This window comes from Candidatus Methylomirabilis sp. (assembly GCA_036000645.1).
Classification (GTDB): domain Bacteria; phylum Methylomirabilota; class Methylomirabilia; order Methylomirabilales; family JACPAU01; genus JACPAU01.
This window is the reverse complement of the sequence record DASYVA010000021.1, coordinates 1-46,754: the sequence shown is the minus strand read 5'-3', so window position 1 is coordinate 46,754 and position 46,754 is coordinate 1. Positions and strand designations below refer to the sequence as shown.

Here is a 46,754-nt window from a genome sequence, read left to right as displayed (position 1 = left end):
CGCCTCTACCAGGCAGAGCACCTCCTGCGGGAGTACGGCTTCGGGATGCGCGACCTCCCCTTCGATGGGGCGGGGAACCTCCCCCTGGCGCTCGACCCCAAGGCGGCCTGGGCGGTGGCGCACCCCGATGCGTTCCCGGTGGACCTGCTCGCGGCGCCGCGGGAGGTGCTCCTGCGCGTGCCCGGCATAGGGCCCCGGGTGGCGACCCGCCTCATGGCTACCCGCCGGCAGGTCCGTCTGCGGGACGCGCGGGACCTCGCCCGCCTCGGGGTGCGGCTCGCTGCCTCGGCACCCTACGTCACGCTCGGCGGCCGGCCTCTCGCCCCGCCCCCCGCCCGCGCGCGCCAACTGGGCCTGTTCCCGCCGGTGCCGCCTCCTCCCGGCCCGCCGCGCCGGACCGATACGCCCCCCTGCGCCTTCCGCTAGGATGATCCACACACTCTCCTCCGTTGACGCGCTCCGGCTTTTCCGCTACAGGTAGCCGCGAGCAGTTCGGGAGGGCGCGCCGTGGGACAGGGGATCGCCGTCGCCATCATCCATGGGGTCGGCAAGCAGGACGCGAGCTTCGCCGACGGCATGGCCCAGGAGCTGCGGGATCGCTTTGCGCAGCAGGTGGGAAAGCGGGTGGAGGACCCCGCCTCAGCGCTGGTCATCCGCCCGATCTACTGGGCCCCGGTGCTCCAGAAGGCCGAGGCGATCTTGTGGAAGCGGATGAGGCAGGGCGGGGAGCTGGATTTCACCACGCTCCGCCGCTTCCTGGTGGACTTCGCGGCGGATGCGATCGCCTATCAGCCGACGCCAACGGATCGGAAGATCTACGACGGGATCCATCAGGTCGTTGCGCAGGCCCTGAAGGCGCTCGCGGCCGAGGCCGGGGAGAAAGCCCCGCTGTGTGTCATCGCCCACAGCCTCGGGTCGGTGATTGCGAGCAACTACCTGTACGATCTCCAGGTTGAGCCGACGCGGAAGATCCTCCCGGACAGCGTGCGGAAGGTGATGGGGAAGACCCCGTTGGAGCAGGGCGAAACCTTGGCCCTCTTCTACACGCTGGGGAGTCCCATCGCCATCTGGAGCCTCCGGTACCCCGACTTCGGCATCCCCATCACGGTCCCGTCCCCCGCGCTGGCGAAACACCATCGCGGCTTGAAGGGCGAATGGGTGAACTACTACGACGAGGATGACGTCATCGGCTACCCCCTAAAGACCTTGAATGCCGCCTACCGGAAAGTGGTCAAGGCCGACAGGGCGGTCAACGCCGGCGGGCTGCTCGGGAGCTGGAATCCCGCCTCGCATCTCGGGTACTGGACCGATAATGACGTGACGAAGCCGATCGCCGCCGCGCTCGCGCGGACGTGGCGGGCGGTGAACCCCTGACGCGTTCGACTCCGTTGGCGGGTCCCCGGCGCGCGTGGGAATAGAGGGGGGGCATGCGCATGATGGCGCTGGCAGGATGGAGAGCGGCCGTGCAGTGGGGACCCGGCGAGCCCCCATGGGGCTGGCACATGTGGTGGGGCGCCTGGGGGGTCGGCATGCTGCTGTTCATGGTCCTCTTCTGGGCGCTCGTGATCCTGGGGATCGTCCTCCTGGTCCGCTGGGCCTTCGGGGCGTCCGGGGGTCGCGCGAGCGCGAGCGGGCGCGCGCTGGAGATCCTGAAGGAGCGCTACGCGAGAGGTGAGCTTACCCGCGAGCAGTTCGAGGCCATGCGCCGCGACCTCGAAGCCTGAGCGGCCCGCGCGGGGGGAAGCGTCCGCATCGAAGCGGGGGGCGGCAGAATGGGCTTGACAACCCGGGCGGGCTACAGTATAAGGGAACCCCTCCAGTAGGGGAGCTTTCGTTGCGTGCAATCAGCCTCACCGTTGGGCGAGTCGTAGTAGGCGTAACCGAGGGCGTCTGCCCCTGGGCAGGAGGCCCGCGCGTCTAGGTCGTCGCGCTTCTTGACGCAACGCGCAGCCACGGGGGAGACGCAGGGATCCCGTGGCTTTTTGTTTTGAGCAGAGGCCGCGGGTCCTGCCGTGGCCTTCCTGGTTTTCGGCGGCATGGACCGGGCCTCACCGGCCTGGTCGTGGATGACGCAACCGGTGTGTGAACGATCCCTGAACCGGTGGGAGTTCATCCCACCCCGGCGTCGGCCGAGGAGGAACCTGTGGGAGCCGTGACGTTCGTCAACCCCAGTCTGGCCCAGGAGTACACCAAGGATATCCTCACCCCGGAGGCGCTCCGGGAGCTCGCCGAGGTTCTCGCGGTGAAGAGCGCGGACGGGCGGACCTTCGAGGAGGTTCGCCGCGCCCTGCTCCAAGCCCGGGCCGAGGCCCAGGCGCGGATCGACGGCGGAAAGCCGATCGACTTCCTGCCGGAGAACGAGGTCATCACCTTCTTCGACGGGACGACCACCACCCCCAAGCAGATCCGCACGTCGGCCTGGAAGGCGGGGGGACAGCCGCGGCAGTTCACGGGACGCCATGTCCAGCTTACCGGTCCCTGCGCGGACCCCGGGATGGCCATCTCCGCGATGAACACGGGCCAGCAGTGGATGGCGGACAGCGAGGACGCCGCGGCCCAGACCACCGACAGCCCCCTCCGGACGCAGCGCAGCCTCAAGCTCCTCTGTACCTGGACGCCCGAGGGCAAGCGCGCCATTGACGGGGCAGGAGGCAAGCAGCTCAAGCCCGAGAAGGACGTGGCCATCATGATCTACCGCCCCCGGGGGCTGCACCTGGACGACCGGCACCTCCTGGTGGACGGGAAGACTGTCGGGGGGGGCTTCGTGGATTCCTGGCTCTTCCTCAAGCACAACGCGAAGTCCCTCCTCGCGCGGGACCTGCCGGTCGCCTTCTACCTGCCCAAGATCGAGACCACCCAGGAGTGCGACCTCTGGCACACCTTCCTCTATGAGGTGGAGAAGAAGCTGGGGATCCCGCCCGGGACGGTGAAGATCTTCCAGCTGATCGAGCTCATCCAGGCCACCTTCCAGTGCGAGGAGATGATGTACGCCTTCAGCCGCCCCATCCGCGACCGGCAGACGGGCCGGGTCGTGGAGGCCTCCCGATACATCGGGCCGAACGTGGGCCGCTGGGATTACCTGGCCAGCGTCTACCGGGTGTACCAGGCGGACATGAAGGCCATCCCTCCGGACACTAACCTAGTGACGATGGAGGCGGCCGAGGCCCTCTCCTCGTACGACCAGTACATCTCGGACCTGGGGCGGAAGCGCGGCGCGGTCCCCTGGGGGGGGATGTCGGCCAACATCCTGCTCCGGGCGACTGCGCGGCCGGGCGACTTCGAAAAGATCGCGGGGAAGGACGGGGCGGAGGGCCTGCTGAAGGCCGTGCAGGCCGCCGGCTACCTCGATGCCAAGGGCAACGTCACCGACAAGTTCAAGCCGGACGCCCCCGCCCTGGAGGGGCTGCCCGCGCAGTTCCAGGGCCATCGCGACGCCGTCATCGGGCTCCTGCAGGGATTCGTGGCGCGGGCCTACAACAACAAGGCGGCCCTCGAGAAGGCGAGCGATGACAAGGCCCGGGAATCGGGGCTGCGGCTGGCCAAGGACGGGGAGCGCCGCCTCTACTATGGGGCGTGGGTTGCCACGCCGGACATGGTCGCCGTGATCCAGCCGATCTTCCAGAAGGCCGTCCAGCAGGGCCACGATGCCATCGGGACGCCGCCGACCCGCACCGACTGGTACAGCAAGGAGCTAGCGACCAGGCTCCGGGCCCACCCGAAGGGGCCGGTGACCGAATCCGGGCTCCGCGAGGACATCACCATCACTCTCCAGTACATGGCCGCCTACCTTGGGGGCAGCGCCGCCGCGGCGGTCCAGAGCCCGCAGCTCAAGCTGCAGCTCATGGAGGACCTGGCCACGGCGGAGATCCGCCGGGCCGCGCTCTGGAAGCGGCTGCACGCCGGGGTGGTCCTCCAGGGGGAGGGGGCGCTCAGCGGCCAGCGCCTGACCGAGGGGCTGTTCCTGCGGCTGCTGGACGAGGAAGCCGGCAAGCTCAAGGGCAAAACGGTCGGCACGGCCAAGGAGGTCCTGAAGGCGATCACGACCGCGGAGAAGCTCGTCCCCTGGGTCTCCGACGCCCTGAACGTCGTGCTCGACCAGGAGAACCCGGAAGTGATCGGCGCCGCGCTCAAGACGTTCGTGGACACCTACATCAGCACCGGCCGGCGGATCACGGAGCCGCACGGGCACAGGGCCGCTGCATAGGCCTGGGGGCGGCTTCGGTTCAGTGAGGTGCTCAGTGGATCGTGCCCGACGCGGGGTGGGGCCGGAAGCCCACCCCGCGTAGCTTTTTTGGGGGTGGGAGGGGGGCTCGGACTACTCGGCGACCAGGACGAGATCGAAGGTGACCTCGGTCTGGCCCGGCGTGAGGTAAAGCTGGGTCGTCAGGGGGCGGTGACCCGCCGCGGAGACCTTGAAGTGGATGTGGGGGGGCCGTCCGAAGTAGCGTCTGGGGAGGTTGGTCTCAAAGCGGTACTCCCCGGCGCCGTCGGTGTTCATCGCAGCGCGGTGCGCGTCGTCATAGGCTCCCTCGGGGTTGGCCTGCCAGCGCTCGATGCGGGCGCGGGGGATCGGGGCGCAGCTTCCGGCCGAGCGCACGGTCCCCCGGACCGCCAGACCGCGGCCGGTCTGGGCCCGCTCCGGGGCCCCCGGCTTGTAGAAGGGCCCCTCGGAGTCGGGCCGGGTCGGCGCGCAGGACCCCTGAGCGAGGGCGCCCATCCCCGCGGGTCCCCACATCCCCACCGCAAGCACCAGGGCCATCGCCAGCCTCGAGCGTCCCATACCGCTCCTCCTGTGCCCAGAGTCTAATCGACGACGGCTGTTGAGGCAAATCGCCTGAGACGAAATCGGGAGCTCCCCCTCTTCCGCTGCGGACGCGCCCGGCCCGGCCGGGCCCCTCATTGACCGGCGGGATGGGTTCCAGTATGTATGAATGAACCGGCAGCGGAGGGCGTGCATGCCTGAACCGTCTCTACCCCCGAAGGGCTCTCCCATGGCCGGCGTCCGCACCATCCATGCCACGCTGCGGGAAGAGGTGGAGAAGCTGCGGGCGGCACATCCCCAGCGAGCCGTCTCGCTGACGCCAGAGGCCCCGTCCGATGACCGGGCGCAGACCTTCCGGCTCGCCCTCGGGGATCGGTGGCTCCAGATCGAGCTGGAATGGTTCGAGCGAGCCAAGTATGACCCGGCGATGGGCGGGCCGCCCTACCGGGGCATTGGCGCGGTCGGCACCTCGTGGGGGCAGCGGTGGAAGGTGATCCTCTGGGACAGCCTGAAGAAGGAGTTCCAGTGGGGGTACTACGAAGGCAGCGAGGTCAAGCCCATCACGGCCGACTTCCTCAGATCCCTGGTCGCAGCCTTGCCCGGGCCGTAGCCGCTCCGGTTCCCCTCGCCTGCCCGTCGTCCCCCCTCCACCCCACCAGGCGTAGGGGAATTCCTGTTCATGCCCCGTCATATGTTCCCCCAAAAAGGACCTCCAGAGGCAGGGCCATTTTGCGTGACGCCCGCCATGGAAAATGATATGGTGACAGCGTTTGTGCCCCATTCCGAGGCCTCCAAGGGGGAGGGTCCGGCACAATGATGAGCCCCCACCGCCTGATCCAGATACTTCAGGAGCGGATCTCTGCCGAGGCACGGATCCCCTTCGCCCTAAAGGGCTTGGATGGGCGGAGCTACCGGTTCGGGGAGGGGGAGCCGGTCCTCCAGATCGCCATCCAGGATCCCCGGGGGTGGGCGGCCTTGAGCCGCCTGGACGAGCTGGCGTTCTGCGAGGCCTACGTGGCGGGGTTCCTCGACATCACCGGCGACATGCTCCAGCTCATTGGGCTGCGGGAGGCCCTCACCGACCCGCACCCGCTCCATAGGGTCTGGCGCCGGGTGAGTCCCCTGATTTTTGGTCAGCTCCGGACCGATTCCCGGGCGATCGCGCAGCACTACGATGTGGAGGGGGACTTCCACCTCCTCTTCATGGACCCGAGCCGCATCTACTCCCATGCGCTGTTCGCGCACGACGACGAGCCGCTCGAGACGGCGCAGCGGCGCAAGCTCGACTTCGCCCTCGACGCGTGCCGCCTCACGCCCGGCCAGCGGGTGCTGGACGTGGGGGGCGGGTGGGGGGGGTTCACCGAGCACGCGGGACGGCGGGGGATCCAGGTCACGTCCCTCACGATCTCCAACGAATCCCTCCGGTTCCTGACGGACCTGATCGAGCGGTTACACCTGCCGTGCCGCGCCATCTGCGAGAACGTTCTCGCGTACCGGTCGGCGGAGCCCTACGACGCCATCGTGGTGCTGGGCGTCATGGAACACCTGCCCGATTACCGGGCCGCCCTGGGGCAATTCCACCGGTTGCTGAAGCCCGGGGGGCGGGTGTACCTGGACGCCTCGGCCGTCCGCAGGAAGTACGAAACCAGCACCTTCATCTCGCGGTATATCTACCCGGGCAACCATTCGTTCCTCTGCCTGCACGACTTCCTGGCGGCCCTGGCCGAGACCCCCTTCGCCCTGCAGGCCGTCCACAACGATCGCCACAGCTATTACCTCACGTGCAAGGCCTGGGCGGAAAATCTCGAGCGGGTCTGCGGAGAGGTGATCCGGCGTTGGGGCGAGCGGCTCTACCGCACGTTCCGGCTCTACCTGTGGGGGTCCGCCCACGCCTTCCTGAGCGATCGTTTGCAGGCCTATCGCCTGATCGTGGAGCGGCCGCTGGCCGCGCGAGAGGAGGGAAGCCTGTGACAGCACGAGAGGCTGCGAATGCCGCGTCAATCCTCCATCCCCCCGGGGCAGCGGTGCCGTCCGCGACGCGTGGCCCCCTGTCCGTGCCGACGCTCGTCGTCTTTGTGGCCATTCATCTGGGGGCCCTGTGGGCCCCCGTCACCTTCTCCTGGCCCGCCCTCGGCGTGGCGGCGCTTCTGCACTACGTGCTCGGGGGATGGGGGATCTGCCTGGGGTACCATCGCTTGCTCACTCACCGGAGCTTCCGGACGCCCAGGTGGCTCGAATACCTCCTCGCGGTGTTCGGCGTGCTGAGCTTGCAGGGGGGGCCCATCACCTGGGTGGCGGATCACCGCATCCACCACGGGCACTCCGACGAGCAGAGGGACCCCCACAGCCCCAAGGAGAGCTTCCTCTGGGGGCACATGCTCTGGATGCTGTTTCCGCAGCGGATGCGCCTTGAGGAACGCGCGCGCTTCACGCCCGAGTTGTGGGGGAATCCGTTCTACCGGTTCCTGGAACGCTGGCAGCTCGCGTTGCAGCTCCCCCTGGCGGCCCTCCTCTGGGGGGTGGGGGGATGGCCCTTCGTGGTCTACGGGATCTTCGTCCGACTGGTGGCGGTCTACCATTGCACCTGGTTGATCAACTCGGCCTGCCACCGGTGGGGCTACCGGAGCTTCGCCACGCTCGACGATTCGCGGAACCTGTGGTGGGTTGCCCTGCTGACCTGGGGGGAGGGGTGGCACAACAACCACCACGCCATCCCGACATCCGCGCGGCACGGCCTGCGCTGGTGGGAGGTGGACCCCACCTTCCTGGTCATCCGGTTGCTGGAGGCGTTCGGCCTCGCGCGGGACGTCGAGCGCCCGGCCGCCGATCTCGCGTAGCCGGCCCGGATGGCCCTTCCGGGCGGGGAGGGGTGGACGCGCCCTCGGTTCGGTCCCCGGGGTCTCTCGGAGGGGCACCGTGACCCTCATCACGGCCCACAAGATTCTCATTGCCGTCGCCATCGTCTTTTTCTTCGGGTACGCAGTGTGGGAAGCGCGCAATGCCCAGCCAGGCGGGCTCTGGGCCCTCGTCCGGAGCGGCGTCGCGATGGTGGTGGCCGTGGCGTTTGTGCTCTACTTCCGCACGCTGGGCAGATCGTGATGTGGCGGCAGACGGGGGCTCGGTCCCTGTAATGGAATTCCCGGTGGTCGCCCCGTAGCCCGCCGTCTCGACCCTCCGCAGACCCATCCCCCGGTCCGTGCTGAACGCCTCCAGCTTGACGCCGGGGGTGTCCCGGCTTAGGGTGGGACGGGGGCGGGCAAGGGGCGATGGATCGTCAGGGGAAGCGATGAGCGGCACCGTCCGGCCCGCGCGGCTTCGCGCCTGGAGAGCGGAGGCGGTCCGGCGGATGACCCGGTCGCGGGCGGCCACCCTCCGCTTCCTCGCCCGCCTGCCGGAGAGCGAGCTCTTCCGCCCGCGCACCCAGGGGCGCTGGTCGGTGAAGGACGTCCTCGCCCACTTCGCCGCCTGGGAGGAGGAGGCGATCCGCCGGTTCGCCTTGATCGCGCGGGGCCGGGGAGAGCGGATTTTCTTCTACGATCGGGATCCCAAGGCGGTGGACCGGTTCAACGCGCGCGCGGTGGCCGTCGCGAGGTCCCTGGGCCTCGGGGGAGTGCTCCGTCGGTTGCACCGGGTGCGCCGCCGCCTCGTCGAGCGCCTGCGGCGGCTCCCCGCCGCGTCCCTCCGCGACCGGGCGCACCGGTATCCGGTGACCGCGTGGCTCCCCGAGTACGCCTGGACGCACGAGGGACAGCACCTCCGGCGGCTGCGGCGCTGGTGGAAGGGACGGCGGGCCGAGCCCGGAGGGGGAGCGGGCGAGCGGCGGCGGGCTCGGCAGAGGGCGACACGGGGTCGAAGCGGGGCAGCCGGGGGATCGGGGGGACCATGACGCTGAGCGAGCGGATCATCCAGCATGCGGCGGACGCCATCGTGGTCGCCGATCCCGACGGCACGATCACCCTCTGGAACCCGGCGGCGGAGCGACTCTTCGGGTACGCCGCCGCGGAGGCCGTCGGCAAGTCCCTGGACCTGATCGTGCCGGACCGGCACCGGACCCGGCACTGGGCCGGCTACAAGGAGGTGATGCGGACCGGCACGACGCAGTACGGGACGCAGGTCCTCCGGGTCCCGGCCACCCGGAAAGACGGGAGCCAGCTATCCATCGCGTTCACGGTGGGCCTGCTCAAGGCCGCCGACGGCCGCGTCGAGGCGATCTTCGCCGTCCTCCGGGACGACAGCGAGCGCTGGAATACAGAGAAGGCCCTGCGCCAGAAGGTGGCCGAGATGGAGAAGGCGGCCGGGGCAGGGCCCGGCGCCAGAGCGTGAGCGGGGCGGGGGGAATGCGCGGGGAGGAGGCCCGCCGGGGTCCGGTCCCGCCCTGCCTCGCCTTCCGATGCTCGGGACCGAGCCCCAAGGGAGACACCGAGCCATGCGTATCGAGGGGGAGGAGAGCAGGGTACCGGTGGCGCGCCTGCGGGACGTGCGGGTGACGGCCGGCGCCCTGACCGCCGCCTTGCAACTCGGGGACCAGGAGTGGCGGCTCGTGCTGGAGGCCGGAGAGATCAGCACCCTCCACGCCGCCATCCATGAGTGGTTCAAGGCCCAGCAGCCCGGACGGGAGGGACCAGGGAGGAGCGAGGGATGAGCCCGCAGCGAAGGCACCGGAGCCGTTTGATCCTCGAGGGGCCTGACCGCGCACCGGCACGGACCTATTTCAAGGCGATCGGCTTCAAGGACGAGGACCTGGCGAAGCCGCTAATCGGGGTCGCGCACTGCTGGATCGGTATCACGCCCTGCAACGCCAACCACCGGCGCCTCGCGGAGCGGGTCAAGGAAGGGGTTCGGGCCGCCGGTGGAACGCCGATCGAGTACAACACCATCGCCGTCACCGATGGCATCGCGATGGGGACCGAAGGGATGAAGGCCTCGCTCGTGAGCCGCGAGGTGATCGCCGACTCCGTGGAGGTGGTTGCCCGCGGCCACCTGTTCGACGCCGTGGTGGCGATCTCCGGGTGCGACAAGACCATCCCCGGGACGGTCATGGGCCTGATCCGGCTCGACGTTCCGGGCCTGATGCTCTACAGCGGCTCCATCCTCTACGGCGAGTATCGGGGGCGCCGTCTCACCGTCCAGGACGTCTTCGAGGCGGTCGGGGCCTTCAACGCGCGCCGAATCTCGGCGGAGGAGTTGCGGGCCATCGAGAACCACGCCTGTCCCGGGGAGGGAGCCTGCGGCGGCCAGTTCACGGCCAACACGATGGCGACGGCCTTCGAGATGCTCGGCATCTCCCCCATGGGCCTCAACGGGATCCCGGCCCCCGACCCGAAGAAGGACGAGGCCGCCTTCGACTGCGGGCGGCTGGTGATGGAGCTGCTCCGGAAGGGGGTCACGGCGCGCCGGCTCATCACGCGGAAGGCCCTGCTGAACGCGATCGCCGGGGTGCTGGCGACGGGCGGGTCCACCAATGCGGTCCTGCACCTGCTGGCCCTCGCCCGCGAGGCCGAGGTCAAGCTGTCCATTGATGACTTCGACCGCGTCTCCCGGAAGACCCCCCTGCTGGCGGACCTCAAGCCGTGGGGTCGCTTCACCGCGCCCGAGATGTACCAGGCGGGCGGGATGCCCGTGGTGGCCAAGCGCCTCCTGGACGCGGGACTGCTCGCGCCCGACGAGATGACCGTCACGGGGCGGACCATCGGGGCGGAGGCGCGGGCGGCGCGGGAGACCCCCGGGCAGCAGGTGATCCGGCCCCTCGGCGAGCCCTTGAAGGCGACCGGCGGGCTCGCGGTCCTGCGGGGGACCGTGGCGCCGGAGGGATGCGTCGCCAAGGTCGCGGGGCACGAGCGGATGACCCATCGCGGTCCGGCCCGCGTCTTCGATCGGGAGGAGGACGCGTTCGCGGCGATCAAGGCGGGGAAGATCAAGGCCGGCGACGTGATCGTGATCCGCTACGAGGGGCCGAAGGGCGGCCCCGGGATGCGCGAGATGCTGGCCGTGACGGGGGCGCTGCACGGGGCCGGCCTGGGGGAATCCGTCGCCCTGATCACGGACGGGCGCTTCTCGGGGGCGACCCACGGCTTCATGGTGGGCCACGTCGCGCCGGAGGCGGCGAACGGGGGGCCCATCGCCGCGCTGAAGACCGGCGACACCATCGTCCTGGATATCGCCCGGCGGCGGCTGGACGTGGAACTCCCCGCCGCCGAGATCAAGAAGCGGCTGGCCAAATGGAAGCCCCCCGCCCCCCGCTACAGGAGTGGTGTGATGGCCAAGTACGCCCGCCTGGTCTCCTCCGCCTCGGAGGGGGCCGTCACCGGATGACGCGGGAGCGGGGCCGGCAGGAGGACGGGCCGCGCGCCGCGGACCCGGGCTGGTACAAGGACGCGGTCCTCTACGAGCTGCACGTCCGGGCCTTCGCCGACAGCGACGGCGACGGCATCGGGGACTTCCGCGGACTCGCCGAGCGGCTGGACTACCTCCAGGACCTCGGGGTCACCGCGCTCTGGCTCCTCCCCTTCTATCCCTCCCCCCTGAAGGACGACGGCTACGACATCGCCGATTACACGAGCGTCCACCCGGCCTACGGGACGCTCGCGGACTTCAAGGCCTTCCTGCGGGAGGCCCACCGGCGGGGGCTCCGGGTCGTCACCGAGCTGGTGCTGAACCACACGTCGGACCAGCACCCCTGGTTCCAGCGGGCGCGGCGGGCGCCGCCGGGAAGCAGCTGGCGCGATTTCTACGTGTGGAGCGACACCCCGGAGAAGTACCGGGAGGCCCGGGTCATCTTCAAGGACTTCGAGACCTCCAACTGGAGATGGGACCCCGTCGCCGGCGCGTACTACTGGCACCGGTTCTACCCCCACCAGCCGGACCTGAACTACGCGAACCCCGAGGTCCAGCGGGCGATTCTCCAGGTAGTGGACTTCTGGCTGGGGATGGGAGTGGACGGCCTCCGGATGGACGCCGTCCCCTACCTGCACGAGCAGGAGGGCACGACCTGCGAGAACCTGCCGGAGACGCACGCCTTCCTGAAGGCGCTGCGGCGCCATGTGGACGAGAAGTTCGGGGATCGGATGCTGCTGGGGGAGGCCAACCAGTGGCCCGAGGACGCCGTCGCCTACTTCGGCACCGGGGACGAGTGCCACATGGCGTTCCATTTCCCCTTGATGCCGCGGATGTTCATGGCCGTCCGGATGGAGGACCGGTACCCCATCATCGACATCCTGGAGCAGACCCCCCCGATTCCGGAGACCTGCCAGTGGGCCCTGTTCCTCCGGAACCACGACGAGCTGACTCTGGAGATGGTCACCGACGAGGAACGGGACTACATGTACCGGGTATACGCGCACGACCGCCAGGCCCGGATCAACCTGGGGATCCGCCGCCGCCTCCTCCCGCTGCTGGCCAAGGACCGGAAGAAGTTCGAGCTGATGAACGCCCTCCTCTTCTCCCTGCCGGGAACCCCGGTGATCTACTACGGGGACGAGATCGGGATGGGGGACAACATTTTCCTGGGGGACCGGAACGGCGTCCGCACCCCGATGCAGTGGAGCGCGGACCGGAACGCCGGCTTCTCCCGGGCCAACCCCCAGCGCCTCTACCTGCCGGTCAGTATCGATCCCGATTACCACTACGAAGTGGTGAACGTGGAGACCTGCCAGAACAACCCCCACTCCCCCCTCTGGTGGATGCGGCGGCTCATCGCCCTGCGCCGGCGCTTCCGGGCCTTGGGGCGCGGGACCCTGGAGCTCCTGAACCCGGAGAACCGGAAGGTCCTGGCCTTCATCCGGCGCTGCGAGGAGGAGCGCGTCCTCGTCCTGGCCAACCTCTCCCGCTTCACGCAGTACGTCGAGCTGGACCTCTCCGGGGTCGAGGGGATGGTGCCGGTAGAGATCTTCGGGCGCACGGAGTTCCCGGTGATCGGGAAGCACCCCTACTTCTTGACCCTGGGCCCCCACGGCTTCTACTGGTTCATGATGAAGCCCCAGGCCGTCGCCTCCGTGGAGGTGGCGGCCGCCGCCGAGGCCCAGGTTCCCACGCTGCCGGTGGCCGGGGGGTGGGAGAGCGTCTTCCGGAGAGAGGGGAAGGCCGCCCTGGAGAGCATCCTTCCGGCCTACATGCAGAGCCGCCGCTGGTTCGGGGGGAACGCACAGGGCCTCAAGGCGGCCGCGCTGGTGGACGCCGTCCCCCTCCCGCACGCCGCGGTGGGGGCGCACATCACCCTGGTGCAGGTCGAATACCTGGAGGGAGACCCGGAGACCTACCTGCTCCTCCTGGCCGTGGCCTCGGGGGAGCAGGCGGATCGGGTGCGCGCGGAGGCCCCCCACGTGGTCCTGGCCCGCCTGACCGGGCGGAACGGGGACGGGATCCTCTACGATGCCCTGCGGGAGGGGAGCGTCTGCGAGGCCCTCCTGGAGGCCATCGGCCGCCACCGGCGCTTCCGGGGGGCCGGGGGGGAGATCGTGGCCTGGCCCGCCCGGGCCTTCCGGGCCCTCCGGGGCCCGGCGGAGAGTGCCCTGGCCCCCTCGCTCCTGAAGGCGGACCAGAGCAACAGCTCGGTCGTCTACGGGGACCGGTTGATCCTGAAGCTCTTCCGCCGCTTGGACGAGGGGGTCAATCCGGACCTGGAGATCGGGGCGTTCCTCACGGAGCGGGCCGCCTTCGCTCACATCGCACCCGTCGCGGGGGCCCTGGAGTACCGGCAGGGGCAGGGGGAGCCGATGACCCTGGCCATCCTCCAGGGGTTCGTGCCGAATCAGGGGGATGCCTGGAACTACACGCTCGACGCGCTGGACCAGTACTTCGAGCACGTCGCGGCCCACCGGACGCCGGCGCCGGAGGCCGCGGGCGGCCAGCAGCTCCCGCGGACTCTCTTCGAGGAGCCCCTCCCCCCCCTGGCGCACGAGCTGCTCGGCAGCTACGCGGAGGTCGCCCGGCTGCTCGGCCAGCGGACCGGGGAGCTCCACGTCGCGCTCGCGTCGGCCCCCGACGACCCGAGCTTCGCCCCGGAGGCCGTCTCCCCCTACTACCAGCGCGCCCTCTACCAGTCCATGCGGAATCTGACGGGTCAGGTCTTCCGGCTGCTGCGCCGGCACGCGAAGGACGGCCCGGAGGCCCTGCGGGAGGATGCCCGGAAGGTCTTGGACCTGGAGGGGGAAGCCCTCAGGCGCTTCCGGGCCGTCCTCGAGCGGAAGCTCACCGCCATGCGGATCCGGATCCACGGCGACTACCACCTCGGGCAGGTGCTCTACACCGGGAAGGACTTCGTGATCATTGACTTCGAGGGGGAGACGGCCCGCTCCCTGAGCGAGCGCCGGATCAAGCGGTCCCCCCTGCGCGATGTCGCGGGGATGCTCCGCTCCTTCCACGCGGCCGCCTACAGCGCCCTGTTCGCCCAGGTGCGGGAGGCGGGGCGCCCCGAGGACCTCGCGGTGCTGGAGCCGTGGGCACGCCTCTGGACCCGCTGGGTCTCCTCGGCCTTCCTGAGGGCCTACCGCGACGCCGCCGCGGCCGGGTCTTTCCTCCCCCGGGCGGAGGAGGAGCTGGCGGCCCTGCTGGATGCCTACGTCCTGGAGAAGGCGATCGCCCAATTGGGGACCGCCCTCGCCGCTCGGCCCGACCGGGTGCTGCTGCCCCTCAAGGGCATCCTGCAGTATCTGGAGGCCGGAGGGTGACGGCCTCGCGCGGCACGCGGGGGCCTGCGCTCCGCCACCTCGCCCGCCTGTACGGCCTGCAGACCGCCTACCACGACGTCGTCGCGGACCGCCGCCGGGAAGCCTCCCCGGAGGCCCTGCTGGCGGTTCTCCGGGCGCTGGGCGCCCCGGTTGGCGACCTCCGGGACGTCCCCGGCGCGCTGCGGGAGGGATATGAGGCCCGCTGGCAGCGGCTCTGTGAACCGGTGCTCGTTGCATGGGACGGTGGCCCGGTCCGGGTCAGACTCCGGTTGCCGGCGGGCCTGGCGGACGGGACCGCGGCGTGCGAGCTGCAGCAGGAGACCGGCGAGGTGCGGCGGTGGACGTGTGACCTCTCGAGCCTCCCCTCTGCGGATGGCGTGGAGGTGGAGGGGAGGCGGTACGTGAGCCGCCGCCTCCTCCTCCCCCCGGGGGGGCTGCCCTGGGGATACCATCGGCTGCGCCTGGAGATTGCTGACCGGCGCGTCGAGAGCCTGCTCATCGCCGCCCCGCTCCGGGCCTTCGGAGCGCTCGACGGGGAGGCGGGCAGGAGCTGGGGGGTCTTCCTCCCCCTGTACGCCCTGCACTCCGCCCGGAGCTGGGGCGCGGGGGATCTCGCCGACCTGGAGGCGCTGGCGACCTGGGTGGCGGAGCTGGGAGGCGAACTGGTCGGCACGCTCCCGCTCCTTCCGGCGTTCCTCGACGAGCCCTACGATCCGAGCCCCTATGCGCCCGCCAGCCGGCTCTTCTGGAACGAACTCTACCTCGATGTGACCCGGACCCCGGACCTCGAGCGGTCTCCTGCGGCGCAGGCCCTCCTGGCCTCGCCCGCGGTCCAGGCGGAGCTCACGGCCCTGCGCGGGATGCCCCTCGTGGATCCCCGGCGCGCGATGGCGCTCAAGCGCCGGATCCTGGAAGCGCTGGCGCGGACCTTCTTCTCAGGCGACGGCGACTGGCAGCGCGCCTTCCGCCGGTTCGCCGAGGGGCACCAGGCGCTCGAGGACTATGCCCGCTTTCGGGCCGCCGGCGAGCGCCGGGGGGCCCCCTGGCCCGACTGGCCGCTGCCGCAGCGGGACGGCCTCCTCACGCCGGGCGATTACGATGAGGAGGCGAGGCGCTATCACCTGTACGTGCAGTGGCTCGCCCACGACCAGCTCCGCCATCTCGCGGAGGCGGGGCAGGCGCGGGGGGTGGGTGTGCAGCTCGACCTGCCCCTCGGGGTGCACCCGGCCAGCTACGACGTGTGGCGGGAGCGGGCGCTGTTCGTCCCGGAGATGTCCGGCGGCGCGCCCCCGGATGGCTTCTTCATCAAGGGGCAGAACTGGGGATGCCCGCCGCTGCACCCCGAGCGGATCCGGACCCAGGGCTACCGCTATCCCATCGCCTGCCTGCGCCATCACCTCGCGCTCGCGCGGGTCCTCCGGATTGATCATCTGATGGGCCTCCACCGGCTCTTCTGGATTCCCCCGGGGATGCCGGTCGAGGAGGGCGTGTACGTCCGGTACCGCGCGGAGGAGCTCTACGCGATCCTGACCCTGGAGTCGTGCCGCCACCGGACGCTCCTGGTCGGGGAGGATCTGGGCACCGTTCCCCCTTCGGTCCGACCGGCCATGGCGCGACACCATATCCAGCGGACGTACGTCCTCCCCTTCGAGATGGCCCCCGATCCGCAGGCGGCCCTGTGTGCCCCGTCGGACACCTTCCTCGCGAGCCTCAACACCCACGACATGCGCCCCTTCGCCGGCTTCTGGCAGGGCCTGGACATCCGCGATCGGGTGGAGCTCGGCCTGCTGGCGGAAGCGCAGGCGCGGGAGGAGCGCCGCGGGCGCGAGGCCCTGAAGGAGGCCCTGGTCGCCTACCTCCAGCGCACGGGTCGCCTGCCGAAGGGGCGGGTGGAGCCCGCTGACGTCCTGCGGGCCTGCCTCGCGTTCCTGGCCGCCAGCGCGGCCCGGATCGTCCTGGTGAACCTGGAGGATCTGTGGCTGGAGGCGGAACCGCAGAACACCCCCGGGACACGCGACGAGCGCCCCAACTGGCGACGCAGGGCGCGCTACCCTCTGGAGGCCATCCGGCAGATGCCCCAGGTCCTCGAAGCCCTGTGCGCGGTGGACCGGGGGCGGAAGGAGGTCCTGACCCCCCGATGAGGCCACCGCCGAAAGGGAGACGGTCCGCCAGGGCCGAGCCACGGGCGCACCCGGTTCGCACCGACATCAGCCTCGTGACGGAGGAGGACCTCTACCTTTTCAACGAGGGGACCCACTCCCGCCTCTCCGAGAGGCTCGGTGCCCATCCCGTGACGGCGGGCGGGGAGGACGGGGTCTTCTTTGCGGTCTGGGCGCCGGACGCCGAGGGGGTGTTCGTGATGGGGGACTTCAACGGCTGGGACAAGGCCAGCCACCCCCTGCGGCCCCGGGGCCAGTCGGGGATCTGGGAGGGCTTCGTGGCGGGCGTGGCGCGGGGGACGGCCTACAAGTACCACGTCGTCTCCCGGTACGGCGGGTACCGGGTGGACAAAGCGGACCCCTTCGCCCTGTACGCCGAGCCCTCCCCCCGGTCCGCCTCCATCGTCTGGGATCTGGAGTACCGGTGGGGCGATGGCGAATGGATGGCGACCCGCCGGAGCCGCAACGCCCTCTCCGGCCCCCTCGCGATCTACGAGGTGCATCTCGGGTCCTGGCGGCGGGTCCCCGAGGAGGAAGGGCGCCCGCCCACCTACCGGGAGGTGGCGCCGCACCTCGCCGATTACGTGCAACGGATGGGCTTTACCCACGTGGAGTTCCTCCCGCTGATGGAGCATCCGTTCTACGGCTCGTGGGGCTACCAGACGACGGGCTACTTCGCCCCGACGAGCCGCTACGGGACGCCGCAGGACTTCATGTATCTGATCGATGTCTTGCACCAGCACGGCATCGGCGTGATCCTCGACTGGGTTCCTTCCCATTTCCCGACCGACGCGCACGGCCTGGGGTACTTCGACGGCACGCACCTCTACGAGCACGGGGATCCCCGGCAGGGCCTGCACCCCGACTGGGACACGTACATCTTCAACTACGGGCGCAACGAGGTCCGGAGCTTTCTGATGAGCAGCGCCCTCTTCTGGCTCGGGACCTACCATGCGGACGGGCTGCGGGTGGACGCGGTCGCCTCCATGCTCTACCTGGACTACTCCCGGAAAGAAGGGGAGTGGATCCCGAACCGGTACGGGGGGCGGGAGAATCTCGAGGCGATCACCTTCCTGCAGCGCCTCAACGAGGAGGCCTACCGGACCCATCCGGACATCCTGACGATGGCCGAGGAGTCCACGGCCTGGCCCATGGTGTCCCGGCCCACCTACGTGGGGGGCCTGGGCTTCGGCCTGAAGTGGGACATGGGATGGATGCACGACACCCTCGAGTACATGGTCAAGGACCCCGTCTACCGGCAGTACCACCACAACCTGCTCACGTTCCGCATGCTGTACGCCTTCACGGAGAACTTCGTGCTCCCCCTCTCCCACGACGAAGTCGTCCACGGGAAGGGCTCCCTCGTGGGGAAGATGTCCGGGGATGACTGGCAGAAGTTCGCCAACCTTCGGCTGCTGCTCGGCTCCCAGTACGCGCAGCCGGGGAAGAAGCTCCTCTTCATGGGAGGGGAGTTCGGCCAGTGGCGGGAGTGGCACCACGACGAGAGCCTGGACTGGCACCTCACCCAGTACGCCCCCCACGCCGGCCTCCAGCGGTGGGTGCGCGACCTGAACGCGCTCTACCGGAGCGAGCCGGCGCTCTTCGAGCTGGACTGCGACCCCGCCGGCTTCGAGTGGGTGGATCCCCACGACTCGCAGCAGAGCGTGCTGAGCTTCCTCCGGAAAGGGCGCTCGAGCGACACCCTCCTGCTCGTGGTGGCCAACTTCACCCCCGTCCCTCGTCCCGAGTACCGGCTGGGGGTGCCCCGGGGCGGGTTCTGGGAGGAAGTGCTGAACAGCGATGCCGGGGACTACGGGGGAAGCGGCTGGGGCAACCTGGGGGGCGTCCAGAGCGCGCCGGTCTCCTCGCACGGCCGGCCGCACTCCCTCTGCCTCACCCTGCCGCCGCTGGCGGTGGTGTTCCTCAGAAGCCGGGGGGCCGCGCGCTGAGCCCGGCTCGGGGGCCGCGCCGCCGCCCGTCTCCCTGGGGGACGGCCGCTGGCGGGTGCCCGATCGGAGGGCGGGCGAGCGGTCGGCGGGTCATCCCCGGCCGTCCCGAGCGCTGCCGAACAGGTCGGTGACCTGGTCCACGCCCCGCTCCCGGCGGACGCGGCCCACGAAGGCCCGGATGTGCTCGGCCTCGGCCGCCGGGAGGTCCAGAAACCGGATCCCCATCCCCTGGGGGTAGGTTCCCTGCTTCTCCTGGTGGCTCCAGACCACCCTCCCCTGCACCTGGAACTCCTCGGCCACCCCCGGCAGCCGGAACCGGAGGGTCAGGGTCTCGTTGAGGGGGAGGGGCTCCGCGGTGCGGACGAAGATCCCGGTCTGGCTCACGTTCACCGAGCGACCAGTGACTGCCGTCTCGTAGTCCACCCGCACCTCCACGGGGGCGCGGGGGCTCTGACGGGCGTCCCGGGTGACCACCACCGTCTCCACGAAGGACCGGTCGAGGGTCTTCGCGAAGGCGATCCCGTGGGGGAAGAGCTTTCCGCCGAGCTCGGTGGTATTCTCGGGCCCCACATAGACCACCCGCCCATTGCGCGCGGCGGGGCCGGTCCGCGTGTCGAGCTCGACCGTGATCGGCGTCCCCTTGGGGAGGGCCTGAGGGAGAAGGACCAGGAGGCCTCCCTCACTCACGGTCCGGGTCTTCCCCTCCAGCTCGAGGGGCTGCCCGTCCGGTCCCTGGAGACGGCACCGGGCGGGGAGGAACACCTCGAACCGCGCGTACTTGCGCTTGGCGGCCCCGGCCGGTTGGGGAGGGGGCTCCGGGGCTTTTCGGGAGCTAGCCATGGATCACCCGTTCGGCCAGGTTCCCGATGAGCTGTTCCCAGCGCAGGGCATCCTGGGCGGTCTCGAGGCGCTGGAGGATCACGCCGGCCCACATCCGCTGCGGCCGGGTCTCCGTCCAGGCCAACCGGCCCTCCCCCTCCACCACCCCGAAGGGGGTCTCCACCCGGAGGGCGACGCTGGCCCCGGGTGCGGGGACCTCGGGGAGGGCCAGCATCAGCCCCGCGTGGGAGACGTTGACGGTTTCCGCGGCAACGCCCGGCCGCCTCGCCCCCTCGGCGGGAGGCCGCGTCCAGGCCCGGAGGCGGGCGGGGAAACGGGGGTGCCGCCGGTTGCAGGGGGGGAAGGCGCCGGTCCGAGCGCGAAGGCCGGCGACCAGCTCGGCGCGGCGCCGGTTGGGCTCCGGGTGCTCCTCCATGCAGAAGTGGGTGGCGAGGTCGCGCAGGGGGAGCGGGGGCACCGCGGCGAGGTCGTGGAGGGCCTCCCGAAGGTCGAGCGCGGCCGCGATGGCGAGGATCTGGACTTGCTGGTCGGCGAGGGCGTAGACGCCGGGGCCAGCCGGGAGCTGGGAGAAATCCTCGGGCGGGAAGGGGAGCCAGGGGCCCAGCATCGCGTCCTCTCCTCGGTTACCGTCCGCGCCAACGCGTTTCCGGGGCGGACCCCATCGGGAACGGGGCCCTCCGGGACCCAGCGTAAGCAGCGTACCAGACCCTCCGCACGTCGTCATCGCCGAAAGTGCAAATCGGGCAAGGAGTTCCGGGGAGCGCGACGGGGTCGGTGCCCGGGACTCGTGCCGCTCTGCGGCAGGACGGGTGACAGATTGGGGCAGGAGGGAGCGGGGAACAGCGTCGGGCTCCCGGAGGGGGGAGCGAGCGGCAACCCGTTCGAGTGAACTACAGGATCGTCTGGCGGCGGGCCCGGTGGTCCACGATATCCCGGATCCACTTCCAGAGGCGCTTCTCGTCCGCGAGGTTGGGCCGGTTCTCGACCTGCTCGCGCCAGCCGCCCATCACCTCTGCCTCGACCGGCCAGATCCGGACCCGCTGCCGGGGAACCTTCCGCTCCCACTCCGCGGCGATCTTCGGGGTCGGATAGAGGATCCGGATCGTCACGTTCCGGGCCAGGTACTCCAGGCCGGAGACGTCGATCTTCTCGTAGGGCGGGAGCACCGCCTTTCCCCGGGGACCGGCGGTCTCGAAGATGCCGTCGGTGACGATGACGATGGTGATCGGGGCCAGGATGAGGTTCTGCTTTCGCACCACCTCCCCGATCCGCTGGAAGAAGGCGTTGTAGTCCGTCAGGAAGTTTCCCCGGATGCTGAAGAGCTCCGCCAGCTTGGCCTCGATCTCCCGGGGGCTCTTCCGCTGGAACTCCTGGATGGGGTAGAAGGCCTTGGGCTCGTTCGGCGCGTCCCCCCCGATGGAGCCCACGTACAGGGCCCGCGGCTTCTGGAGTCCCCCCGTTTCGTTCAGGTGGCCGTAGAGGTAGTACGAGAGGAAGCGCAGGGAATCCCTGAAGTGGGGCGTCTGGGTGAAGGAGCCGCTCACGTCCACACCCACGAAAAGGGAGAGGCGGGCCTCCTCCGGCTGGCCGAAGGTGCAGCCCGATGCCAGGAGCAGCCCAGCGAGGAGCAGAACAGCAAGCCGGCGCGCCATGGGTTCCTCCTCCTTCCCTATCAGCTGTCTGCGCCGCGGGAGGCGGGGCTGTGCTGCGCTCCCGAGAGCTTCACCACCTCTGCCGTTTCCATGAGGGCGTGGAGGGTCTTGAGGGGCAGATTGAAGAGGTGCCGTCCGGTGAAGAAGAGCATGACGAAGTTGATGGTGGCGGCGACGACCTGGAGGGGGGGGAGGACGTAGGCCTCCAGCAGCTCCTTCCCGGTGCTGTGGAACCAGCCGATCTCGCCCTTGACGTGGGTGATCATCTCCTTGGTCCAGGTGAAGACGGCCCCCGCAGCGGGCCGGGCGCCCGCGGGCGCCTCTTTCATCCCCTGCCGGGAGATGATGGCGAGGAGGGTCGGCGTCCCGAACCGGCCGAAGAGGAACCAGGTCATCCCGCGGATCCCGACCCAGGCCAGGGTGGAGATCAAGAGCACGCCCGTCACCCCGATCCGGAACTGGCCCCCGCTCTGCTGGGCCAGCCAGGGGGTGATGGCGTCCACCAGCTCCCGGTAGAGGAAGACGACCTCGAAGAACATGACGAAAAATTCCACCAGCGCCATCTGGACGATGTCCTTCCAGTTGTGCTGCTGGATGGCCTCGACCATGACGTGGAGGCAAGCGAAGCTCCCGACGATGAGGAGGAAGAGCATCACGAAGAGGACGGGTTGCAGGAACGGATGCGAACCGCTCCCCACCAGGTCACTGGCGATCTCGGAGACGGTCGGGTAGAGCGTATAACTGAAGATGCCCGCCTCCAGCAGGGACCAGAGGAAGGTCAGGATCACGGCGATCCAGGGGATGCCGGGCGTGAGCGAGCTCTGCGTGGCCCGCCGGAGGAGGGAGAAGGGGAGCATGACGAGCTCGAAGAGCGCGAGGTAGAGGCCCGCGGCGAGGATGCGCAGGAGCCCCCAGATCCACCCCACGGAGAGGAAGAGCGCGCGGAGGATTCCCGCCCAGAAGAAGACGATGGCCCGGCCGCTGTCCCACCAGGCCGTGAGCAGCGCCGCGATGAACTGGCCCCGCCCGCCCCGGAAGGGGAGGGTATAGACGGCGCACATGGTGCACCACATGCCGACGATGAGCATAAGGGCCGGCAGCAAGAGCAGCGCGATCTTGCCGGTCGTCACCAGGGGGTTGGAGAAATCCCAGAAGAAGCGGACGATCACCGCCTGCACGGTCGGGATCCAGGAGACGGGGAGGGTGAGGATCTGGAAGACCAGTCTCCACTCTGGGGAGAGAGCGGATTCGACGTTGGGGACCATGCGATCTCCTCCGTGGACCGGCGTCTCCGGATCCTCTCTTGGGGGTTAGCGGGTGATCGTGGGCACACACCCGTCCGGCGCATTGTAAATCGGTGGGGGATTTTGCAACTTGGGTGCCAAAAGTTTGCTCCAGACAAAGGATAGGGGGCTTCAGGGGCCGAACGAAGGGTGCCGGGAGGGGCAGGAGCCCTCCCGCCGGCCGTTCTGGCCGGCTGCCTCCGACAAGGAGGAGGTGGGGGCCCCATCCGGGGGCCAGGCCGGGTGGGGGTGTGGCGAAGTCCCTCAGGCACGGAGCCCGGCGCCATACCCGGGGGACCACCCGTCCGGCAAGGTATGCCCCCCCTCCCGCCCGGGCCGGGCCCGCGCGGGAGAAGCCATGTCCCTCCTTGGCTGGGGAAGCCGGACCTGCATTCCGGTCTCCCGGATGGTATACTCGGGCGCCTTCCTGCTCCGGAGGACCCGATGGCCTCCCGCGCGTACTCCGTCTCCTGGAACCTCACCCGGCGCTGCAACCTGACCTGCGCCCACTGTTACATGAGCGCCTCCGCCGGCGCGGACACCGCGCAGGAGCTCACGACCGCGGAGTGCCGCCGGGTGATGGGGGAGATCGCGGCCGTCAACCCGCATGTCTTCCTCATCCTGACGGGGGGGGAGCCGCTCCTGCGCCCGGACCTCTTCCCCCTGGCCGCCGAGGCGGCCGCCCGGGGGTTCACGGTGGTCCTGGGGACCAATGGGGTGCTCCTGCGAGAGCGGCAGGCCCGCCTGATGCGGGCGAGCGGCATCCAGGGGGCCAGCATCAGCCTCGACTCCACCGAGGAGAAGCGGCACGACGCGTTCCGCCACCTCGCGGGGTCCTGGCGGGGGGCGATCCGGGCCACCGAGGCGCTCCGGGCGGAGGGCCTCGACTTCTCCATCCACACGAGCGTCACCTCCTGGAACGTGGAAGAGATCCCGGCCATGGTCGACCTGGCCCAGTCCCTGGGCGCCCGGGTCCTGAACTTCTTCTTCCTGGTGCGCACGGGGCGCGGCCAGGACCTGACGGACATCACCCCCGCCCAGTACGAGCAGATCCTGACCTATCTGGCCCGGGTCCAGGGGGCCGGCACGGCCGCGGGCGGCAGGGACGCCCCGGCCCCGTCCGCCCTCGACCGCCCGGAGGATCCGTGGACCGTCCCCGCGGGCCGCTCGGGCGCGCTCCTCATCCGCGCGAAGTGCGCGCCCCATTTCCGGCGGATCCTGTACGCCCTCGACCCCGGCTCCCCGCTGCTCGCGAATTACGCCCACGGGAGCTGCCCCGCGGGGAAGGCCTACTGCCGGATCACCCCGGAGGGGGACGTCACCCCCTGCCCGTACCTGCCGGTCTCCGCCGGAAACCTCCGGGAGCAGGCCTTCGACGCCATCTGGCGCACCGCCGGCATCCTCGGCGACCTCCGGGAGGGGCGCCTCGGGGGGCGCTGCGGCGCCTGCGAGTTCTCGCAGATCTGTGGGGGGTGCCGCTGCCGGGCCTATGCGACGTTCGGGGACTACCTCGCCGAGGACCCGGCCTGCGCCTACCAGCCGGGGGCGTACGGCGGGCGGGTGATCACGCTCCCCGCGGAGCAGACGTTCGGCCTGGAACTTCGCCTCGCGCGGGAATGGACTGCGGCGGCGCGGGAGCGCCTGCAGCGCCTGCCGGCCTTCGCCCGGGGAATGGTGGCGCGGGGCGTGGAGCGCTACGCGGAGGAGCACGGGATTGCCGTCGTCACTCCCGAGGTGATGCAGGCCGTCCGGGCGGCCGCCGAAGCCCGCTTCGGGCGCGCCTTTCGCTTCGCCGAGTTCCCCCGCACCTCGCCCACGTCGCCGGATCCCCCGCCCCGCCCCGAGGCAGCGGGGGGGCCCGGGGCGCTTGACAGGGGGACAGCGGAGCCGGTATAGGGACGTCGAGGGCAGGCCATGCAGTGCACCCGCTCCTCCGTCTCGGTCGCTGCCCTCCTCCTGTGTGTTTCCTGCCAGGCTGCCATCCGGAAGGAACCCGGGGAGACGATCGCGCTGCGGGGCGAGGATCTCTCGGGCGTCTCGGAGAGCGCCCTGGAGGAGAAGATCGCGCGGGACCTCGTGGCGGTCCGCCATGTGATCCAGGGGCTGGCAGCCCTGGAGCAGCACGTCACCCGGGAGGCCGCCCTTCTGGGGGATCGTGCCACCCGGTCCTACACGCAGGACGAGAACGACCGGATCCGGGCCCTGCTCCAGAGCTACCTCAACTACCGGTCCGTCCTCCTCCGGCTCCTCGGGTACCACAGCTCCTTCGAGACCGTCGGCCGGGAAGATCTCCGGCTGAAGAGCTTCCTCCTGGCCTACGTCTCCGGGCTGATCCTTTACCGGGAAGGGATCCTGCTGGTGACGACCTTTCGGGCCCGCCCCCTGGCCCGCGCCAAGCTGAACGAGCCGGAGCCGGTCTGGGGGATCCCGCCCGATATCTTCGAGACGGTCTACAGCAACATCACCTCCCTCACCAACGTGCAGCTCGTGGGGGAGGCCTGGGACTTCTACACGGCGCAGGCGCCCCGGATGGCGCACCACGGGCTGGTGGAAGGCTCGGAGTTCGGCTGGCTCCACGACACCATCCAGCAGCAGCAGCAGTTCATCGAGGCGAACGCCGTCAACATCTGGGCGGGGAAGTGGGATATCCTGTGGCGGAGGCTCGGTCTTCTCCGTCGCCTGCCGACGTATAATGCCGCGGCCATCGTGGGGACCTTCGCCAGCCAGACGAAGGTCTGGATCTCCCGGCCGCTCATCAGCCGCGAGCAGGTGCAGGAGCTGAAGGGGATACTGCAACCTGGGGACATCATCCTGGAGCGGCGGAACTGGTACCTGAGCAACGGGTTCCTGCCGGGGTACTGGCCCCACATGGCGCTCTACGTGGGCACCGCCGCGGACCTCGAGCGGCGGGGGCTCGCCACCCACCCCCTGGTCCAGCCGCACCTGGAGCGATACCGGCAACCCGACCGGAACGGGTTCGAGCATCGGGCGATCGAGGCGGTGGTGTGGGGGGTGATTTCTTCTTCTCTCGAGGAGACGGCGGCCGCGGATCAGATCGCCGTTCTCCGGCCGCGGGTCTCGGAGGCGCGGAAGGACGCCGCGATCGCGCGGGCGTTCTCGCACTACGGCAAGCCGTACGATTTCGACTTTGACTTTTTCTCCACCGACCGGCTGGCCTGCACGGAGCTGGTCTTCCGCGCCTACGACGAGTTCATCGCTGGCGAGCGGATCGGGTTCCCCCTGGTTCGCATCCTGGGGCGGGACACGCTCCCGCCCGACGAGATCGTGCGGATGGTGGGGCGGGAGTACGCCCTGGACCGACTGGGGGAGGCGGCCGGCCTGCCGCAGATGCGCCAGCTCGACTTTGTGCTCTTCCTGGACGGGAACTTCTGGACGGGGCGGGCCCCCCTGGCGAATCTGGAGAGGTTCTTCCAGTCCGCCGAGCGCCCGGCTCGGGGACCGGCGGCGGAGGAGAGGGTCCGCGAGGGACCCGGCTCGTGAAGCGCGCGGGGGGCGGGGAGGCAGGAGGGACCGGCGTGGTCGGGAGGGGAGACCCATGCGGAAGGTGACGCAGCTCGCGCTGAGGATGCAGAGCAAGCCCGGGGTCCTGGCAACGCTCTGCGCGACCCTCGCCAACGCGGGGATCAACGTGGACGGGGTCTGCGCCCCGGAGACCGCGGGCAAGGGGAAGGTCCGCCTCGTGGTCGGGGAGGCATCCCGGGCGCAGGCGGTCCTGAAGCAGGCGAAGCTCCGGGCCGGGATCGAGGAGGCGCTGGCCCTGACGCTGGAGAACCGGCCGGGCTCCCTGGCGCAGGTGGCCGGGAAGCTGGCGCGGGCCAAGGTGAATATCAAGTGCGCCTACGCGACGACCACCGGGTCCGGGGGGCAGGCGACGGTCGTTCTCACCGTCTCCAACGTGGCCAAGGCGATGGCGGCCCTCGGCGGCTGATGGGCTCGGCCCGGCACGTGAGCCGTCGTCTAAGCAGTAGCCGCAATTCGACGGCCCTGCGCTAGGGGGTGGCAGGGCCGCTCTTGCCCGTCGGGGATCCCTCCAGCGGCATCTCGTAGACTGCGTAGCGCTTGTGAACCCGCCCGAGGCCGGCGTCGAAGCTTGCGGCCGGACTTCCCTCTCGGATCAGGCAGTGGTGGGCCGAGCGGTACCCCTTCGCGAGCGCCCGGCGGTAGACCTCGGCCACCAGGGCCTTCCCGATCCCCATCCGCCGGTAGGGGGGGAGGACCCCCACCGTAATGCCAGCGGCGCGGCGAGCCGGGGGCCGGCGTGCTAAGTCCCGCGCCTGCTGTCCCTCGGCCCGGGCCCTTCACGCCGGAGCGGCGGTGAAAGAGACCCTCCGAAGCCCGTCGGGCCTATACCGGGCAGTAGGGGGACCGCGACAAAGGGATAGCGGGAACCGGGACGCGGTGGAGGATTCCAGGTTGACAGGCATCGAGAGGGGAAGTACGGTGGGCGGACGCGCGCCGGCGGAGGGATGCCGCGGCGCCGGAGGAGGAGCCGGTGGGAAGAACACAGGCAGCGGCCTACGCGGCGGCGCTGGGCCTTGCCCTGGCGGCCTGCGCGCCCGGCCAGTGGGACCAGTTCACCCGGGAGTTGGGAGCCGGTTTCGGGAGGGCGCCGCTCGCCGAGGAGCAGATCGTCGCCGGCCTCAAGGAGGCGCTCCGGGTGGGGACCGGGCACGCCGTGGAGCTCACCTCGCAGGCGGGTGGCTATTTCGGGAACCCCCGAATCAGGATCCCGATGCCCCCCCGCCTCAAGCGGCTGGCCGACACCCTTAAGGCGATGGGCCTCGCTCGCCAGGTGGACGAGTTCGTCCTGAGCATGAACCGGGCGGCGGAGCAAGCCGCGCCGGCCGCGACGGCCATCTTCCTGGACGCCGTCACGGCGATGACCTTCGAGGGCGCGCGGCAGATCCTGGAGGGCCAGGAGGACGAGGCCACCCGCTACTTCAAGGCCCAGACCTCGGCGCGGCTCACCGCGCTCTTCCGCCCCATCGTCCACGGCAGCATGGAGCAGGTCGGCGTGACGCGGCTCTACCAGGATCTCACGACCCGCTACACGGCCCTGCCCCTGGCCAGCCGCCCGGACCTGGACCTGGATCAGTACGTGACCATGAAGAGCCTGGACGGGCTCTTCCTGCTCGTGGCAGACGAGGAGCGGAGGATCCGGACCGACCCGGCGGCCCGGGTGACCGCCATCCTGCAGGAGGTCTTCGCCCGGTGAGGCGCATCGGGAGCCCCGCCTTTGCCGTGGCCCTCCTGGGCGCGGCAACGGGCCCGGCGGCCGCGCAGGACCTCGAGCCCTTCGTGCAGGTCGGCCCCTCGGTCCTGGTGTACCGGGGGAAGGACGGAGACCGGGCCAATGCGGGCATCATCCGGACTCCGGTCGGTTATGTCCTGGTGGACACCGGCCACACGCCGGCGGACAGCGAGCGGATCCGGCGGGCGCTCCTCCGGAGCCGGCTGGACGTCCGGTACCTGATCGTCACGCAGCCCCATCCGGACCACCACGTGGGGGCCTTCGTCTTCAGCCCCCCCGCCCTCCTCGTCGCCCACGAGGCGACGCGGGCGGCCATGGCGCGGATGGACCCCCGCGCCCTCGCGACGCTGTTCGCGACCCGCTATCCCGAGGCCGCGGAGAGCCTACGGGGCTACCGGATGGTCCTGCCGGACCTCACCTTCACCGACGTCCTGACGCTCCATCTGGGCGGGGTCGAGGTGCGCCTCACGCACCTGCCCGATGCCCACACGCAGGGGGACGCGGCCGTTTGGCTTCCGCAGGAGGGCGTGCTCTTCGGCGGCGGGGCGGTGAACATCCGGCGGCACCTGAACCTGGCGGACGGAAGCAGCGCGGGGATCCTCCGGGCCCTGGACCGCCTCGCCGCCCTGCAGCCCGCCGTGGTCGTCCCCGCCCACGGCGCCATCGGGGGGCCGGCCGACCTCGCCGTCTTGCGGCAGTACGTCCTGGACCTTCGGGCGGAAGTCCAGCGGCGACGGGCGGCCGGCCAGGACCTGGAGGGCGTCCTCGCGCAGGCCCGCCTCCCCCAGTACGACGAGTGGCCCGGGAAGGAGTGGCTGCGCGGGACCTTCACGCGCGTCTACCGGGAGCTGGCGGGGGAGTAGCGGAAGCAACGCGGTCCGGCGATTCAGGCACGCCTCTTGCTGCAGGTCGACGCGACGAGGAGGGGAGCATGGCGGGGACGAGGCGGGTCGTGACCGTTGCGGGCATCCAGATGCCGGGCGGGCCGGAGGTCGAGCGGAACGTGGAGCGCGGGCTCGCGCTGGCAGCCATCGCCGCGGAACGGGGGGCGAAGCTCCTCTGCTTCGCGGAGTGCTTCGCCTGGCCCTGGTTCCCGGTCGCCGCTGAGGCGTCGCAGACCCGCCTCGCGGAGCCGATTCCGGGGCCGGCGGTGGAGGCGCTGCAGGATTTCGCCAAGCGGCGGGAGGTGGTGCTGGTGGCGCCCGTCTTCGAGAAGGCCTTGGACGGCCTGTACTACAACGCCGCCGCGGTCATCGACGCCGACGGGGCGCTGGTCGGCCGCTACCGGAAGACGCACATCCCAGAGCTCCCCCACTACGAGGAGAAGTTCTACTTCACGCCGGGAGATCTGGGGTTCCCGGTCTTCTCCACCCGCTACGCCCGGGTCGGCATCCAGATCTGCTGGGACAACTTCTTCCCGGAGGGGAGCCGGATCCTGGCCCTGAAGGGGGCGGAGATCATCTGCGCCCCCACCGCCGCCTCCCTGCCGGCCGGGGCGGCCAAGTGGGAGCGGGCCATCGCCGCCAACGCGCAGGCGAACGGCTGCTACATCCTCCGGGTGAACCGGATCGGCCAGGAGCCGCGCATCGGGTTCTACGGGCGCTCCTTCGCCGTCGACCCCGGCGGGGAGTTCGTGGCGGAGCCGAGCGGGCCCAACGAAGGGGTGATCCTGGCCGACCTGGACCTGGACCGGATTCCGGAGGTCCGGGAGACCTGGACCTTCTTCCGGGACCGGCGGCCCGGCCTCTACGGGGAGCTGGCCTGACGCCATGTGGACGATCACGCGGGCGCGCGCCCGCACCGCCGCGAAGCCGAAGCGCCTCACCTTCCTGGAGATCCTGACCAAGGCGGGCCGGGAGTTCGCGGAGGATGCGTGCCTGAGCCGGGCGGCGGTCCTGGCCTACATGACCATCCTGAACCTGGTGCCGGTCCTGGCGCTGGCGATGGCGGCCTTCGCCTGGGTGACGCCCCGGGAGGACATCGAGGCCCGGGTGCGGGAGATCCTCTCCGCCCATCTCCTCCCCGGCTCCATGGAGGCGGTCACCGAGTACCTGCTCCAGTTCACGCACCGCCTCTCGACCGTGAGCATCCTCGGGGGCCTCGCCTTCCTGGCGACGGCGGTCTATCTCTTTCACGTCATCGAGCGGACCTTCAACGAGATCTGGCAGGTCCGGGCGCGCCGGTCCTTCCCGGAGAAGTTCATCACCTACTGGGGGCTCATCACCCTGACCCCCGTCATCGTCTCCCTGTCGATCTACCTGACGAACCGGGCCCCGACCATCCCCTGGCTCGAGCGCCTCGTGACCGTCCAGGCGGTCAAGTGGGCCCTCCCTGCCTTCTTTCCCCTGTTCCTGAACTGGATCGCCTTCTACCTGCTGTACGACCTGCTGCCCCACACCCGCGTCCGGGTGACGGCGGCGCTTCGGGGCGCGGTGGTGGCGGGCACCGTCTGGGAGGCGGCGAAGATCGGCTTCGACGTCTACATCCGGTACTTCGCCTCCTACGGGACCCTCTACGGGCCGCTGGCCATCGTTCCGGTCTTCCTCGTCTGGCTCTATCTCACCTGGGCGGTGGTGCTGTTCGGCGCCGAGGTGGCCTTCGTTCATCAGTTCCCGCACCGCCACAAGATCCGGGGCGGAATGATGGGCTCCTTCCTCATCCGGGAGTACTTCGGCCTCCGCTTCGTCATCGAGGCGGCGGTGCGGCAGGTGCAGGGGCGCAAGCCGGCGAGCCCGGAGGAGCTGCGCTACGCGGTGGACGCGCCCGAGGGGCTCACCCGCGAGATCCTGGGGCGCCTGTGCGAGGTGGGCATCCTCTTCCACCAGGAGGACCGGAGGGAGCAGGTCGTCCTGCAGCGGGCGCCGGGCAACGTCACCGTGGGCGAGATCGTGCGGGCGCTCGGGGGGAACGCCAGCAGCCTGATGGTCGGCCCCGACGACGTCCTGAAGGGCTACCTGACCCACCTCATCGAGCAGGGCACCCAGGTCCGCACCGAGGTCCTGGAGCGGGTGACGATCGCCGAGGTCCTGGCCGACGCGCTGCGGCTCGAGGTGCCGGCCAAGGCCCCGGAAGCACCGGCGGCGGAGCCGGGCCTCGCCGCGGCCGCCCGCCCGGAGGCGCCGCCCAGACCGGCGCTGGAGGTAGTGGAGGGGGAAGCCGACAGGGAAGACACGGAGGGCCGGCGGCGCCCGAGGCGCCGGGCGGATCGGTAGCGGAGGAGGGCTACGCCGGCGGTCCCGGATCCAGCCCTCTTTGCGTCAGGATCTCCCGCAGGCCGAGTAGGTCAATGGTAAGACGCCCGGCCGCGAGGTCCGCCTTGAGCGTCTCCTCCCAGGCCTCCCGGGCGCGGGCCTTCTCCAGGATGGCGGGGGCCTCTGCCGCCGGCACGACCACGACCCCGTCTTCATCGCCGAGCACCAGATCCCCCGGGTGGACGGTCACCTCGCCTACCACCAGGGGCTTCCGCAGGCTGCCCGCCCCCACCTTCGTCGTTCCCCGGATGGAGAGGCCGCGGCAGAAGACGGGGAAGGCCAGTCTCCGGAGCGGTCCCGCGTCCCGGACGCATCCGTCCAGGACCAGCCCGGCCACGCCCCGCGCCCGCGCCGCCACGGCCAGCACCTCCCCCCAGTAGCCGCGCTCCCACTCGCCGCCCACCGTGGCCACCAGGATGTCGCCCGGGGCCGCGGCCGCCACCGCGGCGTGCAGCATCAAGTTGTCCCCCGGGAGGCAGGAGCCGGTCAGGGCCGACCCGCACAGGCGCATCCCGGGGGCCAGCGGCCGGATCGCCGCAGGCAGGGCGCCGCGCTTGTCGGCTGCCTCGTGGACCGTGGCGGTGCCCAGGGCGGCGAAGCCCTCCAGGAGCTCCCGGCTCAAGGACGGGGCGCGATCGGGCATCCCTACGCTTCCCCCGGGAGCGGGAGCCCGACCTCCCGTCCCAGCACGGTCAGCTCCTCCCAGAGGGCCGGCCCGATGGGGACCCCCTCCCGCCGGTGGCGGGCCTCCGTTTCGAACTCGATCTCCCCGGGCAGGTAGATCCGTTCGGTCCCTGGGGCGGCGGGACCGCTCCGGACCTCCTGGATCATGGCATCCATGCGGGCCTTGAAGGCCTCCGGATCCCCGAAGGCCGTGAGGCGAAGCGCCGCGAACAGGTGGCCGACATCCTGCGGTCGCCGCGGGTTGTCGTACAGCTCCCCCACGGCCGGCCCCACGGCGGCCCCGGCCAGCACCCCGCTCAGGACCTCGATCAGCAGCATGAGGCCGGAGCCCTTATAGCCCCCGAGAGGAACGGGGGTCCCCGCCAGCGCCGCCGCGGCGTCCGTGGTAGGGCTCCCCGCCACATCAAGCGCCCAGCCCGCCGGGATCGGCTGCTGCTCTTTGGCGGCCTTGATGATCTTCCCGCGGGCGACGACGGTGGTCGCCATGTCCAGGACCACGGGGCGTTCCCGGCCCGCCGGGACGGCGATGGCCAGCGGGTTGGTCCCGAAGAACCGCCGCGTGCCGCCCCACGGGGCGACGAGCGCCGGCCCGTTCGTCACCGTGAGGCCGATGCAGTTTTCCTCGAGGGCCATCAGGGGGTAGGCGGCCGCCATCCCGTAGTGGTTCCCCCGGCGGACCGCCACGGTTCCCGTTCCCGTCGCCCGGGCCTTCTCGAGCGCGAGGCGCATCGCGGCCGTCGCCACGACCGGCCCCATGCCGTTGTCCCCATCGAGCAAGGCTGCCCCGGGCGTCTCCCGCAGGACCCGGACCTTCGGGGCGGGATTGATCAGCCCCCGCTTCAGGCGCTCCACGTAGACCCCGACCCGCAGGACCCCGTGGGAGTCCACCCCCCGCAGGTCCGCCAGGACCAGCGCGCGCGCCACCGTTTCTGCGTCTGCGGTGGGGAGACCGTGGGACCGGAAGAGCCGCGCAGTGAACGTCTCGAGGGCGGAGGCAGGGACGCGGCGGGGTGCGGCAGACACGGGGTTCCTCTCGGTCAGCGGTGGCGTCTCGGGGGGTGCGACTCAGGGGGGAGAGCGGCGCCTACTCCTGCCACCGGAATTCCAGGGCCAGCCGCTCCGCCCCCGCCGGCCAGGCCGCCGGCAGGACCAGCAGCGTCAGGCTCCCCTTGGCCGCCGCCCGGGGGAAGTAGAGGAACCCCTCGGCGCGGCCACCGGCCGTGAGCGTCCCGAAGGGGAAGGCGGCGTCCAGCACGGCCTGCCGGCCCCCGCCCCCGCCGGCGCCGAAGACCAGGCCGATGCCGAAGATCCCCACCGTGGGGTTCGGGCCGGCCGCGCCCACGCTGATATGGGGGCTGACGCCGGATCCCCGATCCGGACCGGCCGCGGCGAGGGCCGCCTCGGTCGGCGCCAGGGCGGCGACTTGCAACCCGTCCCCGGTGACGAGCAGAAAATCGCCCGGCGTGAGCGGGAGGGTCCCGGGCCCCGTGTGCTCCAGGCGGATCCGGAGGGGGAGCAGGTGCTCCCGGGCGGCGGCCGGCGCCGTCGCGGCCAGCTCTACGGTGACCGTGAGACCGCGCGATGTGGCCGTGACGCGCTGCCCGTCAGCCTCGACCGCCGCGCCAGGGCTCGGCACCGCCACGAGCTGCGGGCCGGCGCAGCCGGCGAGGACGAGGAGCCCCAGGAGGAGGCCGACCGCTCGCCGGCCCCTAGCTAATCGGGATATCGAGCGAGCCACCCTTTCCTCCCTGGGGGGCGCCCTTCAGGGCGTACTCGAGGGCCGCGTGCAGCTTGTCCTGGGCGCCCCGCAGCCGCTTCACCATCACGCGGGTGAGGCTGGCGAGCAGCTTGTAACCGAGCTTCGGGTTGCCATCGCACAGGACCTGGAAATCCTTCTTGTCCAGGGTCAACACCTCGGCCTTCTTCACCACCACCGCGGAGGCCGAGCGGGGGCCACCGTCCACGATCGCCATCTCCCCGAAGCAGTCGCCCGGACCCAGGATGGCCAGCGTCTTTTCGTCCCCCTCTCCCAGCATCTTGCTGATCTTCACGTTGCCCGACCGGATGACGAAGAGGGACTGGCCGGCCATGCTCTCGGTGAAGATGGTGCTCCCCTCCGGGAACGTCTTCTCCTTCGCCGCCCCCGCCACCTTCTGCAGCTCCTCGCCGCTCAGGTCGGCGAAGATCGGGCACTGCTTGAGGCCTTCGGCCTTTCCCGCCATCCCGCCCTCCCCCGGCCGGCGCCGGTCACGCGTGACTGTAGCACGCGTCGAAACAATTGCAAAGTGGCTGGCGGCGAGGCGCGCGCTCGGCCGGCCTCCAGTTGCCTCTTGACGGATTCCGGAGCGGCGAGTAAGTTCGGCGCGACGTATGGCGATCGGCGGAAGCAGGCGGCGGCTCCGCGCGGGGCCCCGGGAGCCGGGGGTCCTCCCGGTGCCGCCGTGGTCTTTGGGGGGCGTGCCCGTGGCCGAACTCCTCCCGTTCCGGGCGTACCGCTACAACCCGGCCGTGGCCGGGGAGCTGGCCGCCCTCGTCTCCCCCCCGTACGACGTGATCCCCGAGGAGCACCGGGAGGCCCTCCACCGGCAGCATCCCTACAACGCCATCCGCCTCATCCTGGGGGAGGATCTGGCCGGGGACGACGCCCGGGAGAACCGGTACGCCCGCTCGGCCCGCTACTTCGCCGAGTGGGTGGGGGCGGGGGTGCTGATCCGGGAGCCCGTCCCCGCGTTCTACCTCTTGCAGCAGACCTTCCCGGATGCGGCCGGGATGGAGCGGACCCGGACCGGTCTTACCGCCGCCGTGCGTCTCACGCCCTACGGCACCGGCGTCGTCTTCCCGCATGAGCAGACCTTCGCCCGGCCGAAGGAGGATCGCCTGCGCCTGATGCGGGCGATGCCGGCGCACCTGGAGCAGATCCTCGTCCTCTACGACGGCCCGGCCGACCCGGTCCGGCGCCTCTGGGACTGGGTGGCCCGGGGCCGGCCGGTCGCCGACTTCCGGGACGATCTCGGGATCCGCTGCCGGGTCTGGGGCATCCGGGAGGGCGACGCGGTGGCGGCCATCGCGGAGGCGTTCCGGGATCGGCGCCTCTTCATCGCTGACGGTCACCACCGGTACGAGACCGCCCTCCTCTTCCAGGAGGAGATGCGGTCGGCGGATCCCGCCCCCCCCGAGGTTCGGGCCCGCCGGGCCTATAACTACATCACCATGACCCTGGTCCACGCGGAGGATCCCGGCCTCCTGATCCTTCCGACCCACCGCCTGCTCGCCCCGTTCCCCGGGCTCCCCGCGCCGGCCATTCGGCGCGTCCTCGAGGCCGCGGGCCGCCTCACCCCCTGGCCCCTCGGCGACGCGGGGGATGGCCTCCCCGCCCTCCTGGAGGCGCTCCAGGCGGTCCGCGAAGGGTGCGTGGTGGGCTGCGCCTGGGGGGCGGGGGAGGGGGGGCTGCTCCGGATCCCGGACGCGCCCGGAGCCTCCCCGGAGGATGCTCTGGATGTGGTGCGCGTGCACGGACGGATCCTGGCCCCCCTCGTCGCGCGCGCCGGGGGGACCGCCGAGGAGCGGGTGAGCTACACGCGGGATGCGGCGGCCGCCCTCGCCGCCGTCCGCCAGGGCAAGCAGGGCCTGGCGGTCTTCCTGCGGCCCCCCACGGTGGAGCAGGTGATGGCGGTGGCCGCAGCAGGGGGTCGGATGCCCCAGAAGACGACCTACTTCTTCCCCAAAATCCTGACCGGGCTCCTCTTCCAGCGCGCCGAGCCGCTCGCCATGGCGGAGGAGGCCTAGCCGGTGCCCAGGGGGCCCTGCGCCACCCACCCTCAGGTGCCGTCCGTCGCCCGCTGCTTCCGGTGTCTCACCCCGGTCTGCCGGGCCTGCCGGGTCCGGGCGCACCACCGGAGCTTCTGCGCCCGCGGCTGCAGCGCCATCTACCTCCTGCAGCGGGCGGCGGCCGAGGACTGGCGCTACATCCGGCGCGCCGCCGCCGGCCCTTCCCGAACCCCGTGGGGGCGCATCCGCGCCGTCCTGGATGGCGCCCGGTTCCGCCTCCGGCGCACCCGGCTCGACGAGCACCTCAGGAGGCTCAAGGGGCGCGTCATCTCCGGCCGGGCCGTCCTCCCGCGCCTGCGCTGGTTCCTCGCGCCCGCCGCCCTCGTCGCGCTCGCCCTCCTCTGGCTCTTCCCCTCACCCCCCCCGCCCGAGGTCGTCGTGGCGAAGCCTCTCCGCACCCCCTCTCCCGTGCCGCCGCTCCCGGGGCTCCGGGCGCTCGTGCCCTCGCCCGGCGACCGTCCGGGATCCCCCGTCGGGCGGCCTCCGGATTCGCCCCCCGAGGCGCGTCCCGAGCCTCCCTCCCTGCCACCGTCCGTGCGGCCCGGTCCGTCCGCTCCGGGGCGCCCCCTGGAAGTGAGCCGGGGGCTCCGCAGCCGGAAGGAGGTGGCGCTGACCTTCGACGGGGGCTCGGACGCCAACGTGAGCAGCGAGATCCTGGACATCCTGCAGGCGCGGGGCGTTCGGGCGACCCTCTTCCTGACGGGGGGGTACATCCGCCGCTTCCCGGATCTGGTGCGGCGGATGGTGGCCGAGGGGCACGAGGTGGCCAACCACACGGACAGCCACCGCCACCTCACGACCTTCGCCCGGAACCGGCGGCACGACACCCTGCCGGGCCTCACCCGGGAGATCTTTCAAGGGGAGCTGCGGCGGGCCGAGGCCGCGTTCCGGGCTGTCACGGGGCAGGCGATGCGGCGGTACTGGCGCGCGCCCTACGGGGAGGTGAACCGGGAGCTGCTCCGGTGGGCCGCCGGGCTCGGGTACACCCACGTGGGCTGGACCCGGGGGGAGGGGAACGAGACGCTGGACACTCGGGACTGGGTGGCCGACCGCTCCTCGCGCCTGTACGCCTCCTCGGCGCGCATCCGGGACCGGATCCTGGGGTTTGACGAGGAGGGGGGGGACGGGGCGGCGGGGGGAATTGTGCTCATGCACCTCGCCAGCCGCCGGCGGGACGACCCGCTGCACCGGCGCCTGGACGAGATCATCGACGGGCTCCGGGCCAGAGGCTACGCGCTGGTGCCGGTCTCCGACCTGCTGCGCGAGGACGGGGAAGAGAGTGCGGTGGGGGCCCGGCGGCCGGAGCGATCAGGGACGCTCGCCGGGGGCTGAGGCAGCCGGCTCCCGTTGCGCGGCCCCGAGCGCGGCCCGGAGGGTATCCACCTCCCGCTCCAACTCCTCCAGCCGCTCCACGAGCCCCTGGATGGCCTGGGCGACGGGATCCGGCAGGTCCACCATGTTCAGGTCGATGGGGGTCATGACCTTCCTGCCGTCCCGGTAGATGACCCGTCCCGGAACGCCCACGACCACCGAGTTGGGCGGAACCTCCTTCACCACGACGGATCCGGAGCCGATCCTGCTGTTCTCCCCCACGGTGAAGGGGCCGAGGATCTTCGCCCCGGAGCCGATCACCACGTTGCGCTGGATGGTGGGGTGGCGCTTGACCCGCTCCAGGCTGGTTCCCCCCAGCGTCACCCCCTGGTAGATGGTGACGTTTTCCCCGACCTCCGCCGTCTCGCCGATGACCACCCCCATCCCGTGGTCGATGAACACGCCGGGCCCGATGGTGGCGGCAGGGTGGATCTCGATGCCGGTGAGAAACCGACCCAGGTGGGAGAGGAATCGGCCCAGGAGGAGGAGGCCGGCCTTCCAGCAGCGGTGCGCGAGGCGGTGAACCCAGAGGGCGTGGATGCCCGGGTAGCAGAGGAGGACCTCGAGGGTTCCCCGGCAGGCCGGGTCCCGCTCCTTCGCCGCGCGGATGTCCCGCTTGAGCGTTTCGAACACGGGGGTCCTCCGATACGGTTAAGCTACTGGATGCCTCCGGGGAAGTCAAGGCGACGGGCGGCCCGAGGCCGAGCCGGCGGCCTTTGACACCACCCGGGGGGCAGGGTATATAGATATAATAAGAAGAGGAAGCGGACCGGCGGCCCCCGGGGGGCCGGCGGACGCGCATCCGGAGCGGGGGGCAAGCGTACGGGGGAGGAGGAAGAGCCATGCGCGGGGCACGGCAGGTCGTGGCGGCGGTCCTGGCGGTCGTCCTGGTTCCGGTGCTCCTGGTCTCCGCGGAGGCCGGGGGCATCGAGCGGGTGAAGAAGGCGGGGGTGCTCCGGGTCGGGAGCGACATCACCTATCCTCCCTTCGAGTTCATGGAGGCGGGCAAGCCGGCCGGCTTCGACGTGGAGGTGGCTCAGGAAGTCGCGAAGGCCCTTGGGGTGAAGCTGGAGTACGTGAACACGGCGTGGGACGGGATCTTCGCCGCCCTGAAGGCCGGGAAGTTCGACATGCTCCTCAGCGGGATCACCATCACCGAGGAGCGGATGAAGTCCTTCGACCTGGTCTTCTCCGAGCCCTACTTCGAGTCCGGGCAGGGGGTGGCGGTCCGGCTCGGCGAGAAGCGGATCAAGAAGCAGGCGGACCTCACGGGGAAGGTGGTCGGGGTCCAGATCAACACCACGGGCCAGGCCGCGGCGGAGAAGGTGAAGGGGGTCAAGGAGATCAAGAAGTACGAGCAGCTCCCCGAGGCCTATCTGGACCTGAAGGCGGGGCGCTTGGACGCGGTCGTGGCGGATTACCCGGTGATCGTGGCCAACGCGAAGGAGGACGGGAAGTTCACCCCGGTGCGGGGGCTGCAGCTCGGGGAGCCGGAGCTCCTCGGGATCCCGGTCCGCAAGGACGAGGCCGACCTGCTCACCGTCGTCAACAAGACCGTCCGGGACCTGAAGAAGAGCGGGAAGTACGGGCAGATGAAGCAGAAGTGGTTCGGGGAGAAATAGCCCGGACCGGCCGCCCCTGAGGGGGACCGATGGACTTCAGGTGGTCCATCTTCGTGGAGGTCTTCCCTCTGCTGCTGGGCGGCGCGTGGGTGACCCTCACCATCACGCTCGTCTCGATCGCCATCGGCATCGCCGGAGGCCTGGTCCTCGGGGTGATGCGGGTTTCCCGCTTTGCCCTGGTCCGGGGCGCGGCGACCTCGTATACCGAGCTCATCCGGGGGACGCCCCTCCTGATGCAGCTCATCGTCCTCTACTACGCCCTCCCGTCGGTGGGGATCAACCTGCCCGCCATGGCGGCGGGCATCACGGGGCTGGCCGCGAACAGCGCCGCCTACGTGGGGGAGATCTTCCGCGCCGGGATCCAGTCGGTGGAGCGGGGCCAGGTGGAGGCGGCCCGGGCGGTGGGGCTGACGCACATGCAGACCATGCGCTACGTCGTCCTTCCCCAGGCCTTCCGCCTGGTCCTCCCCCCCCTGACCAACGAGTTCGTCACGATGCTGAAGGATTCCTCCCTGGTCTCCACCCTCGCCATCGCCGAGCTGCTCCGGGTCGGGCGAGAGGTGGTGGCCTGGAAGGTCAACGTCTTCAGCCCGTTCGCGGGGGTGACCCTCATCTATCTGGCCATGACCTTGCCCCTCACCAAGCTGGCGCGCTATCTGGAGCAGCGGATCGACCCGGAGCGCAGAGTTGCCGGCCACCTCTCCTAGCGTCCCGGTCGCGACGGCGATGCCCATGGTCACCGTCGCCGACCTCCACAAAGTCTTCAAGGGGACGATCGAGGCGCTGCGGGGGGTGAGCCTGGCCGTCCAACCGGGGGAGGTGGTGGTCATCATCGGCCCCTCCGGCTCCGGCAAGTCCACCCTGCTGCGCTGCCTGAACTTCCTGGAGATCCCCACGCGCGGCCGCATCGTCATCGACGGGGTCGAGGTGACCGACCCCCGGACCGACCTGAACGCCGTCCGCCGGGAGGTGGGGATGGTCTTCCAATCCTTCAACCTGTTCCCCCACCTGCGGGCCCTCGAGAACATCACCCTCGCGCAGGTGAAGGTCCGGAAGCGATCCCCCGAGGAAGCACGGGGGGTGGCGATGCGCCTCCTGACCAAGGTGGGGATCCCGGAAAAGGCCGATGCCTACCCCACCCAGCTCTCCGGCGGGCAGCAGCAGCGGGTGGCGATCGCCCGGGCCCTCGCCATGAACCCGAAGGTCATGCTCTTCGACGAGCCGACGTCGGCGCTGGACCCGGAGATGGTGGGGGAGGTCCTGGACGTGATGCGGGCGCTGGTCCGGGACGGGATGACCATGCTCATCGTCTCCCACGAGATGGGGTTCGCCCGGGAGGCGGCCGACCGGATCTGCTTCATGGACGAGGGGCGGATCCTGGAGGAGGGGCCGCCCGAGCACTTCTTCCGGAACCCGACCCACGAGCGGACGAAGCAGTTCCTCAGCAAGATCCTCTGATGGCGCTGGACGTCCCTGCCGCCCTGCAGGCCCTCTCCGCCGACCCTCTCCTCTCGACGGTGGTGGCCGCCGCGACCCGCCGGGGCGTGGCCCCCCTCTACCTGGTGGGGGGCTACCTCCGGGATCATCTCCTGGGGCGGGGTCTCCGGGAGCGGGATCTGGACCTCGTCTGTTCGGGGGACTGCCGGGCGCTCGTCGCCGAGTGCCTGAAGGCCCTCGGCGGGACGCTGGTCCCGCTGGACCCGACCACCGTCCGGATCGCCTTCGCCCGCGGGGGAGACGCCTGGCAGGTGGACGTGGCGGCGCTCCGCGGAGAGGGGATCGAGGCGGATCTCGTGCAGCGGGACTTCACCGTGAACGCGCTGGCCCTGGACCTGACCGGGGACCGGGCGGGGAAGCTCATCGATGTCACCGGGGGGGTGGCCGACCTCGAGGCCCGGCGGATCCGGGTCCCCTCCCCGGCGGTCCTCCGGGAGGATCCCCTCCGGTGCCTGCGGGCGGTCCGGATGGCTGCCCAGCTCGGCTTCCAGGTGGAGGCGGCGACGGCGGCGGCCATCCGGGAGGCCGCGGGGGGCCTGGAGGCGGTCTCGGCTGAGCGGATCCGGGACGAGCTGTTCAAGATCCTCGATGCGCCTCGCCCGGCCGCCCACGTCCGGGTCCTGGACGACCTGGGGATCCTCGCGGTGATCCTCCCTCCCCTGGCCGCCCTCAAGGGGGTCCCGCAGGGGGACCCGCACCGGCAGGACGTCTGGGAGCACACGCTCGAGGTGGTGGAGGGGATCCCCTGGGTTCTGGACCGCCTGCCCCGGCTGGTCCCCGAGGCCGGGACCGAAACGGGTGAGCGGATGGCCGCCCCCGTGGAAGGGAACATCAGTCGCAGGAGCCTCCTCCTGTTCGCCGCCCTCATGCACGACGCGGGAAAGCCGGCCACGCGCACCCAGGAGGGGGACCGGGTCCGGTTCCTCGGACACGAGGCGCGGGGGGCCGAGCTGGCTGCGGGCCTCTGCGAGGGGTTGCGCCTCGGCCGCCAGGCTGCGGCCCTCGTCACGTCCGTCGTGGCCGAGCACCTGCGCCCGATCCTGCTTGCGGCCGAGCCGAGCGTGACGCCCCGGGCGCGCTACCGCCTCCTCCGCGACCTGGGGGAGGTGGCGGAGGAGGTCCTCCTGCACAGCCTGGCCGATGTCCGGGCGACCGGCGGGGAGGACGCCGCCTTCCGGCGCCAGGTGGCCTTCGTCCGGGAGACCTTCGCGTTCCGGCGGGACCGGATGCGGCCGGCGGCGTCGGCCCCCTTCCTCCGGGGGGAGGAGGTGATGGCGGCGCTCAAGATCCCTCCCGGGCCGCTGGTGGGAGCCTGCCTGGCCGCCGTGGCGGAGTGGCAGGCGGCGGGAGAGGTCCGCACGCCGGCGGAGGCCCTGGAGCGCCTGCGCGCGGAGTGGCCGACGTTCCGGCAATCCTGGGGGCCCTCATAGCGCTCCTTGAAGGGATTCCGCGATCCGCACGGGCTCCTGCGCCGCGGGTGGCGCCGGATGCCGCCCGACGGCCCCCATAGCGGAGGGGGGTCCCATCGGCGCCTGGCCGATGGGGGGAACCACGGGAGGGTTCCCTCCGGGGGGCCGGGGGCGGCGCCGGCGACAGGACCCGCGGCGCGGCGGGAATGCGAAACGCAAGGCGTCCGGCCTTCCCGAGGGTTGCCCCGGCCGCGCTCGAGTGGTATAAGGCGACGAGGCGGGATGGTACGGGCGAGGGCGGGAGGGGCGGTGGACGAGCGGACCCGGCAGGCGGGGCTGCGGCACATGCTCCTGGGCTTCCTCCTCCTCCTGCTCACCCTCTTCACGGTTGCCCTCTGCGGTCTCCCCCGGGAGACCCGGGGAGCCGGGAGCGCCGGTGCGGGCCCGCGCTAGGCGCCCGCGGCTCCGCCCTCTCCCCGACGAGCTGCTGGAGCATTACGGCAACCTGTTCGTGACCCTGGGGATCGCGGCTGCCGCACGGATCAGCTTCGAGCAGTTCCTGGCGGCGCCCGACTATCACCTCTCCCGTCTGGCTCCCGCGCCCTCCGCTCCCCGCTCCGGCTGGACGCGCCGTCTCCGCTGGGTCCTCCTCCTGTTCCTCGCCGCGGGCCTGGCGGCCTGCCCGTCCGAGCCGGCCGGCCCCGAGGGGATCGCCCGGGCCTTCGTGGACCGCTACTACGCGGCGGCCGACCCCGAAGCGGCGGGCCGCTACGCCTCGGGCCTGGCCAGGAGGAAGCTGGAAGAGGAGCGGCGGCTGGCGGCGGAGACGGTGGCCGATCCCCGGGCGCGGGAGCGCGAGGTGGAGGCGACGCTGGAGGGGCAGCAGGTCCAGGGGGAGGAGCGGATCTTCTTCACCTTCCTGGTGACGGTGCGGGCCGGCCCGCTCGCGCTGCGCAAGCGCGTCCTGGTCGCCACCGGGAAGCAGGGAGGGGTGTGGAGCGTGACGAACTACCGGGAGACGGACCTGTGACGAACGGGCAGGACCTCCGGGCAAAACCGGTGAGCGCGTCCCGGGTCGTGCTGTCCACCTTCATGAACCCGGCCGACGCCAACCCGCTCGGCTCGGTCCACGGGGGAGTCATCCTGCGGCTGGTGGACGAGGCCGGCGGGGTGGCGGCGGCTCGCCATGCGCGCCGACCCACCGTGACGGTGGCCCTGGACAGCATGACCTTCCGCTCGCCGGTCCCCATCGGCTGCCTGGTCACCTTCAAGGCGTCCGTCAACTACGCGGGGACCACCTCGATGGAGGTGGGAGTGCGGGTGGAGACGGAAGACCTCCTGACCGGGGAGATCCGGCATACCTCCTCCGCCTACCTGGTGTACGTGGCCCTGGACGAGGAGGGGAAGCCCTGCCCCGTGCCGGGCCTCATCCCCGAGAATGAGGAGGACCGGCGGCGGATGGCCGCCGCCGAGGCCCGGATGGGGGCACGCCGCAAGCAGCGGAAGGGCTGAGGCCCCTTGCACCCCCGCTTCGCCTGTGCTAGAAAGGACGGCGCGCGGGTATCGTCCAATGGTAGGGCGAAGGCTTCCCAAGCCTTAGATGCGGGTTCGATTCCCGCTACCCGCTCCAGAATCGCCGCTCCGGGTCACGGGTCCCCGTGACCCGTTTTTTTTGCCGGAAGGGCGCCGCCGGCCGGCCGCGCCGCCGGCTCTGTGATATACTCATTCAACCCCAGGGGGGGATCATGCGCTCTCCTCATGAGGAGGGTCCTATGCGTCGTGCGCTCATCGCGGGGGTGCTGAGCGGTCTGCTGGCCGGGTGCGTGATCGTGCCAGGGGGGCCGCCGGGCCGCGGCGGCATCCCGCCCGGGCACGGCGGGATTCCACCCGGGCAGGCCAAGAAAATGGGCCCCCCGGTCCTGGTGGCGGCGCCCCGGCTCATCCTGATTCCGGACACGAACATCTACATCGCCACCGGGATCGAGTACGATGTCTTCGTCGTGGGCGGCGTGTACTACTTTTTCCACGAGGGGGGCTGGTACAGCGGCCCGAGCCACCGGGGCCCCTGGCGGGGCGTGGACGCGAAGGATCTGCCGCCGGGCCTGCGGAAGAGCTCGCCGGGCAAGCTCAAGGAGAAGCTCCCGCCCGGCCTCAAGAAGGGGTAGCCGCGCCGTGGCCCAGGGGATCATCCGGAGGCAAGGGTCGGCGACGGTCCTGGGGACCTGGCGGGCCGACGCCCGCTCCCTCTCCGTGCAGACGGAGGACCCGGGCCTGCGGGCCGCGGCCGACCGGATCCTGAGCACGCCCCAGCTCATCCCCGTGAAGCCGCCGACGCACTGGCAGGAGGCGGGCCCGGAGTCGGGGGTCCGGACGGCGCCGGCGGCCTACAAGCACATCCCCCTCTTGGTGATGGAGCTGGAGAGCCTCGGCTACGAGGTGGAACAGACCGATGAGGAGGCCTGAGGGTCCGGGCGAGGGGCGGAATAGCTCCGGGCCTGGTCTCGTCTGAAGGAGCGTGGCCCTGGCGGGGCGCCGACCGGGGCTGCCGGGAGGAGGGGACCCATGACGGTGCGACACGTGTTCATCCTGACGCTCATCGCTCCCCTGGTTGCCGCCGGCTGCGCCACCACGCCGACCCCGGCCCAACAGGGCGCCGTCATCGGCGCCGGGGCTGGCGCGGCGACGGGGGCGGTCGTGGGCGCGGCGACGGGGGGGAGCCCGGGGAGGGGGGCCCTCCTCGGAGCCATCATCGGCGGCCTGGGTGGGGCGATCGCCGGGGACATCTACCAGCAGGGCCAGCAGCGGGCCTACGAGCAGGGCCGCCAGGACGCGGCCCGGGCCGGCGTGCCGCAGCCGGGCGGCCCGCCCGTGACGGGGCAGGGCCCCTACGCTCCCGACCCGACCCGGGGGGAGGTCAGCAACAGCACCCGCTGGGAGATCCAGGTGCACCTGGACCAGCAGCCCGGGAGCCTCGGGAGCCCGAGCTTCATCCTGAACCCCCAGGAGAGCCGGCCCGTGAACCTGGACGTCGGCCAGCACCGGGTCATCGCGAAGGCCTTCGTGAGCACCCAGTTCGGGAGGCGGCCCGTGGGGACCTACGACCGTGTGGTGACGGTGGATCCGAGAAGTAGCGGCTGGAGCATTCGCTTCGTCGAGACCAGTTTCTAGGGGCGGGTACGCCCCGCGTTCCGGAGAAGGAGGGCGGCAGGGGCTCTGCCGCCCTCGACTTCTTTGATGGACCCCGCGCCGGCCGGGAGCGCGGGCAGCAGCGGAGGGCGTTTGACTTCCCCTCTGCGCGGGGGGTATGCTCCGGCGGAGCGCCAGCGGCAGACGATCGCGCGAACGGGCGCGGCCTGCTTCGCGTTCCTGCGAAGACGGCGGAACAGCAAGGAAGGAGTCAACCGGTGGCCATCGAGCCGCTCATCCGTGATTTGTTGAAGGAGCTGGGGGAGGACCCGTACCGGGAAGGGCTCGTCAAGACGCCCGAACGGGTGGCGAAGGCCTGGGAGTACTTCACCAGCGGGTACCGGCAGGACCTGTCGGAGGTCCTGAACGGAGCCGTCTTCGTCGAGCAGTACAACGAGATGGTCCTGGTGAAGGACATCGACCTCTACTCGATGTGCGAGCACCACCTCCTCCCCTTCACCGGCAAGGCCCACGTGGCCTACCTCCCGAAGAACAAGATCCTGGGCCTGAGCAAGGTCGTCCGCCTGGTGGAGATGTTCAGCCGGCGCCTCCAGGTCCAGGAGCGTCTGACCTGCCAGATCGCCGATACCCTGATGCAGACCCTGGAGCCGCGGGGGGTGGCGGTGGTCATCGAGGCCCACCACTTCTGCATGATCATGCGGGGAGTGGAGAAACAGAACAGCCGGGCGGTGACCAGCAGCATGCTGGGGCTCTTCCGCGAGTGCCCCATGACCCGCAACGAATTCCTGCAGCTCATCGCCGGGCCGGGCCGATAAGGCTCCGGGGGCGGGTGGCCCTCGTCACCAGGGCATACTGCTTGACAGAGGGAAAGCCTCTGCTATCCTCGAACGAGAGGTGCCAGATTCCGAAGACGCGCGGGCGCCTCGGGGGCGGACCCGGTGTTCTCGGGTGGGCGAGAGGATGAGGCGGCCGGAGGGGGTGCGACGTGTGGGGAAAGCAGCGGAACCAGTCGGGAGCCGGGGCGGTCTCTGAGGCCGCCGTCCTCGAGGCCCTGCGGAAGGTCCAGGACCCGGAGATCCACAAGGACCTCGTCACCCTCAACATGATCAAGGACCTGAAGGTGGAGGGGGGGACCGTCCGCCTCACGGTCGAGCTCACCACGCCTGCCTGCCCGCTGAAGGAGAAGATCGAAGGGGACGTCCGGGAGGCGCTGATGACCGTTCCCGGTGTGGCCCGGGTCGAACTCAAGATGAGCAGCAACGTCGCCACCGGCCGCGCGACCCCGGAGCGGGCCCCGCTGCCGGGGGTCAAGCACGCCCTGGCCATCGCCTCCGGCAAGGGGGGCGTCGGGAAGTCCACCGTCAGCACGAACCTGGCCGTGGCGCTCGCCGAGGCGGGTGCCCAGGTCGGCTTGCTCGATGCCGATATCTACGGCCCGAGCATCCCCCAGATGATGGGCCTCCGGGGGGAGGCGCGGAGCAACGGCGGGAAGATCATCGCCTTCACCGGCCACCTGGGGGTGAAGGTGATGTCCTTGGGCTTCTTCCTCCCGGAGGGGGCGCCGGTGGTCTGGCGCGGCCCGATGGTGGCCGGCGCCATCCAGCAGATGCTCCGGGACGTGGACTGGGGAATCCTCGACTACCTGCTGGTGGACCTTCCGCCGGGGACGGGGGACGCCCAGCTCACCCTCTCCCAGACCATCCCCCTCAGCGGGGCCGTCATCGTGATGACCCCGCAGGATGTGGCCATGAACATCGCCGGGAAGGCCCTGGCGATGTTCCGCCAGCTCAAGGTCCCCATCCTGGGGATCATCGAGAACATGAGCGCGTACCTCTGCCCGCAGTGCGGTCACGAGGCCGAGATCTTCTCGCGGGGGGGCGGCCGGCGGGCGGCCGAGCGCCTCGGCGTCCCCTTCCTTGGGGAGATCCCCATCGACCCCGAGATCTGCCGTCTCAGCGACAGCGGCCAGCCGCTCCTGGTCGGTGCCCCGACGTCGAACTCGGCCGCGATCTACCGGAAGGTGGCCGGGGCGCTCGCGGGGCGGATCAGCGTGGCCAGCCTGACGGAAGCCCCGACGGACAACGTGGTCTTCATCAAGGGACCGGCCCCGGGCGGCTAGGGCCGGCCCGCTCCTGCGCGCGCCCATGAAAGACGGGAATCGCTACGAAGCCGAGATCGAGGCCCTCCAGGCCCAGGTGAAGGCCCTCGAGGAGGAGGTCTATCACCTCCGCCGCCGCCTCGAGCAGGCCCCCCGGGAGTTCGAGTTCCTCCGGGCGAAGCTCCACGCCTCCCGGGAGCAGCTCGACCAGGCCTACCAGCAGAACGAGCGCCTCGTCCAGGCCCTCCACCAGGCGAAGGAGCAG

The 46,754-nt window shown here is 71.0% G+C and carries 47 protein-coding genes, 1 tRNA gene and 1 pseudogene; 38 read left to right on the top strand and 11 right to left on the bottom strand.

The genetic code is table 11. The annotated features are described in order from the left end of the window. The 4 genes from VGT06_01085 to VGT06_01070 all read left to right on the top strand — a co-directional run. Positions 1 to 426, top strand: a 426-nt coding sequence (locus VGT06_01085; protein HEV8661725.1) for a biotin synthase, incomplete at its 5' end; no start/stop codon positions are given. 81 nt (positions 427 to 507) lie between these two features. Continuing rightward, positions 508 to 1,374, top strand: coding sequence for a hypothetical protein (locus VGT06_01080; GenBank protein HEV8661724.1), 867 nt, complete (start codon positions 508 to 510; stop codon positions 1,372 to 1,374). 89 nt (positions 1,375 to 1,463) lie between these two features. Beyond that, positions 1,464 to 1,724 (top strand): SHOCT domain-containing protein, encoded by a 261-nt coding sequence (locus VGT06_01075; protein HEV8661723.1) that lies wholly within the window; start codon positions 1,464 to 1,466, stop codon positions 1,722 to 1,724. 419 nt (positions 1,725 to 2,143) lie between these two features. Continuing rightward, positions 2,144 to 4,204 (top strand): hypothetical protein, encoded by a 2,061-nt coding sequence (locus VGT06_01070; protein HEV8661722.1) that lies wholly within the window; start codon positions 2,144 to 2,146, stop codon positions 4,202 to 4,204. 111 nt (positions 4,205 to 4,315) lie between these two features. Here the strand turns inward: VGT06_01070 and VGT06_01065 are convergent, their stop codons facing one another. Then, positions 4,316 to 4,780 carry an intradiol ring-cleavage dioxygenase gene (locus VGT06_01065; GenBank protein HEV8661721.1) on the bottom strand — a complete coding sequence of 155 codons (465 nt, stop codon included), beginning with the start codon at positions 4,778 to 4,780 and terminating at the stop codon, positions 4,316 to 4,318. Between the two features lie 211 nt (positions 4,781 to 4,991). On the opposite strand from VGT06_01065, the gene VGT06_01060 reads away from it, so the two are divergent. The 11 genes from VGT06_01060 (at position 4,992) to glgB (ending at position 18,535) form a co-directional block, all read left to right on the top strand. Next, positions 4,992 to 5,372, top strand: coding sequence for a hypothetical protein (locus VGT06_01060; GenBank protein HEV8661720.1), 381 nt, complete (start codon positions 4,992 to 4,994; stop codon positions 5,370 to 5,372). A 206-nt stretch (positions 5,373 to 5,578) separates the two neighbouring features. Continuing rightward, positions 5,579 to 6,733 carry a class I SAM-dependent methyltransferase gene (locus tag VGT06_01055; GenBank protein HEV8661719.1) on the top strand — a complete coding sequence of 385 codons (1,155 nt, stop codon included), beginning with the start codon at positions 5,579 to 5,581 and terminating at the stop codon, positions 6,731 to 6,733. 83 nt (positions 6,734 to 6,816) lie between these two features. Continuing rightward, entirely contained in the window at positions 6,817 to 7,599 is a 783-nt protein-coding gene (locus VGT06_01050; protein ID HEV8661718.1) for a fatty acid desaturase, read from the top strand. 79 nt (positions 7,600 to 7,678) lie between these two features. After that, a complete protein-coding gene (locus VGT06_01045) occupies positions 7,679 to 7,861 on the top strand; it encodes a hypothetical protein (protein HEV8661717.1) in 183 nt (60 codons plus the stop codon). Positions 7,862 to 8,048: 187 nt separating this feature from the next. Continuing rightward, entirely contained in the window at positions 8,049 to 8,648 is a 600-nt protein-coding gene (locus VGT06_01040; GenBank protein HEV8661716.1) for a DinB family protein, read from the top strand. After that, a complete protein-coding gene (locus tag VGT06_01035; GenBank protein ID HEV8661715.1) occupies positions 8,645 to 9,085 on the top strand; it encodes a PAS domain S-box protein in 441 nt (146 codons plus the stop codon). The genes VGT06_01040 and VGT06_01035 overlap by 4 nt, the downstream gene beginning before the upstream one ends. Before the next feature lie 103 nt (positions 9,086 to 9,188). Beyond that, the gene (locus tag VGT06_01030) at positions 9,189 to 9,404 is read left to right on the top strand and encodes a hypothetical protein (GenBank protein ID HEV8661714.1); all 216 of its coding nucleotides are present in this window, start codon (positions 9,189 to 9,191) and stop codon (positions 9,402 to 9,404) included. Further along, on the top strand, positions 9,401 to 11,074 hold the full coding sequence (gene ilvD / locus VGT06_01025; GenBank protein HEV8661713.1) for a dihydroxy-acid dehydratase: 1,674 nt from the start codon (positions 9,401 to 9,403) through the stop codon (positions 11,072 to 11,074). Before VGT06_01030 ends, ilvD begins: the two co-directional genes overlap by 4 nt. After that, positions 11,071 to 14,427, top strand: a complete 3,357-nt coding sequence (gene treS, locus VGT06_01020; protein ID HEV8661712.1) for a maltose alpha-D-glucosyltransferase — start codon at positions 11,071 to 11,073, stop codon at positions 14,425 to 14,427. The genes ilvD and treS overlap by 4 nt, the downstream gene beginning before the upstream one ends. Beyond that, positions 14,424 to 16,568, top strand: a complete 2,145-nt coding sequence (gene malQ / locus VGT06_01015; protein ID HEV8661711.1) for a 4-alpha-glucanotransferase — start codon at positions 14,424 to 14,426, stop codon at positions 16,566 to 16,568. The genes treS and malQ overlap by 4 nt, the downstream gene beginning before the upstream one ends. After that, positions 16,565 to 18,535: a 1,4-alpha-glucan branching protein GlgB gene (gene glgB / locus VGT06_01010; protein ID HEV8661710.1), complete on the top strand. Its 1,971-nt coding sequence runs from the start codon at positions 16,565 to 16,567 to the stop codon at positions 18,533 to 18,535. Before malQ ends, glgB begins: the two co-directional genes overlap by 4 nt. 90 nt (positions 18,536 to 18,625) lie before the next feature. Here the strand turns inward: glgB and VGT06_01005 are convergent, their stop codons facing one another. The 4 genes from VGT06_01005 to VGT06_00990 form a co-directional block, all read right to left on the bottom strand. Next, positions 18,626 to 19,375 carry a TIGR02266 family protein gene (locus tag VGT06_01005; protein HEV8661709.1) on the bottom strand — a complete coding sequence of 250 codons (750 nt, stop codon included), beginning with the start codon at positions 19,373 to 19,375 and terminating at the stop codon, positions 18,626 to 18,628. Then, complete coding sequence (locus VGT06_01000) at positions 19,368 to 19,982, bottom strand: PilZ domain-containing protein (protein HEV8661708.1); 615 nt, start codon at positions 19,980 to 19,982, stop codon at positions 19,368 to 19,370. The genes VGT06_01005 and VGT06_01000 overlap by 8 nt, the downstream gene beginning before the upstream one ends. 283 nt (positions 19,983 to 20,265) lie before the next feature. Then, positions 20,266 to 21,027 carry a hypothetical protein gene (locus VGT06_00995; protein HEV8661707.1) on the bottom strand — a complete coding sequence of 254 codons (762 nt, stop codon included), beginning with the start codon at positions 21,025 to 21,027 and terminating at the stop codon, positions 20,266 to 20,268. A 20-nt stretch (positions 21,028 to 21,047) separates the two neighbouring features. Beyond that, positions 21,048 to 22,292, bottom strand: a complete 1,245-nt coding sequence (locus VGT06_00990) for a hypothetical protein (GenBank protein ID HEV8661706.1) — start codon at positions 22,290 to 22,292, stop codon at positions 21,048 to 21,050. Between the two features lie 462 nt (positions 22,293 to 22,754). Here VGT06_00990 and VGT06_00985 point away from each other — a divergent pair, with 462 nt between their 5' ends. Genes VGT06_00985 through VGT06_00975 form a run of 3 tightly spaced genes read left to right on the top strand, consistent with a single transcriptional unit; the run spans position 22,755 to position 26,259 of the window. Continuing rightward, complete coding sequence (locus VGT06_00985) at positions 22,755 to 24,206, top strand: radical SAM protein (GenBank protein ID HEV8661705.1); 1,452 nt, start codon at positions 22,755 to 22,757, stop codon at positions 24,204 to 24,206. Between the two features lie 18 nt (positions 24,207 to 24,224). Next, on the top strand, positions 24,225 to 25,811 hold the full coding sequence (locus tag VGT06_00980; GenBank protein ID HEV8661704.1) for a YiiX/YebB-like N1pC/P60 family cysteine hydrolase: 1,587 nt from the start codon (positions 24,225 to 24,227) through the stop codon (positions 25,809 to 25,811). Between the two features lie 55 nt (positions 25,812 to 25,866). Beyond that, positions 25,867 to 26,259, top strand: a complete 393-nt coding sequence (locus tag VGT06_00975) for a hypothetical protein (GenBank protein HEV8661703.1) — start codon at positions 25,867 to 25,869, stop codon at positions 26,257 to 26,259. Positions 26,260 to 26,320: 61 nt separating this feature from the next. Here VGT06_00975 and VGT06_00970 read toward each other — a convergent pair. After that, positions 26,321 to 26,566: pseudogene (locus VGT06_00970) on the bottom strand (GNAT family N-acetyltransferase). Positions 26,567 to 26,823: 257 nt separating this feature from the next. Here VGT06_00970 and VGT06_00965 point away from each other — a divergent pair. The 4 genes from VGT06_00965 to VGT06_00950 all read left to right on the top strand — a co-directional run bounded on the left by VGT06_00965 (position 26,824) and on the right by VGT06_00950 (position 30,794). Beyond that, complete coding sequence (locus VGT06_00965; GenBank protein ID HEV8661702.1) at positions 26,824 to 27,546, top strand: DUF4197 domain-containing protein; 723 nt, start codon at positions 26,824 to 26,826, stop codon at positions 27,544 to 27,546. Then, positions 27,543 to 28,445: an MBL fold metallo-hydrolase gene (locus tag VGT06_00960; protein HEV8661701.1), complete on the top strand. Its 903-nt coding sequence runs from the start codon at positions 27,543 to 27,545 to the stop codon at positions 28,443 to 28,445. The genes VGT06_00965 and VGT06_00960 overlap by 4 nt, the downstream gene beginning before the upstream one ends. Before the next feature lie 68 nt (positions 28,446 to 28,513). Further along, the gene (locus VGT06_00955; protein HEV8661700.1) at positions 28,514 to 29,347 is read left to right on the top strand and encodes a nitrilase-related carbon-nitrogen hydrolase; all 834 of its coding nucleotides are present in this window, start codon (positions 28,514 to 28,516) and stop codon (positions 29,345 to 29,347) included. Between the two features lie 4 nt (positions 29,348 to 29,351). Beyond that, positions 29,352 to 30,794: a YihY/virulence factor BrkB family protein gene (locus VGT06_00950; protein ID HEV8661699.1), complete on the top strand. Its 1,443-nt coding sequence runs from the start codon at positions 29,352 to 29,354 to the stop codon at positions 30,792 to 30,794. Between the two features lie 10 nt (positions 30,795 to 30,804). Here the strand turns inward: VGT06_00950 and VGT06_00945 are convergent, their stop codons facing one another. The 4 genes from VGT06_00945 to VGT06_00930 all read right to left on the bottom strand — a co-directional run bounded on the left by VGT06_00945 (position 30,805) and on the right by VGT06_00930 (position 33,739). Further along, on the bottom strand, positions 30,805 to 31,476 hold the full coding sequence (locus VGT06_00945) for a 4-carboxy-4-hydroxy-2-oxoadipate aldolase/oxaloacetate decarboxylase (GenBank protein HEV8661698.1): 672 nt from the start codon (positions 31,474 to 31,476) through the stop codon (positions 30,805 to 30,807). 2 nt (positions 31,477 to 31,478) lie between these two features. Further along, positions 31,479 to 32,540, bottom strand: a complete 1,062-nt coding sequence (locus VGT06_00940) for an Ldh family oxidoreductase (protein ID HEV8661697.1) — start codon at positions 32,538 to 32,540, stop codon at positions 31,479 to 31,481. 61 nt (positions 32,541 to 32,601) lie between these two features. Further along, positions 32,602 to 33,255 (bottom strand): hypothetical protein, encoded by a 654-nt coding sequence (locus VGT06_00935; GenBank protein HEV8661696.1) that lies wholly within the window; start codon positions 33,253 to 33,255, stop codon positions 32,602 to 32,604. Continuing rightward, positions 33,227 to 33,739, bottom strand: coding sequence for a cyclic nucleotide-binding domain-containing protein (locus VGT06_00930; GenBank protein ID HEV8661695.1), 513 nt, complete (start codon positions 33,737 to 33,739; stop codon positions 33,227 to 33,229). The genes VGT06_00935 and VGT06_00930 overlap by 29 nt, the downstream gene beginning before the upstream one ends. A gap of 241 nt (positions 33,740 to 33,980) precedes the next feature. Between VGT06_00930 and VGT06_00925 the strand changes: the two genes are divergently transcribed. Both VGT06_00925 and VGT06_00920 read left to right on the top strand, forming a co-directional pair. Further along, positions 33,981 to 35,303 carry a DUF1015 domain-containing protein gene (locus VGT06_00925; GenBank protein HEV8661694.1) on the top strand — a complete coding sequence of 441 codons (1,323 nt, stop codon included), beginning with the start codon at positions 33,981 to 33,983 and terminating at the stop codon, positions 35,301 to 35,303. Between the two features lie 3 nt (positions 35,304 to 35,306). Continuing rightward, a complete protein-coding gene (locus VGT06_00920) occupies positions 35,307 to 36,677 on the top strand; it encodes a polysaccharide deacetylase family protein (protein ID HEV8661693.1) in 1,371 nt (456 codons plus the stop codon). Here the strand turns inward: VGT06_00920 and cysE are convergent. Then, entirely contained in the window at positions 36,654 to 37,349 is a 696-nt protein-coding gene (gene cysE, locus VGT06_00915) for a serine O-acetyltransferase (GenBank protein ID HEV8661692.1), read from the bottom strand. The genes VGT06_00920 and cysE overlap by 24 nt on opposite strands. A gap of 209 nt (positions 37,350 to 37,558) precedes the next feature. Between cysE and VGT06_00910 the strand changes: the two genes are divergently transcribed. The 14 genes from VGT06_00910 to VGT06_00845 all read left to right on the top strand — a co-directional run. After that, a complete protein-coding gene (locus tag VGT06_00910; protein HEV8661691.1) occupies positions 37,559 to 38,338 on the top strand; it encodes a basic amino acid ABC transporter substrate-binding protein in 780 nt (259 codons plus the stop codon). A gap of 29 nt (positions 38,339 to 38,367) precedes the next feature. Beyond that, positions 38,368 to 39,045: an amino acid ABC transporter permease gene (locus tag VGT06_00905; protein HEV8661690.1), complete on the top strand. Its 678-nt coding sequence runs from the start codon at positions 38,368 to 38,370 to the stop codon at positions 39,043 to 39,045. Between the two features lie 25 nt (positions 39,046 to 39,070). Further along, the gene (locus VGT06_00900) at positions 39,071 to 39,796 is read left to right on the top strand and encodes an amino acid ABC transporter ATP-binding protein (protein ID HEV8661689.1); all 726 of its coding nucleotides are present in this window, start codon (positions 39,071 to 39,073) and stop codon (positions 39,794 to 39,796) included. Further along, positions 39,796 to 41,265, top strand: coding sequence for an HD domain-containing protein (locus VGT06_00895; GenBank protein HEV8661688.1), 1,470 nt, complete (start codon positions 39,796 to 39,798; stop codon positions 41,263 to 41,265). The genes VGT06_00900 and VGT06_00895 overlap by 1 nt, the downstream gene beginning before the upstream one ends. Before the next feature lie 288 nt (positions 41,266 to 41,553). Beyond that, complete coding sequence (locus tag VGT06_00890; GenBank protein ID HEV8661687.1) at positions 41,554 to 41,697, top strand: hypothetical protein; 144 nt, start codon at positions 41,554 to 41,556, stop codon at positions 41,695 to 41,697. After that, complete coding sequence (locus VGT06_00885) at positions 41,681 to 42,274, top strand: hypothetical protein (GenBank protein HEV8661686.1); 594 nt, start codon at positions 41,681 to 41,683, stop codon at positions 42,272 to 42,274. The genes VGT06_00890 and VGT06_00885 overlap by 17 nt, the downstream gene beginning before the upstream one ends. Continuing rightward, a complete protein-coding gene (locus tag VGT06_00880) occupies positions 42,271 to 42,756 on the top strand; it encodes an acyl-CoA thioesterase (protein HEV8661685.1) in 486 nt (161 codons plus the stop codon). The genes VGT06_00885 and VGT06_00880 overlap by 4 nt, the downstream gene beginning before the upstream one ends. A 44-nt stretch (positions 42,757 to 42,800) precedes the next feature. After that, positions 42,801 to 42,874: transfer RNA gene (locus VGT06_00875), tRNA-Gly, on the top strand. Positions 42,875 to 43,016: 142 nt separating this feature from the next. Next, complete coding sequence (locus VGT06_00870; GenBank protein HEV8661684.1) at positions 43,017 to 43,409, top strand: hypothetical protein; 393 nt, start codon at positions 43,017 to 43,019, stop codon at positions 43,407 to 43,409. Between the two features lie 7 nt (positions 43,410 to 43,416). Beyond that, the gene (locus tag VGT06_00865) at positions 43,417 to 43,707 is read left to right on the top strand and encodes a hypothetical protein (protein HEV8661683.1); all 291 of its coding nucleotides are present in this window, start codon (positions 43,417 to 43,419) and stop codon (positions 43,705 to 43,707) included. A gap of 99 nt (positions 43,708 to 43,806) precedes the next feature. Next, a complete protein-coding gene (locus VGT06_00860) occupies positions 43,807 to 44,412 on the top strand; it encodes a hypothetical protein (protein HEV8661682.1) in 606 nt (201 codons plus the stop codon). A 242-nt stretch (positions 44,413 to 44,654) separates the two neighbouring features. Further along, complete coding sequence (gene folE / locus VGT06_00855; protein HEV8661681.1) at positions 44,655 to 45,206, top strand: GTP cyclohydrolase I FolE; 552 nt, start codon at positions 44,655 to 44,657, stop codon at positions 45,204 to 45,206. A gap of 170 nt (positions 45,207 to 45,376) precedes the next feature. Beyond that, positions 45,377 to 46,510 (top strand): Mrp/NBP35 family ATP-binding protein, encoded by a 1,134-nt coding sequence (locus tag VGT06_00850; GenBank protein ID HEV8661680.1) that lies wholly within the window; start codon positions 45,377 to 45,379, stop codon positions 46,508 to 46,510. A 25-nt stretch (positions 46,511 to 46,535) separates the two neighbouring features. Beyond that, the coding region (locus tag VGT06_00845) for a proteasome ATPase (GenBank protein HEV8661679.1) at positions 46,536 to 46,754 on the top strand (219 nt) is incomplete at its 3' end.

Excerpts from the sequence above, each read along its gene's own strand:
- VGT06_01065 (HEV8661721.1), bottom strand. The coding sequence starts at position 4,780 with ATGGGACGCTCGAGGCTGGCGATGGCCCTGGTGCTTGCGGTGGGGATG.
- VGT06_01060 (HEV8661720.1), top strand. The coding sequence starts at position 4,992 with ATGGCCGGCGTCCGCACCATCCATGCCACGCTGCGGGAAGAGGTGGAG.
- VGT06_01055 (HEV8661719.1), top strand. The coding sequence starts at position 5,579 with ATGAGCCCCCACCGCCTGATCCAGATACTTCAGGAGCGGATCTCTGCC.
- VGT06_01040 (HEV8661716.1), top strand. The coding sequence starts at position 8,049 with ATGAGCGGCACCGTCCGGCCCGCGCGGCTTCGCGCCTGGAGAGCGGAG.
- VGT06_01035 (HEV8661715.1), top strand. The coding sequence starts at position 8,645 with ATGACGCTGAGCGAGCGGATCATCCAGCATGCGGCGGACGCCATCGTG.
- VGT06_01030 (HEV8661714.1), top strand. The coding sequence starts at position 9,189 with ATGCGTATCGAGGGGGAGGAGAGCAGGGTACCGGTGGCGCGCCTGCGG.
- ilvD (HEV8661713.1), top strand. The coding sequence starts at position 9,401 with ATGAGCCCGCAGCGAAGGCACCGGAGCCGTTTGATCCTCGAGGGGCCT.
- treS (HEV8661712.1), top strand. The coding sequence starts at position 11,071 with ATGACGCGGGAGCGGGGCCGGCAGGAGGACGGGCCGCGCGCCGCGGAC.
- glgB (HEV8661710.1), top strand. The coding sequence starts at position 16,565 with ATGAGGCCACCGCCGAAAGGGAGACGGTCCGCCAGGGCCGAGCCACGG.
- VGT06_01005 (HEV8661709.1), bottom strand. The coding sequence starts at position 19,375 with ATGGCTAGCTCCCGAAAAGCCCCGGAGCCCCCTCCCCAACCGGCCGGG.
- VGT06_01000 (HEV8661708.1), bottom strand. The coding sequence starts at position 19,982 with ATGCTGGGCCCCTGGCTCCCCTTCCCGCCCGAGGATTTCTCCCAGCTC.
- VGT06_00995 (HEV8661707.1), bottom strand. The coding sequence starts at position 21,027 with ATGGCGCGCCGGCTTGCTGTTCTGCTCCTCGCTGGGCTGCTCCTGGCA.
- VGT06_00990 (HEV8661706.1), bottom strand. The coding sequence starts at position 22,292 with ATGGTCCCCAACGTCGAATCCGCTCTCTCCCCAGAGTGGAGACTGGTC.
- VGT06_00985 (HEV8661705.1), top strand. The coding sequence starts at position 22,755 with ATGGCCTCCCGCGCGTACTCCGTCTCCTGGAACCTCACCCGGCGCTGC.
- VGT06_00980 (HEV8661704.1), top strand. The coding sequence starts at position 24,225 with ATGCAGTGCACCCGCTCCTCCGTCTCGGTCGCTGCCCTCCTCCTGTGT.
- VGT06_00975 (HEV8661703.1), top strand. The coding sequence starts at position 25,867 with ATGCGGAAGGTGACGCAGCTCGCGCTGAGGATGCAGAGCAAGCCCGGG.
- VGT06_00955 (HEV8661700.1), top strand. The coding sequence starts at position 28,514 with ATGGCGGGGACGAGGCGGGTCGTGACCGTTGCGGGCATCCAGATGCCG.
- VGT06_00950 (HEV8661699.1), top strand. The coding sequence starts at position 29,352 with ATGTGGACGATCACGCGGGCGCGCGCCCGCACCGCCGCGAAGCCGAAG.
- VGT06_00945 (HEV8661698.1), bottom strand. The coding sequence starts at position 31,476 with ATGCCCGATCGCGCCCCGTCCTTGAGCCGGGAGCTCCTGGAGGGCTTC.
- VGT06_00930 (HEV8661695.1), bottom strand. The coding sequence starts at position 33,739 with ATGGCGGGAAAGGCCGAAGGCCTCAAGCAGTGCCCGATCTTCGCCGAC.
- VGT06_00910 (HEV8661691.1), top strand. The coding sequence starts at position 37,559 with ATGCGCGGGGCACGGCAGGTCGTGGCGGCGGTCCTGGCGGTCGTCCTG.
- VGT06_00905 (HEV8661690.1), top strand. The coding sequence starts at position 38,368 with ATGGACTTCAGGTGGTCCATCTTCGTGGAGGTCTTCCCTCTGCTGCTG.
- VGT06_00900 (HEV8661689.1), top strand. The coding sequence starts at position 39,071 with ATGGTCACCGTCGCCGACCTCCACAAAGTCTTCAAGGGGACGATCGAG.
- VGT06_00895 (HEV8661688.1), top strand. The coding sequence starts at position 39,796 with ATGGCGCTGGACGTCCCTGCCGCCCTGCAGGCCCTCTCCGCCGACCCT.
- VGT06_00870 (HEV8661684.1), top strand. The coding sequence starts at position 43,017 with ATGCGTCGTGCGCTCATCGCGGGGGTGCTGAGCGGTCTGCTGGCCGGG.
- VGT06_00860 (HEV8661682.1), top strand. The coding sequence starts at position 43,807 with ATGACGGTGCGACACGTGTTCATCCTGACGCTCATCGCTCCCCTGGTT.